Raw genomic sequence first — 56170 nt, forward strand, 5'->3', positions numbered from 1 at the left:
CCCATAGGCTACGATCGTCGGGGAGGTCGGGTGGGGGAGCGGGCCGGTGCCGAACTTAAGACGAAACGCACGCGCGCCCTTTCCATCGGCGCGCGGACACCCTATATCAGTCGGGTCGGTTTCGGCCGACTATGGTGATAAATGGTGTCGTGGAATAGACACAGCGGACCCGGGGGCAGTACCCGGCGGCTCCACCACAAACTCGCGCTTCTTGATGGGCGCGCGGGTTTCTGAGGGGGCCGAACCAGGATCGACGTGTGTTCAAAGACGATATTTTTGCCCGGGCTGAGTAACCCGTTCAAGGCTCAAAACCAATAGGTGCTAACGATAACGAAGCACTCGCTCTGGCTGCGTAACCTTTAGGCCTCACGGCCGAAAGTTATTCAAAGAGAGCGCGGTTCGGACCGAACCGGGCAACAGAATCGGATACCAGCGGCTGGGGACGAGCCGGGCAACAGAATCGTCCCACCTTATTTTCCGGCTTCCGCCGGTTGCGGCACCAGCCCGCTCCCCCACCCGGCCTCTCTGACGATAGTAACCTGGGGAGGCCGGGTGGGGGAGCGGGCTGGTGCCGTTTGCGCGTCAGCGCATCAAACGTGCGTGCTTTCGCAGCGGCTATGGTCGCCCAGTGCTTCGATTACCCGGCAATCGGCGGCGATACCGCCGCGGCAACGCCCGACGATGCGAGTCAATTCGTCCCGCAGCAGCGTGAGCTGCGCGATCTTTTCCTCGACCTGCTCCAGATGCCGTGTCGCGATGCGGTCGGCCTCGTCGCATTCGCGCGTCGGATCGTCCGACAGGTCGAGTAGCGAGCGGACTTCCTCGATGGTGAACCCCAGATCGCGCGAATGGCGCACGAACGCCAGCCGCGCACGATGCGCATCGCCATAGCTGCGATAGTTCGCCGCGGTCCGATCGGGCGCGGGCAACAGCCCGATGCGCTCATAATAGCGGATGGTTTCGATATTGGTCCCGGTCGCCCGCGACAGTTCGCCGATTTTCATCGCTTGACCCTGTAGTTGCTACAGGGTGCATATAGGGTGCCGACTCGAAGATAACAGGAGCTTTCAGTGGCCGATCAATGCTGTGCCGGTAAAAGTGGCAAGACCGCACTCAATGACCCCAAGTGGCGGCGTATCCTTTGGATCGCGCTGCTGATCAACGCCGCAATGTTCGGCGTCGAGATCGTCGCGGGCGTCGCAGCCGATTCGCGCGCACTTCAGGCCGACGCACTCGATTTCCTCGGCGACAGCGCCAATTATGCGATCAGCCTTGGCGTCGCGGGCATGGCGCTCGCCTGGCGTGCGCGCGCCGCGTTGCTGAAGGCGGGGACGATGCTCGTCTTTGGCCTGTGGGTGTTCGGATCGGCGGCCTGGGGCTTTGTAACCGGATCGGCGCCGCAGGCCGAGACGATGGGGCTGATCGGCGCGCTCGCGCTCGCGGCCAATGTCGTGGTCGCGCTGATGCTTTATCGTTACCGCACCGGCGACGCGAACATGCGCTCGGTGTGGATATGCTCGCGCAACGACGCGATCGGCAATCTTGCGGTGATGGGGGCGGCGCTCGGCGTCTTCGGCACGGGACAGAGCTGGCCGGACCTCGCGGTCGCGGCGATCATGGCCGGGCTCGCCATCTGGGGCAGCATCGAGGTGTTCCGGCAGGCGCGCGGCGAACTCGCCGCCACGCCTGCCTAGAACGTTACGCCAGGCTGTTGCCGAGGCCGATCACGACGGTCGACGCCATGAGCGCCGCGATCCCCAGCCACACCAGCGCGCGCGTGCGCTGGCCCGCGGGCGCCCATTCCTTGAGCGCAAAGCCCCAGAGCGTCGAAAAGAGGATGATGCTCGCCATGTGCAGCGTCCAGCTCGAAAAGCCGAAGCGCCCCATCTGGCTTTCGCCCATCGTGTAGAAGAAGAACTGGAAATACCAGAGCGTGCCGCCGAGCGCGGCGAGGCCATAGTTGAGCGCGAGCGGCGGCTTTTCGGTGGCACCGGGCGCGGCCTCGCCGACGAACTGGCGGACGCTGCGGTTGCGGGCGATCAGGATCGCGCACCAGATCAGGTTGGTGGTGAGCCCGCCGAGCAGCACGACGCAGAGCACGGGCAGTCCCTGCCATAGCGGATCGGTCCCGGCCTGCAGCGTCAGCTCGCGGATAGGCGCGCCGGCGTCGAGGCCCCATGCAAAGCAGCCCGACATGATCCCTGAGAAGACCGCGATCGCGAGTCCCTTGCGCAGGTTGAACTCGGACTTGTCGGCCTCGGCGATCGTCGCGCCCATCTCGCGTTCCTTGCGGCGTCCCGCCTGCGCGACGATGACGATCCCTACAAGCGTGATCGCGATGCCGAGGAAGACCGTCTGTCCGCTCGTCGTCGCGAAGAGCTCGCCGAGCGTGCCGCGAAAGATCGGCGGCCCCATCGTGCCGATCACCGTCGTCAGCCCGAGCGCCACCGCCATGCCGAGCGAGAGACCGAGGTAGCGCATCGTGAGCCCGAAGGTCAGCCCGCCCAGCCCCCACATCGCGCCCCAGAACCAGCACCAGAACCATATATCGCCCGGCGTCCGGCTGAGCACGCCGATCAGATCGTGCGTCTGGATCGACGCGAACAGCCACGGCGCGATCGCCCAGGAAAAGATGCCGCCGGTGATCCAGAAGATCTCCCACGACCAGGCGCGGATGCGCTTGTACGGCACATAGAAGCTCGCCGACGACAGCCCGCCCAGCCAGTGAAAGAACACGCCAAGCAGCGGGTTCGCATCCATATTCTTCTCCCCTCGTCGTATCAGGCGGCCAACGTCTCCGGGCCGATCTTGTCAATTGTTGTCATGCCGGTGAGCGCCATCGCGACGCGCATTTCGGCTTCGATCAGGTCGAGCACGTGCCGCACGCCCGCTTCGCCCGCCGCGGCAAGTGCGAACGCCCACGCCCGGCCCAGCAGCACGCCCTTTGCGCCGAGCGCGAGCATCCGCACGACGTCGAGCCCCGACCGCACTCCGCCGTCTGCGAGCAGCGTCAGCCGGTCGCCGACCGCATCGGCGATCGCGGGCAGCGCGCGTGCCACCGACGGCACGCCGTCGAGTTGCCGCCCGCCATGATTCGACACGATGATCCCGTCGACGCCCGCTTCGGCGGCGCGCCGCGCGTCGTCGGCGTCGAGAATGCCCTTGATGACGATCGGCCCCTTCCAGTGCGCACGCACGAAATCGAGGTCGGCCCAGGTCACGCTCGGGTCGAAATTATCCTTCATCCAGCCGAGGAAGTCTTCGAGCCCCGATTTGGGACCGAGCAGCGGCGCGACATTGCCGAGCTGATGCGGGCGGCCGTTAACCCCGACGTCCCACGCCCAGCCGGGTCGCGTCATCGCCTGGCCGACGCGACGCGCCTGTCCGCGCAAGCCCGACGCGCCCGAAAGCCCCGACCGGACATCGCGATAGCGCGCCCCGGGCAGGGGCATGTCGACGGTGAAGATAAGCACCGGGCACATCGCCGCGCTCGCCTCGTCGAGCAGCGACCGCATGAAGCCGCGGTCGCGCATCATATAGAGCTGGAACCAGAAGGGCGTTGGTGAACCTCGCGCGACCTCGGCGAGCGAGCAGGCTGAAACGGTCGACAGCGTAAAGGGCACACCCTTCGCCGCTGCGGCACGCGCCGCTTGCACCTCGCCGCGCCGCGCCGCCATCCCGGCCAGCCCGATCGGACCAAGTATCACGGGCATCGACAATTGCTGGCCGAACAGGTTTGTCGACAGGTCGATCGCCGATACATCGTTCAGCACCCGCTGGCGCAGCGAAATATCCTGCAGGTCCTCGATATTCGCGCGCAGTGTGCGCTCGGCATAGGAGCCGCCGTCGAAATATTCGAAGAGGAAATGCGGCAGGCGTCGCCGTGCGGCTTCGCGGTAATCGCCGATCGATGCAGGTTTCACGCGGCTTCTTCCACCCGTTCGGCTTTGTGCCGCCAGCGGTCGCGATAGGGCGCGAGATCGACGTCGAGTGGCACCACCAGTTCGAGTGGTTCGGCGGGCGGCAGCGCGGCGTCGAGCAGGCGTAGCGCGCCATAGGAGACGTCGTTATGCGCCTTGCCGACATAGACGCGAAGGTCGGGGCGCAGCGCCGCGAGCGCGCGCACGAAGACCTGACCGTCGGCAAAGCGTCCTTCGATCAGCAGCCGTTCGCGCGTGCCGATGAGACCCAGCGCTGCATCGGTGACCAGCGCGGCATAGAGCGACACCGCGGCGCGGCGTGCGGCATGATCGTCGGGCCTTGCTATCCATCGGCCACGTCCGTGCGGGAAGGGCCCGAAGCCCGGCGCGAAGGTCGGCAGCACCATCGCGCCGCTCGCCAGCACATCGGGAAGCGCCGCGAGCAGTGTGGGCTGGTCGGCTGCAATATCGATCTGCCGCGTGTCGAGCCCGATCAGCGTCTCGATCTCGCGCCCGCCCATGAAGCGCGCCGACGGGATCGGTTTGCCGAACGCATCGACATTGATCAGGCAGTCGCGCGCCTCGTCGAGGTGGCTCGTGTCCATCGACGCGGCATCCCTGGGCGACCGCATCGCGACGAACCAGGTGCCCGTCGACAGCACCGTCGATTCCGCGTCGGCAATCTCGGCAAAGCTGCGCGCCGCGAGCAGCGCGGCGTTCGAATCATGCAGCCCGCAATGGACTTCGGTGTCGGCGGGCAGGCCGGTGCGCTGGGCCCATGCGGGCGTCAGCGTGCCGAGCACCTCGCCGGCGCTGCGCAGCGGCGCGAGCCGTGCAGCCCATCCGCGCCGTTCGGCGAGCGCCGAAGCCTCGCCAGTCAGCGGGCTCCAGAGATCGGTGTGGCAGCCCAGGCTGGTCACCTCCGACGCCGCGACCCCGCTCAGCAGCCAGCTCCAATATTGCGCCCACGGCAGGATCTGCGTCCCGTGGGCGAGATCGGGATCGAGCGCCTCGAGCCGGAAGATCTGGGCTCCGAGGTTCAGGCCGTCCGGAAGGGAAGGCGAACCGGTGTCCGAAAAGGCGCCGCGTTCGGCTTCATAGTGCGCGCGCAGGTTCGCGGGCATCGCGTCTTCATAGTCGACGGGCAGGCAGGCGAGGCGGTCGCCGCGGATGATCGCCGCCGCGGCGCCGTGCCCGACGGGGATGATCGCGCCGACATTGGCCAGCCTGGCAAAGTCGCGCAGTACCTCGGCGATCCAGGCTTCGATCCCCGCGGCATCGAGCGCGAGATAAGTACCCGTTTCGACGCGCGCGTTGGCGCGCACGCGGCGTTCGATCATCGCCCCGTCGGCGGACCAAAGGCTCAGCTTTGCCAAGGTTTTCCCGCTATCGAGGACTATGATTGCGCGACCCTTCATCCCTCTCCCTTTGCTTCGTTGCGACCGAATTTGATCGAACTTTATCGAAACTGATTGCAGAGCGCCAGCGATTTCGATACACATCCTCGCATAGTCGAAACAACGAGTTTCCTTCATGCCAGATCTTATGGATGTCACACCCCGATCCAACGCCGCCGCGCTGCTTTTCGCCATCCCGGCGAATCGCTGGTCGGACGAAGAGGCGGCCGGCAAGTCGCCCGAAGATCTGCTCCTCTATCGCTCGAACCGTCTCGGCTCGGACCTCACCGTGACCAATTTCGGCGGCGGCAACACCTCGGCCAAGCTCGATGCGCGCGATCCGCTCACCGGCGAAACCGTCCCCGTCCTGTGGGTCAAGGGATCGGGCGGCGACATCGGTTCGATGAAGCTCGACGGGTTTTCGACGCTCTACCAGGACAAGCTGCTCGGGCTCGAAAAACTTTATCGCGGGCTCGAGCATGAGGATGAGATGGTCGGCTATCTGCCGCACTGCACCTTCGCGCTCAATCCGCGCGCGGCGTCGATCGATACTCCGCTCCATAGCTATCTGCCCTTTTTGCATGTCGATCATGTCCATCCCGACGCGATCATCGCGCTCGCGGCGTCGAGCGAAGGCGAAGCCGCGACAAAGGCGATCTGGAGCGGGGCGGTGGGCTGGCTCCCTTGGCAGCGTCCCGGCTTCGATCTCGGGCTGAAACTGCGCGACTATGTGGCCGCCCATCCTGGCCTGCGCGGGGTGATGCTCGCCGGCCACGGCATCATCTGCTGGGGCGACAGCGCCAAGAGCTGCTACGACAACACCATCGCGCTGATCACCGACGCCGCGAATTATCTGAACGCGAAACTCGCCGGTGCGCCGGCGTTCGGAGGCGAGATCGTCGCGCCGCGTCCTGCCGCCGAACGCGCCGCCGCCGCTGCGAAGCTGATGCCGCTGCTGCGCGGGCTGATGGGCGGGCGGCGCGTCGGGCATTTCGCCGACGATGCCGAAACGCTCGAATTCACCGGTAGCCGCGATTTCGCGAAGCTCGCCGCGATCGGCACGTCGTGCCCCGACCATTTCCTGCGCACCAAAATCGCGCCGCTGGTTCTCGACCCGGCGCGGATCGACGACAGCACTTATCTCGCCGAACGGATCGAGGCGTATCGCGCCGATTATGCGGGTTATTACCAGCGGTGCGCACGCCCCAATTCGCCCGCGATGCGCGATCCCAATCCCGTGGTCGTGCTGGTCCCGGGCATCGGCCGCATGACCTTTGCCGGCGACAAGACGACCGCGCGGCTCGCGGGCGAATTCTACGCGAACGCGATCAATGTCATGCGCGGCGCCGAGGCGATCGGCGCCTATGTCGGGCTCGACGAACAGGAAGCGTTCGACATCGAATATTGGCTGCTCGAGGAAGCGAAGCTTCAGCGCATGCCCAAGCCCAAGCCGCTCGCGGGCCGCATCGCGCTCGTCACCGGCGGCGCGGGAGGCATCGGCGCCGCGACCGCCGAGCGGCTTGCCGCCGACGATGCCTGCGTGCTGCTCGTCGACCGCGACGCCGACGCGCTGACCAAGGCGGCGCACGAACTCGAAGGCCGTTTCGGCCGCGACCGTGTCCGTTCGGCCGTGTGCGATGTTACCGATGAAGCGCAGGTCGCGGCGGCGTTCGCGACCTGCGCGCGCGAGTTCGGCGGCCTCGACATCCTCGTCGCGAATGCCGGCATCGCCTCGTCGGCACCGATCGAGGACACGACGCTCGAGTTGTGGCAGCGGAATTACGATGTGCTCGCGCAGGGCTATTTCCTCACCGCGCGCGCCGCCTTCCCGCTGATGAAGGCGCAGGGGAACGGTTCGATCGTCTTTATCGGGTCGAAGAACGGCATTGCGGCTGCGACCAATGCGTCGGCTTACGCCTCGGCGAAGGCGGCGGCGCTACATCTCGCGCGCTGCCTCGCGCTCGAAGGCGCGCCTTTCGGCATCCGTGTCAACACGGTCAATCCCGACGCGGTGATCAAGGGGTCGCGCATCTGGGATGGCGACTGGCGCCGCGAACGCGCGGGCGCGCACGGCATCGATTCGGGCAGCGAGCTCGAGGAACATTATCGCAACCGATCGATGCTGAAGCGCGACGTGCTGCCCGAGGACGTCGCCGAAGCGGTCTATTTCCTCAGCTGCGATATGTCGGCAAAGTCGACCGGAAACATGATCAACGTCGACGCGGGCAACGCGCAGGCATTTACGCGATAAGATACGGAATCAGGAGAGAGTTATGGCTGGCGATCTGCCGCTCGCACAGGATGATATCGGGCGGCTGAACGCCGGTCTGACCGACGCGCTCGACGACGATTACGGCAGCCTTGGCCGCCAGCTCGGCCGGCGCGGTATCGACATCGATGGCGTGAAAGCGAAGGTCGCGGGTTTCTCGGTCGCGGTGCCGAGCTGGGGTGCGGGGCGCGGCGGCACGCGCTTCGCCAAATTCCCGATCGCGGGCGAGCCGACCAACATCCACGAAAAGCTGGAGGACTGCGCGGTCATCCAGCAACTCGGCCGCGCGACCCCGCGCGTCAGCCCGCATTTCCCGTGGGACAAGGTCAGCGATTATCGCGGTTTGCGCGAAGAAGCGGCCGCGCTGGGGCTGGGTTTCGACGCGGTCAACAGCAATACGTTTCAGGACCAGCCGGGGCAGGCGGCAAGCTATGCCACGGGCTCGCTGTCCTCGACGCGCGCCGAGGTGCGCGAGCAGGCGGTTGCGCATAACATCGAGTGCATCGAGATCGGCCAGCAGCTTGGCGTCACCGACCTGACGGTGTGGGTTGGCGACGGCACCAATTTCCCGGGGCAGCAGGATCTCGGCCGCAGCCTCGATCGCTATCTCGATGCGGCGGCAGAGGTTTATGCCGCGCTGCCCGCCGACTGGCGGATGCTGATCGAGCACAAGATGTTCGAGCCCGCCTTCTACTCGACCGTGATTGCGGACTGGGGCAGCTCGATCCTCGTCGCGCAGGAGCTCGGCGACAAGGCGAAGTGCCTCGTCGACCTTGGCCATCATGCGCCGAATGTGAACATCGAACAGATTGTCGCGCGGCTTCACCGCTTTGGCAAACTGGGCGGCTTCCACTTCAACGACAGCAAGTACGGCGACGACGATCTCGACAGCGGATCGATCAATCCGCACCAGCTGTTCCTCGTCTTCAATGAACTGATCGAGGCCGAGATAAACCCGCGCGGCGACTTCCGTCCCGCGTACATGATCGACCAGTCGCACAATGTGACCGACCCGATCGAAAGCATGCTCTCGTCGGCCGAGGCGATCGTTGCGGCCTATGCCAAGGCGCTGCTTGTCGACCGCGAAGCGCTGCTCGCGGCGCAGGAGGCCAACGACACGATGATGGCGTTTCAGGCGCTGCGCACCGCGTACCGCACCGATGTCACCCCGATTCTCGCTTCGGCGCGCGCCGAAGCGGGCGGGGCGATCGACACGATCGCCGCCTATCGCGCGAGCGGCTGGCGCGACCGCAAGGCGCAGGAACGCCGCGCAGCGGGGACGACGGCGGGGATCGTCTAATCATTCTATTGCAACTCGGCGCAACTCCCGTCAAATAGGCGCAATCAGACAGGGGCCCTTATGCACGCAGCCGAACGCGAAAAGATGATCCTCGACAGCCTCGGCGAAAGCGGGTTCGTCTCGTTCCGCGATCTCGAAAGCCGCGTCGCCGCGTCTCCCGCCACCATTCGCCGCGACCTCGACCGGCTTGAAGAAGCCGGCGTCATCACGCGTGTGCGCGGCGGAGCGAAGCGGGTCGGAGGGGGGGGCGGCGCGCCGACCGCGTCCGAAGATGGCCTGTCGGGCATTCCCTTTCACGAAAATATCGGCCGTAATCGCGCCGCGAAGGAGGCGATCGGGCGCGCGGCGGCGCAGCTCTGTATTCCCGGCGAAGGCGTGATGATCGACGGCGGTTCGACGACGCTGCAAATGTGTCCGCACCTCGATGGCCTTGCGCTCCAGGTTCTGACCAACTCGCTGCATATCGTCAGTGCGCTGCTGCCGCAGCCGACGACGCGCATCCTGGTGCCGTCGGGGCAGGTGTTCCGCGAACAGAATATCGTCCTGTCGGCGGCCGGCGACGACGGCATGCCGCGCTTTCACGCGCCGAAACTGTTCATGGGCGCGGCGTCGATGGGCCCCGCAGGGCTGATGCAGGCCGACGTGATCCTCGTCGCCGCCGAACGCCGCCTGATCGAGCGCGCCGACGAGATCATCGTGCTGGTCGACAGTTCGAAATTCTCGGGCCCGTCGGGCAATGTCGTTTGCTCGCTCGACGAGATCGACGTCGTCGTCACCGACGCCGGAATCGAGCCGCGCCATGTCGCGATGATGGAAGCCGCCGGTATCCGCGTCATCATCGCCTGAATTTTCCAAAGCCTTTGAGCCAAAACCGCAGCTTGCCATGTTGTTCGGGTGCGAATGATTGAATTTGATCGTTGACGTGATTGATAAAGACAAATAATGAGCAGTGATGCAGAAACGCTCGATGAAGCGTGGCATCGGAGGAAGAAGATTGCCGGACAGGCGCCTCCGTCAAAAGGGACAACTCGCGAGGGCGAGTGCAGGGAGGATGCGATGAAGGCGATGACGACTGCAGGTCTGGATTTTGCTGCGCGGCGGAACGCGTGGCGGCGGGGCATTTCGGCGCTGGCGTGCGCGGGTGCGCTGCTCGGCGCTGTGAGCGCCCGTGCTCAGGAGGCTGATTCCGAAGCCCCGACCGACGCCGACATCGTCGTTACCGGCACCCTGCTGCGCGGCGTTGCGCCGGTCGGCACCAATGTCGTCGCGGTCAGCGAGGCCGATGTCGTTGCCTCGGGTGCCGCCTCGGCGAACGATCTGCTCGCCTCGATCCCGCAGGTCGGCAATTTCGGGACGATCCCGGCGGGGCTCGGCAATTTCGGCAATCCGATCGTGCGCCCCAATATCCGCAACCTCGGCGCGAGTGGCGGTTCGACGACGCTGGTGCTCGTCGATGGTCATCGGATGGTCGGCGCGGGCATTTTGCAGACGAGCTTCGACCCGTCGGTCATCCCGCCCGACGTGATCAAGCGCGTCGATGTCATCCCCGATGGTGGTTCGTCGATCTATGGTTCGGACGCGATCGGCGGCGTGATCAACTTCATCACGCGCGACCGCTATGACGGCATCGGCGTCAACGCACGTTATGGCTTTGCCAAAAATTACCAGACGATCGACGCGAGCGTCATCGCGGGCAAGGACTGGGGCTCGGGATCGGCCTATATTTCCTATTCCTACGCGTGGCACGACGATTTGATCGGGCTCGATCGTGACTATGCGACAGCGAACCAGACCGACCGCGGCGGCGGCGATTTCCGTAGCACCGCTTGCGCGCTCGCCAACATCACCGTCGGCACGACGACCTATGCGCTTCCGGGCCGGGCGCCGGGGGTCAACCGCTGCGACCAGACCGATTATGCTGCGATCTATCCGCGCGAGGAGCGGCACAGCGTCTTCGCGGGCCTGACGCAGGATCTCAGCGATTCGGTCGCGTTCAAGCTGTCGGCCTATTGGTCGAAGCGCGACACGCTGCACCGCAGCGCGCAAAGCAGCATGAGCGGGACGATCACCGCCGCGAATCCCTTCTTCCGTCCGATCGGCGCCGAGCTCGCGCACAGCGTCGCCTTTGCGTTCGACGATGTCTTCGGGCCGAGCAACGACAGCCCGTCGAGCTTCAGCTCCTATGGTATAACCCCCAGCTTCGATTTCGAGCTTGGCGGCGGCTGGCAGCTGCGTACGCTCGCCAATTTCGGGCGCAGCGAGAATGAATCGACCGAGCGGTCGTTCAACTCGACCGCGGCGACGATCGCGCTGTTCGGAACGACCACCGCGACGGCGCTCAACCCCTATAATCTGTCGGCGACCTCGCCCGCGGTGCTCGCGGCGATCGACGATTTCGTGAATTACGGCGAATCGACGCAGGAAATGGCCGAAGGCCGCGCCGTCCTCGACGGCCCGCTGTTCGCGATGCCGGGCGGCGATGTGCGGCTCGCGGTCGGCGCCGAATATCATTACGAGAATATCCGCTCCTTCACCGGCAGCGGACCCGAGGCTGCGGTCGCCGGCGCGAACGCCTATACCGCCCGCAATGTGAAGTCGGTGTTCGGCGAACTGCTCGTTCCCATCTTTGGCGCCGATAATCGCACCCCCGGCTTCTATAGCCTCGAACTGTCGGGCTCGATCCGCCATGACGATTACAGCGACTTCGGCGGCACCACCAATCCGAAGGTCGGCGTGACCTGGCGGCCGTTCGAGGCGCTGACGATCCGCGGCAATTATGGCACCTCGTTCCACGCGCCGAGCCTTGCCGATCTGGGCAATTCGGTCGATGCGCGTGTCCAGGTGCTGCCGTTCAGCCCGTTCCGCGCGCCGGGCAGTTCGCCGTTCGATGCGCTGCGTCCGACGATCGCGATCGCCGGCGGCAACGCCAATCTGAAGCCCGAGACCGCCGACACCTGGTCGCTCGGTTTCGATCTCAAGCCCGCGGCGATCGAGGGCTTCGTCGCCAGCGCGACCTATTTCAACGTGAAGTTCAAGGACGCGATCGCGGTCCCGCCCTTCACGTCGCCCCCGCTGTTCACGACGCCCGCCTATTCGGATTTCTACATCCTCAACCCGACGCTCGCGCAGGCGCAGGCGGCGGCGGGCAACTTGCGCATCGACGGTGTACCGAACCTCGCGACGCTCTTCGCGATCAGCTCGCCCTATGTGCTGTTCCTCGCGCAGCGCGCGAACCTCGGTGCGGTGAATGTCGACGGGATCGACTTCAACCTCGCCTATAATCGCCCGACGGGCTTTGGTTCGATCAATGCCAATTTCACGGGCAGCTATCTGCTCAACCGCGAGACGCAGGTCGTGCAGGGTGGTCCGGTCAACGACGATCTCAAGAACGGGACCGGGCGCTTCTTCTTCACCGCCGGACTCGGCGCGGCGGTGGGTGACTTCACCGCGCGCGCGACGCTCAATCATCGCAGCGGTTATCCGATCATCGGACTGCCGCCGCAGACGCGTATCTCGGCTTTCGACACCGTCGACCTCTTCTTCAGCTATGATCTGGGCGACATGCTCGCGAACACGCTGCTGACGCTGAACGTCGACAATGTCTTTGACCAGGACCCGCCGTATCTGAATAGTGCATCGGGCTATACCAATGGCAGCACGCTCGGCCGGCTGGTATCCTTCGGTATTCGCACCAAATTCTGACGGGGAGGTTGGGTTGCCGCTGATCGGAAGCTTGCGAAGCCTGTTGTTGGGTGCGCTCGCGGCCGTCGGCATGGCAACCTCGCCTGCATGGGCGGCCGATCCGGCGCCGGCGAAGCTGCGCACCGAATATGCCGCGGCGCCGCTGGGCCTCGACACCGCGGTGCCGCGGCTTGCGTGGCGGTCGCCGGTGGCACGGCAAAGCGCATACCGCATCCGCGTCGCGACCTCGGCCGCCGATCTCGAGCGCGCGCCGCTCTGGGACAGCGGCAAGGTCGCGTCGGCGGAGAATGTCCAGATCGCCTATGCCGGGCCGAAGCTTGCGTCGCGCCAGCGTTACTGGTGGCAGGTGCAGGTATGGGACGAGGGCGGCAATGCCACCGGTTGGAGCGCGCCCGCCTGGTGGGAAACGGGACTGTTCGGCGCGTCGGACTGGCAGGCCAAATGGATTTCGGGACCCGCGCGGCGCGATCATGACTGGGGCGACTTGACGCTCGACGCCGATCTGACGTTGACGGGCAAGAGCGTCGACGTGCTGTTTCGCGCGCTGCCCAACGGAAAAACCTATGGCGACGCTTATGTCTGGACGCTCGCCGACGACAAGAACGGGCCCGAGCTGATCCAGACGATCCGCCGCTATCCGGGCGGCACCAGTTCGGCGATCAAGACGGAGCGGCTGGGGCAGGTCAAACTGGCCGCGCCGATCAAGGGACGCCGCATCGCGCTGTCGATCCGCGCCGAGGGCGGCCGCATCGTCACGCGCATCGACGGCGCGGTCGTCGCGACGGTCGACAATGACGCGCACAAGCACGGGACAATCGGCTTTGCCGGCAAGGAAGCCAATGCGGCGATCGTGCATTCGGTCCGCATATCGGGCACGCAAAGCCCGGCGGTCGCCTATGACTTTGCGGGCGGCGACAATCCCTTCACCGGCGGCAGCGTGGCGAAGGACGGGCTCGTCGTCGCGAGCGGTGTGCCGGGGGTCGATCTCGTGCTCCCGATCGAGGCGCCCGCGCCGCTGGTGCGCCGTGCCTTCCGCCTCGCCAAGCCGGTGGCCAGTGCGCGGCTCTATCATGCGGGCGCGGGAATGCCGCGTCTGTCGATCAACGGCACCGTCGTCGGCTCGTCGCTCGGTGCGGGGTTCACCGCCTATGACAAGCGCGTGCTCGCTTACACGCAGGACGTGACCGCGCTGCTGCGCCGCGGCGAGAATGTGATTGGCGCCGAGCTTGGGCGCGGCTGGTACGGGCTGACCGATCCCAATGAATGGTATTTCCACGCGGCCCCGTGGCACGCCGAGCCGGCGCTCAAGGCGCAGCTCGAAGTCACCTACACCGACGGCACGCGCGAAACGGTCGCGACCGACGGCAATTGGCGCACCGTGTCCGGCCCGACGCTGAATGACTCGGTCCATCGCGGCGAGCGCTTCGACGCGCGGCTGATCCCGGCGGGCTGGGATCGTGGGAGCTTCCGCGACCGCAAATGGCAGGCAGCGCCGGTGGTTGCAGGACCGGCGGGACGGCTTGTCGCCGCCAACTCCGAAGCGATCGAACCGGTCGAGAATATTGCTCCCGTGGCCGTCAAGGAGGTCGCTCCCGGCGTCCATGTCTATGACTTCGGGCGCATCGTCGCGGGCTGGCCGGTGCTGAAAATCAGCGGCCCGCGGGGGCTCACCGTGTCGATGGTCGCGAGCGAGCGGGTCGCCGACGACGGCAAGGTCGTCCCCGCCGCGGGCCTGATCGACGCACAGCTCCAGACCGACCGCTATACGCTCGCGGGCAAGGGCGCCGAGCATTGGGAACCGCGCTTCGGTTATCGCGGCTTCCGCTATGTCCAGGTCGATGGTTTCCCGGGCACGCCCGGCGAAGGCGCGCTCACCGCACGCATCGTCCATTCGGCGGTCGCGCGCACCGGCAGCTTTGCCAGCGCCGACGCGCTGCTGAACCAGATCGACGCCGCGGCGATCGGTTCGATCCTCAACAATCTCCACGGTTTCCAGACCGACACGCCGACCTATGAAAAGAATGGCTGGAGCGGCGATGCGCAGGCGTCGGCGGGCGCGGCGGCGCGCAGCCTCGACATCGCGCGCGTCTGGACCAAATGGCTCGCCGATTTCCGCGACGCGCAATCGGAAAAGGGCGAGGTTCCCGAAATCGCGCCGACGACGCCCTTCTACGGCTATGAGAATACCCCCGGCTGGAACGTGATTTGGGGGCCGACCACCCCGTGGGATGCCGCGGCGATGATCCTGCCGTGGGAGCTTTACACGACCACTGGCGATACGCGCGTGCTCGCCGACAATCAGGACATGCAGCGCCGGCTGGTCGACTATACCGCGACCTTTATCAAGGCGCCCGATTACCAGCGGTCGGCGGGGCTCTCCGAATGGGCGTCGGCGGGGGGGATGGATTACAGCAATGCGCGCGGCGGCGGGATCGACGCGGTGACGACGGCCTATTTTTTCCACGAGGCCGATCTGCTCGCGAAATCGTCGGCGATCGTCGGCAAGGCGGACGATGCCGCACGCTATGCCAAGCTCGCGGGCGACATTCGCACGGCTTACAATGCGCGCTATTGGGACGGGGCGAACGGTTGGTATCGCACGCTCGACGCCAAGGGCGTGGCGGGGCCGGCGACGCAGGTGCAGAATATCCTGCCGCTCGCTTTCGGCATGGTGCCCACGGGCCGCGAGCAGGGCGTCGCCGACGCCATTGCGCGCGACGTCGACAGGCAGGGACTGCGCACCGGCGTTTATGGCGCGCGCTACCTGCTCGAAATCCTCAGCGACTATGGCCATGCGAACCTCGCCTATCGCGTCGCGACGCGCACCGACGAGCCGAGCTGGGGCTGGTGGATCAAGAACGGCCATAAGACGATGTTCGAGACGTGGAGCCTGGGCAGCCGTTCGCGCGACCACCATTATTTCGCGTCGATCGCCGACTGGATGCGCCAGCGGCTTGCCGGGCTGCGTCCCGGTGCGCCGGGGTATAAGGTCGTGCTCGTCAAACCCGCGATCCCCGACGGCCTTGCCAGCGCCGAAGCCACGATGGCTACCGTTCACGGCCGCGCTTTTTCGGGCTGGAAGATCGATGCGGGCAAGCTGACGCTGATCGCCGAAGTGCCGGCGAACACGACTGGCGAGATCTGGGTGCCGACGCGTTTTGGGTCCATTGCCGCGCCCTCGGGTGCCAGCCCGGTCCGCGAGGATAAGGGCTATTCCATCTACCGCACCGGCCGCGGCCGTTTCATCTTCACCACCGGAGGCGCGCTATGATCCGCGGCATATTCGTTTCGGCCATCCTGCTGGCGACCCCCGCCGCTGCGCAGCAGGTGGCGATCGACAGCGGCACCGTTGCCGGCGCGACCACCGAGGGCGTCGCGGCGTTCAAGGGCATTCCTTATGCCGCGCCGCCGGTCGGCTCCCTGCGTTGGAGCGCACCGGCGCCCGCCCAGCCATGGAGCGCACCGCGCGACGCGACGGTTTACGGTCCCGACTGCATGCAGAACCCGCTGCCCGGCATCCAGCCCGGATCGCGGCCGATGAACGAGGATTGCCTGACGCTCGACGTCTGGACGCCAAAGCCCGCCAAGGGCGCCAAGCTGCCGGTGATGGTCTGGATCCACGGCGGCGGCTTCGTTGGCGGGTCGGGCACTTTGCCCGAGACCGACGGCGGGCTGCTCGCGAAGCGCGGCGTCGTGATCGTCAGCTTCAACTACCGCCTCGGCCGCTTCGGCTTCTTTGCGCACCCCGCGCTGGGGCAAGGCGGCAACTGGGGGCTGATGGACCAGATCGCGGCGCTCAAATGGGTTCAGCGCAACATCGCATCCTTTGGCGGCGATCCCGCGAAGGTCACGATCTTCGGCGAAAGCGCGGGCGGGGAGTCGGTGTCGCGCCTGATGGCATCGCCCGCCGCGAAGGGCCTGTTCGCGCGCGCCATCGTGGCATCGGGCGGCGGCCGCGACGATTGGCCGACGCTGGCTGATGCGCAGGCGAAGGGGCAGGCGTTCGGCACGCGCGCGGGCGCCGCCGATGCCGCGGCGCTGCGCGCGCTTCCGGCCGACAAGGTGCTCGGCAGCCTCGCGTTGATGAGCAAGGAAGACGACCGCTATTCCGGCCCGATGACCGACGGGACGATCGTCCCCGCAGGCGCCGAGACGATCTTCGCGGAGGGCAAGCAGGCGCGCATCCCCTATATCATCGGCAGCAACGACGATGAGCTTGGCTTCATCCCCGCGCCGTTCCGTGCGATGGTCAATGGGCCGGTCGAAAAGGCGCTGGGGGCCTCCGCCGCTACCGTGAAAGCGGCCTATGCGAGCGAAGACGAGGCGAACCGGCGGCTCGGCGGCGACGCGATCTTCGCCGAACCGGCGCTCGCCTTCGGCTTGCTGCAGGCCCGCGCCGCCGCGCCGACCTTCCTCTATCGCTTCGGCTATGTCGCGGAAGGTCAGCGCAAACCCGATGTCGGCGCGGTCCATGCGTCGGATGTCGCGTTCCAGTTCGGCAATCTGCCTGCCGATGCCACCGCCGCCGACCGTGCGGCGGCGAAACAGCTTGGCGATTATTGGACCAATTTCGCGAAGACCGGCGATCCGAACGGAAGCGGACTGCCCGCCTGGTCACGGCTCGACCCTGCGGCGCCGCAACTGCTTTCAATTGGTATCACCGCGACCGCGATGGCGCCGGCAGCCACGCCCGCACTCACCGCCATCGCCGCCGCACGGGACGGAAAAAAATGAAAGCCATGACCATGCGCCTATCCGCCGCCATCGCTGGCGCGCTCGCCATCGTCGCGATCCCCGCCTGCGCGTGGGAGGTGATCCGCCTGTCGTCGGACCCGGTGCCCGCGACCTCGAAGGAAGTACGCGAAACCGGGCCGTTCGGCACGATCGTGCGCAACGTCTCCGACGCGACGTTAACCCCTTATGTGGCGGAGAAACCCAACGGCACCGCGGTGATCGTCGCGCCGGGCGGCGCCTTTCACATGCTGTCGATCGAGAATGAGGGCGAGGCGGTCGCGAAGTGGCTGAACAGTCAGGGCGTCACCGCCTTCGTGCTCAAATATCGCCTGCTCGAAACCGGCGCCGATTTTCCCCTCCAGATGATGCGTTACCTTGGCAACCTCGCGTCCTTGCGCACCGCGGTCGAACCGCTGCGCCCGCTCGCGACCGCCGATGGCGAGAATGCGGTGAAGTGGGTGCGCAAGAACGCTGGTCGCTATGGCATCAAATCCGATCGCGTCGGGCTGATGGGGTTCTCGGCGGGCGGCGCGGTGACGGTGTGGACGCTGGCGGCGAACAAGCCCGCGAGCCGCCCCGACTTCGCGATCGCCATCTATCCGGGCCTGCTGCCCGACGCGATCGCAGTGCCGAAGAAGGCGCCGCCACTGTTCGTTGCGGCCGCGAAGGATGACAAGCTGGCCTATGACGACAGCGTCCGCCTTGCCGCAACGTGGAAGGGGGCTGGCGCGAGCAGTATGATCGTCACTTACGAGAGCGGAGGCCATGGTTTCGGCATGAAGAAGAGCGGCAAGGCGAGCGACGCGTGGACCGGCGCGATGTCCGAGTGGATGCGCGGGCAGGGACTGGTCGGCAAATGAGGGCCGCATCGCTCCTCCTGCTCGCCGGCGGATCGCTGCTCGCGGGCTGCACGGCAAACGAACCCGCACCGGCGCCCACGCCCGCTGCGCAAAAGGTCGGGAGCTGCGAAGCGCTGACGGGCATGGCGCTGAAGGATGGCAAGATCGACGCCGCCACCTCGCTCGCGGGCGGCGCGATGGTCAATCTCGAGGCGGGCAAGCCCGGCCTTCCTTCGCCCGCCGCCTTCTGCCGCGTGCAGGCGACGCTGTCGCCAACGGCGGGCTCTTCGATCAAGGTCGAGGTCTGGCTGCCCGAACGCACGGGGTGGAACGGCAAGCTGCTCGGCGCGGGCAACGGCGGCTTCGGCGCGAACATGCTGCTGCCGTCACTATTGATGCGCGGCGCGGTGCAAAAGGGCTATGCCGCGGTCGGCACCGATATGGGGCATTTCAGCGAAGCCGATGTCGATGCGAGCTGGGCGCTGAACGCGCCCGAGAAGGTCCGCGACTATGGCTGGCGCGCCAACCATGTCGGCGCCGAGACCGCCAAGCAGGTGATCGCGGCCTTTTATGAAGGCCCGCTCGCGGCGAGCTATTTTCACGGCTGTTCGGACGGCGGGCGGCAGGCGCTGACCCTCGCACAGCGTTACCCCGCCGATTATGACGCGATCATCGCGGGCGCACCCGCGATGCCGTGGACGCGGATGGCGAGTGCTTTTACCAGCAATGCGGTCGCGGCGGGCAAGCCCGGCGGCGACCTGTCGATGGTGAAGCTCAAGCTGCTTCAGTCGGCATCGCTCGGACAATGCGACGGCCTCGATGGGGTCAAGGATGGCGTGATCGACGATCCGCGCGCCTGCCGTTTCGATCCCGCAAAGCTTGCGTGCAAGGGCGGCGAGGGCGCCGATTGCCTGACGCCCGGCGAAGTCGCGACCGCGAAGCTCTTCTACGAAGGTCCGAAGAGCGCCGATGGCAAAAGCTTCTATCCCGGCTTCGCACCGGGCGCCGAGGCCGAGGCGGGAACCTGGTCGCAATGGCTGACCGGCAAGACGTCGCAGCATGTGAAGTTCGGCACCGCCTTCTTCCGCTATTTCGTGCATGCCAATCCCGACTGGCAGCTCTCCGATTTCGATCTCGAACGCGACTATGCGCTCGCGAAGCAACGCGTCGGCGGCGATCTTGACGCCGACCGCACCGACCTCGGTGCCTTCTACAAGCGCGGTGGCAAGCTGATCCTCTATCACGGCTGGAACGATGCCGGGATTCCGGCGCAGAACACCGTCGATTATTACGAGCGCCTGGTCGCGGCGAACCCGAAGGCTGCATCAACCTCGGTACGCCTGTTCATGGTGCCCGGCATGTCGCATTGCCTTGGCGGGCCGGGACCGAACAATTTCGATCCGCTGAGCGCGCTCGACGGCTGGCGGCAAGGCGGACCGGCGCCCGAACGGATCATTGCGACCAAATATGACAACGACCTGTTCGCCTATATCGGCCTCCCCGCCAAGGCCGGGCGGACGCGGCCGCTCTGTGCATTCCCCAAGGTCGCGAAATGGGACAGTAAGGGTTCGACCGACGATGCGGCGAGCTTTACATGCGAGGCACCCGGAAAATGACGAGCCATGTTCACGGAGCAACCGAACCGCCGCTGATCGATCATAGTATCGGCGACGCGCTCGCGCTTGCCGCCGCGCGCTGGGGGACAAGCGACGCGCTCGTTTCGGTCGGGCAGGGCATTCGCTGGAATTTTGCCGAACTGCTCGAACGCTCCGACGCTTTCGCCGCCGGACTGCTCGCGCTCGGCCTCAATCCCGGCGACCGTATCGGCATCTGGGCGCCCAACTGGGTCGAATGGACGCTGACCCAGTTCGCCGCGGCGCGCGCCGGGCTGATCCTCGTCACGATCAACCCCGCCTATCGGTTGTCCGAGGTCGAATATACGATCAACAAGGTCGGTCTGTCGGCGCTCGTCGTCGCGACCAGCTTCAAGGCCAGCGACTATCCGGGGATGATCGAGGAACTTGCGCCCGAGGTTGCCACGTGCACGCCCGGTCAGCTTCGCGCGGCGCGCCTGCCGACGCTGCGCTCGCTGATCCTGATCGGCGAGCAGGAACGCCCGGGCTGGCTGCGCTTCGACGACGCGGCTGCGCTCGCGGCCGATACCGACCGCCAGCGCCTCGCCGCCATCGGGCCGACGCTTGACCCGAACGACGCGATCAATATCCAGTTCACCAGCGGCACCACCGGCCTGCCCAAGGGCGCGACGCTCAGCCACCGCAACATCCTCAACAACGGTTATTTCGTCGGCCGCACGCAGGGGCTGGGTGAGGGCGACCGCATCTGCATCCCGGTGCCGCTCTATCATTGCTTCGGAATGGTGATGGGGAACCTTGCCAGCATCACCCACGGCGCCGCGATGATCTATCCGTCCGAAGGCTTCGATGTCGAGGCGGTGCTGCGCGCGGTCGAGGCCGAGCGCTGCACGTCGCTGTATGGCGTCCCGACGATGTTCATCGCGGTGCTCGCGCATCCCGACTTCGACAATTTCGATGTCTCCTCGCTGCGCACCGGCTGCATGGCGGGGGCGATCTGCCCCGAACCGTTGATGCGGCAGGTGGTCGAGCGGCTGAACATGCGCGACGTGACGATTGCTTACGGGATGACCGAAACCAGCCCGGTGAGTTTCCAGACCGCCCCCGACGATCCGTTCGAACGCCGCGTCGGTTCGATCGGCCGGGTGCAGCCGCACCTCGAATGCAAGATCGTCGATGTTGACGGCAACATCGTCCCCTCGGGCGAACCCGGCGAGCTCTGCACGCGCGGCTATTCGGTGATGATCGGTTATTGGGACGAGCCCGAACGCACCGCGGACTCGATCGATGCCGAGGGCTGGATGCACTCGGGCGACCTCGCGACGATCGACGCCGAGGGTTACGGCAATATCGTCGGCCGCCTCAAGGATATGGTGATCCGCGGCGGCGAGAATATCTACCCGCGCGAAGTCGAGGATTATCTCTATCGCCATCCTGCGGTCGAGGATGTCGCGGTAGTCGGCATCCCCGACGAGCGCATGGGCGAAGAGCTGTGCGCGTGGGTGCGGCTGAAGCCCGGCACGGACGTCGGCCCGGACGATATACGCGAGTTCTGCCGCGGCCAGATCGCCCACTATAAGGTCCCGCGCTACGTGCGTATCGTCGATGAATTCCCCACCACCGTGACGGGGAAGGTCCAGAAATATCTGATCAGAGAGGCGATGGTCGCCGATCTCGGAAAGGAAGAAATATCATGAAAACTGCCATGTTTGTTGCGGCGCTGATGGCCGCCGCCCCCGCTTTTGCCCAGGGCACCGCCGCGCCGGCGCCCGTCGCGCCCGCACCGGCCGCCGATGCTGCGCCTGCCAGCGACGCGAAGTATAATCTCGACACCCCGCTGCAGGACGTCGTCGCCGACGAAAAGGGCAAGGCGGTGATCGAAAAGCATTTCCCCGGCATGATCGCGCTGCCCGAGTACGAGATGTTCAAGGCGATCAGCCTGACGCAGCTTCAGCCCTATTCGAACGGCAAGATCACCGACGAGATGCTGGCCGCGACGGCCAAGGACCTGGCGGAGATCAAGTGATGACAAGCCGGACAGCCTATCTGGCGGCAACTCTGCTGTCTTCCACGGTGGCGCTGTCCGGCGCTCAGGCGCAGGAAATGATCTACAAGGACAAATCGGCGCCTCTCGAGGCGCGCGTCGTCGACCTGATGGGGCGGCTGACGCTCGACGAGAAAATCCTGCTGCTCGCGGGCGAAACCTCGATGACGCTGAACCCGATCGAACGGCTCGGCATCCCCTCGATCCGCATGACCGACGGGCCGACGGGCGTGCGCTCGCCCGAGGGTAAGCCGGCGACGGTGTTCCCCGTCGGCGTCGCGATGGCCGCGACGTGGAACCCCGAACTCACGGCACAGGTCGGTGCGGCGATCGGCAAGGAAACGCTCGCGCACGGTGCCGACGTGCTGCTCGCGCCGACGGTGAATATCGTGCGCACCCCGCGTTGGGGGCGCAATTTCGAAACCTATTCGGAAGACCCGTATCTCGCGGGCCAGATCGGGCTCGGCTATGTGAAGGGCGCGCAGGGCGCGGGTATCGGCGTGTCGCTCAAGCATTTCGCCGCGAATAACCAGGAAACCAACCGTTTCATCGTCGACTCTGTCGTCGATCAGCGGACGCTGCGCGAAATCTATCTCCCGGCGTTCGAGACGGTGATCAAACAGGGCGATCCCTGGTCGGTGATGGCATCGTACAACAAGATCAACGGCACGCATGCGGCCGAGAACCGCTGGCTGCTCACCGACCTGCTCAAGACCGAGTGGGGTTACAAAGGCTTCGCCGTGTCCGACTGGGGCGCCGTCCATTCGACCGCGACCACCGTCAATGCCGGCATGGATCTCGAGATGCCGGGGCCGCCGAACCATTTCGGGCCGAAGCTCAAGAAGGCGGTCGACGAAGGCAAGGTCACGACCGCGCAGCTCGACGACAACGCGCGCCGCATGGTGCGGCTGATCGTCCGCAGCGGCGCGATCGAACGCGGTGTCGCGCGCCCGGTCGCCGAAACCACCCCGCGCAATGCCGCGCTCGCGCAGAGCGCCGCCGAAGAGGCGATCGTCCTCCTCAAGAACAGCGGCGTCCTCCCGCTCCCGTCGTCGATCAAGTCGCTCGCGGTCATCGGCCCGAACGCCGACGTCGTGCGTATCCAGGGCGGCGGCAGCTCGGCGGTGGTGCCGTTCGAGACGAGCACGCCGCTTGCCGCGCTCAAGGCCGCACTGCCGAGGGTGAAGATCGATTACGCGCGCGGCGTCGACAATGAAGAGACGCCGCCGGGGGCAAATTCGAAGCTGTTCAGTCCCGGCCAGGATCGCAGCGTCACCGGCCTCGCGGCGACCTATTATGCCAATGCCGCCATGAACGGTGAACCGGTTAAGCGCGAAACCGCGACGAGCTTCCTCAAGCGGATCAGCGGTAATATCGCCGGACCGCAGGTTACCGGTTATGCGGCATTCCGCTGGGAAGGGCTGTTCTGGCCCGACAAGAGCGGCACCTATGAATTCAGCACCCGCGGCACCGGCAACGCAACGATCATGCTCGAGGGCAAGACCGTGCTGTCGAAGGCAAGCGCGTCGAAGCCCGACATTCGCGACGTGCTCGGCTTCCCCATCCCCCGCCGGACGGTGTCGGTCCAGCTCGAAGCCGGCCGCAGCTATCCGATCCGTCTCGATTATGTGAACGGCCAGACCCCGTATGAATATCTGAGTTTCGGTATCCGCGAGCCGCTGCCCTCGTTCGACGAAGCAGTCGCGGCGGCACGCGGCGCCGATGCCGTGGTGCTGTTCGTCGGCTCGTCATCGACGACCGAGGGCGAAGGCTATGACCGCACCTCGCTCGACCTGCCGGGCGACCAGAACAAGCTTGTCGAAGCGGTCATCGGAGCCAATCCGAAAACCGTCGTCGTGGTCAATGCGGGCGCGGCGATGACGATGCCCTGGTCCGACAAAGCGCCGGCGATCGTCGACATGTGGCTGCCGGGCGAGGGCGGCGCGGCGGCGCTCGCGAACGTCCTGACCGGCAAGGTCAATCCATCGGGCAAGCTGCCCGTCACCTTTCCGGTGCGGACCGAAGACGACGGCATCAACCTCAAGGGCGCCAAGACTCCCTATTCCGAAGGGCTGCTCGTCGGTTATCGCGGCTATGTCGCGAAGGGCGTCAAGCCGCTCTTCGCCTTCGGTCATGGCCTCAGCTATACCAGCTTCGCCTATTCGGCGCTGTCGGCGCCCGCGCGCGTCAAGGGCGGCGAAACGGTGTCCGCGAAACTCACGCTGCGCAACGACGGCAAGCGCGCCGGCAAGGAAGTGGTGCAAATCTATGTCGCGCCACTTGCCCCCGCGGCGGGTGATCCGCCGATCGCGCTGCGCGGTTTTGCCAAGGTCGATCTGGCGCCCGGCGCACGCCGGACGGTCAGCGTGACGCTCGATCCGCGCGCCTTTTCGCAATTCGACGCCGAACGCGGTCAGTGGCGCGTCGTCCCGGGCCGTTACCGGATCATGGCCGGGTCGTCCTCGGCCGATATCCGCCAGCAGCGCGAGATCGACGTGACGGCCGACTGAAAAGGGACTGCGTCAGGCGGCCGCGCCGACCAGCAGCAACGAGGCAAAGGCAAGCGCGAACGGCCGGGTTATGCGGAAATCTCCTTGATTGTCAGTCCTCGACGTACAGATATTGGGTCTGCTGGCCGTCGTTGATGCCTAGCGTGCGCTTGCCGCCCGCGGTGCCGACCAGCGTATCGACGCCGATATTGCCGGGGCCGACCGAGATGATCGAGACGCTGCCGTCGGCGTTCTTGCGGGTGGCGAGCGGACCCTCGACGAAGCCGGCCTTGATCCACTTCTGGCCGTTCTTCTCGCTGATCGTGATCTGGCCCACCGACGGGTCGCGGTAGTGGCCGGCGAGGCCCGCCAGCACCGCGGAGTCGCCCGGATAGGTCAGCCGCTCGCGCTTTGCGCCGGCCTGGGCCTTGATCCGCGAGGCGGCGGCGGTGATGTCGCGCATCACGCGCGACGCGACGGGCACGGTCACCCAGGTTGCCGCCACCCAGCAGAATATCGCGAGTTTCGAAACGAGCGGGCTCGACATGGAGGCATCCTATGTCGTCAACCTGTCGAACGTCAGCGCGGGCCCGCCGGGCAGCCTGCGCATCCGCGCGCTTGCGACCTATGTCGACAAGCTGGTGTTCGATACCGGGCTCAGCCGTGTCGAGACGGCGGGCGATGTCGGCGATTCGGTGCTGCGCGCAACGCCGAAATGGCGCGGGACGCTCAGTGCAACCTATGAGGATGCCAATGTCGGGTTCGACATCCGCGCGCGCTACATCGACGGGTGGTAATTTTGACCGGACGCGCACGACGCTGATCAACAACAGGATCGCCTCGCGGACCTATGTCGACCTCGGCGCGCGGTTCAAGATCGACGATCGCTTCATGCTGTTCGGCAACGTCAACAATGTGTTCGACCGCGATCCCCCGCTCATCACCGTAAACAGCACGTTGTACGACGTCGTCGGCCGGTACGTCACCGTCGGCGCGCGGGTCGATTTCTAGGTCGATCCCCTATTCGGGGCAGTTCGAAGCAAGGCGGCGCACGTCCCGGCCTTGCTTCGGCTGCCTCGAGGAGGGCGCAAGCAGAAGCGTTCGTTTCTGCGTCAGGGTCGGGCGGCGGTGACGATGATTTCCACGCGATAGTCGGGCGTTGCCAGGCGAACTTCGCCGGTCGCCCGCGTCGGCGCATTGGCGCCGCCAATCCATTCTTCCCAAATCAGGTTCATGGCGGCGAAATCGGCCATGTCGGCCAACCAGATCATTGCCGTGAGCAGGTGCGACCGGTCTGTGCCGGCCTCGGCGAGCAATTTATCGATCGATGCGAGAATGGCACGCGTTTGCGCGGTCGCATCCTCGCCCGGCGCACCAACCTGGCCGGCAAGATAAACGATGCCGCCATGGATCACTGCCTGGCTCATGCGCGGGCCCGAATGCAGGCGTTCGATGTTCATATGAATTTCCTTTGTTGGGGTCCGGTAAATTGAAATCATGGCCGCGGGCGCCGCCGGGAGGTGATTCCGCGCCGGTTCGCCGCAGGGCGGATGACAGGTCATGACCGGTTCGGCAATTTGATCGTGCGCACTGCGCCGTCGCGTCGCCGACAGGCGGCGCCTGTAAGGCGCTCCTGAAACCACCGAAATATGCTGATGGTGCCGGCTACAGGATTCGAACCCGTGGCCCCCTGATTACAAATCAGGTGCTCTACCAACTGAGCTAAGCCGGCACGGCTGATCGCCCCTTAGCATTTTTCGGTCGGATGGAAACATCCGACGTCGGGAAAATGCGGCGAGCAAGAAATTTTCAGATGATGCCAAAGCTCCAGCCTTCGGTTTGCGCGAGTGCGTCGGTGAGCGGCGACGGCGACCAAGGGGCGTCGTCGCCGGCGATCGCGCGCAGCCAGGCGGCGGTCAGCAGGGCATCGCTCGCATGGTCGCTGACCGGGCCCGTCAAGCGGCACGGCGGCGAACCCAGCGCGGCGAGCGCCGCGTCGAGCGCCGCGCCGTCGCGGATCTTGCTGCGCCCCGGGGGCAGCCCCGCTGCGCGCGCGGCCAGGCTGGTGTAGATTTCGGCCAGCATCGGCCCCGCCGCGGGCACCGGATCGCCGGGCCACAGCGGGATGCGGTGCGACAGCCGGTGGAGCAGACGCATGCCCGACAGGCTGGCCTTGCCGACCTGCGCCGCGCCGACCAGGTTGAAATTGCTGACGCTGGCCGCCTGCTTCGTCGTCCGCTGGTGATGCTCGACGACGCGCAGCCGCCCCGCGCCCGCTTCGAACAGGTCGCCCGCCTCGCCGCGGTAGCGGAAATGCCGCCGCGCTTCGGGATGCGCCAGGAAGCCGCCCGCTTCATAATGCGGATCGGCGCATGCGAGCCGTTCGACGAGCGCCCATAGCGCGCGCATGTCGGCCGGACTTTCCACCCAGCCGGGGAAATAGGCGCTATGGTCGGCAAAGGCGAAGGCGGCCGAAAAGTCGAAACCGATCAGCATACTCTCGCCCGCCGCCGCGACACCCTCCAGCCAATCGAGAATTTCGGTCCGCGACCAGATATGCCCCGGCCGCACCAGCGCCGGGGCGGCCGCGCCGCTGGCGACCGCCAGGGCGATCCCGCGCTGGCGCGGGCCGCGTGCGCCCGACCAGTCGAGCGCGGCAAAATGGGTGAAAGGACGCATCGCCGCGCCTTAGCGCATCCATGTCGTCTTGCACAAAGCCTCGCTCGGCCCCACATGCACGCCATGCTGATCGAAACCGAATCGACGCCCAATCCCGCGACGCTCAAATTCCTGCCTGGCCGGGCGGTGATGGAGGCGGGAACGCGCGACTTTGCCAGCCCCGAAGAGGCCGAGGCGTCGCCGCTCGCCAGCGCGCTTTTCTCGCTCGGCGATGTGACGGGGGTCTTTTTCGGCCGCGACTTCGTGTCGGTGACGATCGCGCCCGGCGCCGAATGGGCCGATGCGAAGCCCGATGTGCTCGGCATCGTGATGGACCATTTCCTCGCCGACGTGCCGCTGTTCAACGCCGCGGGCGCGGGCTTTTCGGTGCCGCCCGAGGATGAGGCCGGTTTTGCCGACGATCCCGCCGACGCGGACATCATCGAACAGATCAAGGAACTCATCGAAACCCGCGTCCGCCCCGCGGTCGCCAACGACGGCGGCGACATCATCTATCGCGGTTTCGACAAGGGCAATGTGTACCTCAAGATGCAGGGCGCGTGCGCGGGATGTCCGTCCTCGACCGCGACGCTCAAGAATGGCATCGAGTCCCTCTTGAAACATTATGTTCCCGAGGTAACGGCAGTCCACGCCGTCTGACCAATCATTTCAGGAGATGCCCCATGAGCGAGCCGCTTTCCGATAGCGCTCTCGACCAGCTGTTTCGTACCGCGCGCACCTATAACGGCTATCTCGACAGGCCCGTTTCGGAAACGCAGCTGCACGCGATCTGGGATCTGGTGAAGTTCGGCCCGACCAGCGCCAACAGCCTGCCGGCGCGGATCGTCTGGTGCGTGACCGACGAGGCGAAGCAGAAGCTCGCGGCGTTCGCGCTGCCCGCCAATGCCGAAAAGATTCTCGCGGCGCCGGTCACCGCGATCATCGCGAGCGACAATGAATTTTACGAAAATCTGCCCGAACTCTTTCCGCACGCCGATGCGCGCAGCTGGTTCGTCGGCAATGACGCGCTGGCCGAGACGACTGCGTTCCGCAATTCGACCCTCCAGGGCGGCTATTTCATCCTCGCCGCGCGCGCGCTCGGCCTCGATACGGGGCCGATGTCGGGGTTCAATAATGCCAGCGTCGACGAAGCCTTCTTCGCCGACCAGCCCAGCGTGAAGAGCAATTTCATCTCGACCCTCGGTTATGGCGATGCTGCAACGATCTTCGATCGCAGCCCGCGCCCCGATTTCGCCCGCTTCAACCGTATCGCCTGACCGGGCCACCAGCCTCCATGCGGTATCTGGTCATCGATTCGGCGAGCGAAGCCTGTTCGGTGGCGTTGCTGGAGGCCGGTGCGGTCGTCGACCATCGTCACGAGGTGATCGGCCGCGGCCATGCCGAACGACTAGTTCCGCTGATCGCCGAACTCGCGGGCGGCGGCCGCGCCGACGTCATCGTCGCTGGTTGCGGCCCGGGCAGTTTTGCCGGGGTCCGGATCGGCGTTGCGGCGGCGCGCGCGCTGGCGCTCGGCTGGCAGGTGCCCGCGCATGGCTTTTCGACGCTCGCGCTGGTTGCGGCCGGTGCCGCCGACGACATCGCGGCGGCTGGCGGCGCGCTGGTGGTGATGGAGGGCGGGCATGGCCAATGGTTTGTCCAGCCGTTCGCCGCCGACCTGTCGCCACGCGGAGACATTCGCTCGCTCCTGCCCGATGACGCCGTCCTGATCGGCGACGAACTGGTTGTCGGCAATCGGGCCGACCCGTTTGTCGCGCGCCGCGGCACGGGACGCGCACTGGCAGCGCTGCCCGACGCGCGCGCATTCCTGCGGCTGCCCCCCGCTTTGCTGATCGATCAACCCAGCCCGATTTACGGCCGCGCGCCCGATGCCAAGCCGATGGCGCCGGCATGACGGGCGCCATCCGCCTCGCCACTGCCCGCGTCGGCGATCTCGCCGCGGTGATGCGCGTGATGGATGCCGCGTTCGAACCCGCTTACGGCGAAGCGTGGAGCGGCGCGCAGCTTTTGACTTTGTTCGCGCTCCCCTCGGCACGTGTGTGCTTGGCGTGGGATGGCGATCACGCGTGCGGCTTCTCGGCGGCGCGCATCGCCGGGCCCGAAAGCGAATTATTGTTGCTCGCGGTCGACCCGCTGTTTCGCGGCCGCGGTATCGGCGCATTACTGATCGGCGACTGGCGGGCGTGGGCGGTCGAACAGGGTGCTGAAGACTATTTCCTTGAAATGCGAGCCGATAATGATGCGGTTCATCTCTATGAGAGCGCGGGTTTTGCAGAGTGCGGCCGGCGACCGGCCTATTACCGCGGTAATGACGGGGTGGTTCGCGACGCAATTACGATGCGCCGGTCGGTACGAGAGCAAAAGGCGGACTGATCGGTCATTGCGGAATTCCATCCAAAGTGGCAGTAATCCTGCTGGCGGAAGAACAAATCCAATATCCGCCATTCATGCTTCTGGGTAATGAAAATCAAGGAATAGTCTCATGTCCGACCAAGCCGATACCAACGAGATGCTCGTTACGCTTACCGCTGACATTGTCGCCGCACACGTCAGCAACAACAGTGTCGCCATTTCGGATCTCTCCATTTTGATAAATAATGTGCACGCCGCCTTGTCGGGTCTCGGAACCGAACCGGTCGTCGAAGAAAAGCTGGTGCCGGCGGTGTCGATCCGCACCTCGGTCAAGCCCGACTACATCACCTGCCTCGAGGACGGCAAGAAGCTGAAGATGCTGCGCCGCCACTTGATGACGCATTATGGCATGACCCCCGACGACTATCGCGCAAAGTGGGGCCTGCCCGCCGACTATCCGATGGTCGCGCCGAACTATGCCGAAAAGCGCCGCGCGCTGGCCAAGGAAATCGGCCTCGGCACCAAGGGCCGCGGTGGCGGGCGCAAGCCGAAGCCCAAGATCAAAGCCTGACGCTTTGAAATGATCGCCCGATCGGGCAGGGAAGGGCGGCGTCGTAGGGGTGCCGCCCTTGTCCTATCGGCGGGGCATGCCTATACAGTTTGTAACAAAGACAAACACGGCTGCATCTGCAGGAAAGGCAAGCATGTCCGGCAATATCGATCTCGAAGCATTGTGCCACGAAAAGGGACTCCGGATCACCGAGCAGCGCCGCATCATCGCGCGCGTCATTTCGGATTCGGAGGATCACCCCGACGTCGAGACGCTGTATGAACGCGCGTCAAAGGTCGACAGCGGCATTTCGATCGCCACCGTTTACCGCACCGTGCGCCTGTTCGAAGAGGCGGGCATTCTCGACCGCCACGATTTCGGTGACGGCCGCTCGCGTTACGAAGCCGCGCCCGAGGCGCATCACGATCATCTGATCGACGTCGAAACGGGCAAGGTGATCGAATTTGTCGATCCCGAACTCGAGGCGTTGCAGAAAGTCATCGCCGAACGGCTGGGCTTCCGCCTCGTCGACCATCGCATGGAGCTTTATGGTGTCGCCATCGATCGCAAGCGCGACTGATCGCGCCTCGATCACCTGGCGGACGGTCGCCCGTCTCGCCTTGATAGTGCTGACGCTCCTTTTCCTGATCGTCCCGCACCTTCTCTACCGCGCCGTCGGGCGCCCGTCGCCGATGGTGATGGCCTTCCTCAACGCCGCCGGCTGGATTGCGGGGCTGCGCGTCCGCACGACGGGCACGCGGCTGCGGCGCAATGTCCTGTTCGTGTCGAACCACGTCAGTTGGCTCGACATTCTCGCGCTCGGCGGCGCCGCGCGCTCGGCCTTCGTGTCGAAGGCCGAGGTCGGCACGACCCCGCTCGTCGGCTGGCTCGCCGACCAGAACCACACCGTCTATGTCCAGCGCGAGGCGCGGCGCGAGATCCACAATCAGGCGAACGACCTGCGCAACGCGCTCGCGCGCGGTCGCCCGGTGACGCTGTTTCCCGAAGGAACGACCGGGCCGGGTGACGGCCTGCTGCCCTTCCGCGCCTCGCTGTTCCAGGCGGTGATCCCGACGCCGCCGAACCTGCGCGTGCAGCCGGTGTTTCTCGATTATGGGCATGAGGCGAACGACATCGCCTGGCTCGATCCCGAATCGGGCCTGGATAATTTCAAACGGCTGCTCGCGCGCAAGCGCCCGGTCCATTTGACGATCCACTATCTCGATCCGTTGCCCGACATCGTCGAGACCGATCGCAAGATTTTGGCCGAGGCGGCGCGCGCGACGATTGCGGCGGAAATTGCACGGCCTTCCGCCAGCGCCGCGCATCGCCTATAGCGCGCCGATGAAATCCGACTCGTCCAAGAATTCCGGCAAAACATTCCACGTCAAATCCTTCGGCTGCCAGATGAACGTCTATGACGGCGAGCGCATGGCCGAGATGCTGGGTGCCGAGGGCTATGTCGCCGCCGCCGACGGCACCGACGCCGACCTCGTGGTGCTAAACACCTGTCACATCCGTGAGAAAGCGGCCGAAAAAGTCTATTCGGACATCGGCCGGCTGAAGCGCGCCGACGGCAGCCGGCCGACGATCGCGGTCGCGGGCTGCGTCGCGCAGGCCGAGGGCGCCGAAATCGCGCGCCGCGCGCCGACCGTCGACATCGTCGTCGGCCCGCAGGCGTATCACCGCCTGCCCGACCTGATCGCGCGCGCCGCGCGCGGCGAGAAAGCCGTCGACCTCGACATGCCGCTCGAAAGCAAGTTCGGCGCGCTGCCCAAACGCGCCGGAGGCCAGCGCCCGACCGCCTTCCTGACCGTGCAGGAAGGCTGCGACAAATTCTGCACTTATTGCGTCGTGCCCTATACCCGCGGCGCCGAGATCAGCCGGCCGTTCGTCGACTTGATCGCCGAGGCGCGCGCGCTCGTCGCGGGCGGGGTGCGCGAAATCACCTTGCTCGGCCAGAACGTCAACGCGTGGGACGGCGAGGACGACAAGGGCCGGGCGATCGGCCTCGACGGGCTGATCCGCGAACTCGCGTGCGAGGACGGGCTCGAACGCATCCGCTACACGACCAGCCACCCCAACGACATGACCGACGGGCTGATCGCCGCGCATGGCGAGATCGACAAGCTGATGCCCTTTCTCCACCTGCCGGTTCAGGCGGGCAGCGACCGCATCCTCGCCGCGATGAACCGCAGCCACAGCGTCGAGAGCTATCTGAAGGTCATCGAACGCGTGCGCGCCGTGCGCCCCGATATTGCGATCTCGGGCGATTTCATCGTCGGCTTCCCCGGCGAAAGCGACGCCGATTTCGAGGCCACACTCGATATTGTCCGCGCCACCAATTATGCGATGGCGTACAGCTTCAAATATTCGCGCCGCCCCGGCACCCCCGCCGCGACGATGGGCGGCCAGATCGACGAAGCCCTCCTCAACGAGCGTCTCCAGCGCCTCCAGGCGCTGCTCAACGAACAGCAGCAAGCGTTCAACGAGGCGACCGTCGGCCGCACGACGCGTCTCCTGCTCGAACGCAAGGGCAAGTTGGACGGCCAGCTCATCGGCAAGTCGCCCTGGCTCCAGTCGGTGCATGTCATCGCGCCGGGGCTCAAGATCGGCGATATGATCGATGTGCGCATCGTCTCGGCCGGGGCGAACAGCGTTGGCGCTGAAGCCTTGATCGAAGAGGTCGCCTAGCGCGACTGGCGGAAGCTGTCTCCGCGAAGACACACTCCGCCTCCTTCTGTCGCATCCCGAACCCGCAAGTGATGGACTCCCGTCTTGGCGGGAGTACAGTCATGTCGTCGATCGAAGGAGCCTTGCCCATATGTCCAAACGCCCGCTGACCGCCTCCACCCCCGCCGAACCCGGCGACCGCGTCCGACTGACCGCGGAATTTGAGCGAACGCAGCTTTTGGGCATTCTCTTCGGCGAGTTCGACCGCAATCTCGTCGCGATCGAAAACCGCCTGGGCGTCTATATCTCCGCCCGCGGCAACCGCGTGCAGATCGAGGGCGAGGCCGAATCCGCCGCCCGCGCCCGCGACGTACTCGTCGACATCTACAACCGCATCGAACAGGGGCAGGAGGTCGACAGCGGCATGGTCGACGGGGTGATCGCGCTGTCGGCACAGCCGACGCTCGAAGGCATCATCCGCCACGACGCCAGCGAAGCGCCGCCGATCATGATCCGCACGCGCAAAAAGACGATCGTCCCGCGCGCCCCGTCGCAGGTCCCCTATATGCAGGCGCTCGCTCGCGACGACATCATCTTCGCCCTGGGCCCGGCAGGCACGGGCAAGACCTATCTCGCGGTTGCCCAGGCGGTCGCGCAGTTGATCACCGGCAGCGTCCAGCGCCTGATCCTGTCGCGCCCCGCGGTCGAGGCGGGCGAAAAGCTCGGCTTCCTTCCCGGCGACATGAAGGAAAAGGTCGATCCCTATCTGCGCCCGCTCTACGACGCGCTCCACGACTGCCTGCCCGCCGAACAGGTCGAGCGCCGGATAGCGAGCGCCGAGATCGAGATCGCGCCGCTCGCCTTCATGCGCGGCCGCACGCTCGCCGATGCCTTCATCATCCTCGACGAAGCGCAGAACACGACGATCCCGCAGATGAAGATGTTCCTGACGCGCTTCGGTGCCAACAGCCGCATGGTTGTGTGCGGCGATCCGAAACAGGTCGATCTGCCCATCCCCGCAAGCTCGGGCCTCGCCGACGCGGTGAGCCGGCTCGAAGGGGTGGAAGGGATCAACGTCAGCTACTTCACCAGCGCCGACGTAGTTCGTCACCCGATCGTCGGGCGCATCGTCGATGCCTATGAGGGGCCGGGGGCTTAAGTTTTAAGATCCTCCCTGTGCCGAAGGCATGGGGAGGTGGCAGCGCGGAGCGCTGACGGAGGGGCAAGGACGCCACGTTGCCGCCCCTCCACCACTCGCTTTGCGCGCGGTCCCCCTCCCCATGCCTCCAGCACAAGGAGGACCATTTCCAAGCGAACGCCTCGTCATTTCTAAGGCAAGGTCCAATCCCTTTTTCAATAACGATTCTCAATAGCATATTGACCCCCTGAGCATGCCCGCCTAGAGCGACGCTATTGCGAGTCAGTCGCAATTATTCAGGGGAAGAAAATTGATCATCCAACGTCTGCCGTCCGTAACCCGCCTTGCCGCCGGCAGCGCGCTGGGCCTCGCGCTCATCGCCACCGCCGCGCCGGCGTTCGCACAGGACAATGACGGCGATTATTGGGTGTCGCTCAAGAACCGCATCGTCGTTACCGCGACGCGCACCGCGGTAAAGGCCGAGGATATTCCCGTCACCGTCACGGTAAAGAGCGACGAACAGATCGCCGACGAACTCGTCACCGACATCCGCGACCTTGTCCGCTTCGAACCCGGCGTCAGCGTCCAGCGCCAGCCCGCGCGCTTCGGCGCCGCGCTCGGCACCACGGGCCGCGCGGGCAATGACAGCTTCAACATCCGCGGTATCGGCGGCAACCGCGTGCTCGTCCAGGTTGACGGCGTGCGCGTCCCCGACGGCTTCACCTTCGGGGCGCAGGCGTCGGGCCGCGGCGACTATGTCGACCTTGGTCTCGTCAAATCGGTCGAAATCCTGCGTGGTCCGTCGTCGGCGCTCTACGGCAGCGACGGCCTTGCGGGCGCGGTCAGCTTCATTACCTCGGACCCCGTCGATTTCCTCGAACCCGGCAAGAATGTCGGCGGGCTCCTGCGCGCGGCCTACAGCAGCGCCGACGAGGAATTCAGCGAAACCGCGATCCTCGCGGGGCGCAGCGGTGACTGGTCGATCATGGCCGCCTACACCCGGCGCGATTACAAGGAACTCGACAACAAGGGTAATGTCGCTGGCGGGACCACCGCGACCGGCACATCGGGCAAGGATGCGAACACGGGGCCGCTTCGTACGCTTCCCAATCCGCAGGACGGCCATTCGAATGCCGTGCTGGCGCGGATCGTCTATGATCCTGCCAACGGCCACAAGATCCGCCTGACCGGCGAATATCTCGATACCGACCTCTACACCAACGGCCTGACCGGCGTGACCGCGACGCGCAACGCGCTCGGCGTCGTCATCTCCAGTGTCGACCGGCTCGAAGCCTGGGACAGCGGTGAGCGTAAACGTGTGTCGCTCGACTGGAGTCGGGAAGGCGAGGGGGCGATCGATTTCGCGCGCGTCGCGCTCTACTGGCAGGACGGCGAAGATAATCAATATACCGAAGAAGACCGCACGCCCGCGGCCGACCGGTCGCGCCTCAACACCTTCGAAAACCGCGTGATCGGCGCCTCGGCCGACGCCCGCGCTGATTTCGCGACCGGCGCGATCACCCATCGCCTCGTTTTCGGCGGCGACATCAGCAAGACGCGCCAGCGCGGCCTGCGCGACGGCACCGTGCCGCCGTTCGGCGAAACCTATCCGACGCGCGCGTTTCCGAGCACCGATTTCACCCGTGCGGGTCTGTTTGCGGGCGACGAGATCTCGATCGCCGACGGCCGCCTGCTCCTCTATCCGGCGCTGCGCTTCGACTGGTACGACCTGTCGCCCGACGACGATCCGTTGCTCCCGACTTTTGCCGGTGCCAAGCAGGACGGCTCGCGCCTGTCGCCAAAGTTCGGCGCGGTGTGGAAGATCACCGAGGATTTCCGCCTCTTTGCCAACTATGCGACGGGCTTCAAGGCGCCCGAACCGGGGCAGGTAAACCAGTTCTTCTCGAACCTCGCATCGGGCTATACCTCGATCCCGAACCCCGATCTTGGCCCCGAACGCAGCGAAAGCATCGAGGGCGGGATCCGCTTTTCGAGCGACGCGATCAGCCTCGACGTCACGGGCTTTTCGGCGCGCTACAAGGATTTCATCAGCCAGGAGCAGGTCGGCGGCAGCTTCACGCCCGCCGATCCCGCTATCTTCCAATTCGTGAATCTCGATCGCGTCCGGGTCAAAGGAGCTGAGGCGCGGTTCGAGGGGCGAGCGTCGTCCGGCCTGTATACGACGCTCGCCCTATCCTATGCGAAGGGTGACATCATCGATCCCGACGGCGTGCGCTCGCCGCTCGAATCGATTGATCCGCTCAAGCTCGTTGCGGGGATCGGCTACCGCCAGCCGCAGGGCCGCTTCGGCGGCCAGCTGATCATGACGCACAGCGCGCGCAAGGAGGCGTCGCGGACAAACGGCGGCTATCGCCCCGACGATTTCACCATCCTCGATGCGACCGCCTATGTCCGCATCACGGAGGGGCTGACGCTGCGCGGCGGCGTCTTCAACATCCTCGACAAGAAATACAGCTGGTGGAGCGATACGCGCGGCCTCGCCAACACGACGTTCATCGGCGGCCGGAACCTGCCGATCGACGTGATCGCCGACGCCTACACCCAGCCCGGCCGCAACGCGAGCGTGTCGCTGAGCTTCCGCTTCTAATCAAAACAGAAGGACTGCACCGATGAAAACCTATCGCAAAATCGCCGCTGGGCTCTTGCTGCTCACCGCAGCGCTGCCCGTCGCCGTGCTCGCCCACCCGCCGATCGCCGCCGAGGCGGCGGCCGCCAGTTTCGAGCAGGACCGCGCCGACATCCTCGCGATGGCGGGCAACTACCGCGTCAGCTTCAACATGCAGGAATCGACCCGCTGGGATCCCAATTACGAGATTCTCGAACCCAAGCGCTCGGGCGGCAACGAGGTCGTCCGCGTCATCGAGGACACCGGCCGCAAGATTGTGCTCCAGCATATGCTCGTCATCACCGGCGACGATGACAAGAGCATGATCATCAAGCATTGGCGCCAGGACTGGGAATATGAGCCCGCCAAAGTGCTGGTTTACTCGGACCGTAACCAGTGGACGTGGGAAGATGTCCCCGAAAAGATGCGCACCGGCCGCTGGTCGCAGACGGTCTGGCAGGTCGATGACAGCCCGCGTTACGGCGGCTGGGGCCAGTTTGAAACGCAGGGCGGCGTTCGCCGCTGGCGCTCGAACTGGACGTGGCGCCCGCTCGCGCGCCGCGATGCGGTGCGCAATCCCGTTTACGATCGCTATCTGTCGATCAACCGCCATCAGCCCTCGCCCGACGGCTGGGTGCACTGGCAGGACAATATGAAGATGGGGACGAAAGACGGCAAGCTGGTGCCGATCGTCCAGGAATATGTCCTCAACACCTATATCAAATATGACCAGTATGACGTGAAGGCGGCCGACGATTATTGGGCCGCGACCAAGGATTATTGGGCCGCCGTGCGCGCCGAATGGGACCGTGTCGCGGCGGCCAAGGGCGGCATCGCGATCGACGAAAAAGCCGACACCGGCACCGTGATCAGCGGCCGCCTGCTCGAAATGGCCGACGACATTCAGGAAAAGAAGCTGACGACGGCCAAGGCGATCGCCGAGGCGAAGAAGCTGATCGAAACCAACACGCGCAAGCTTTGAAGACCTTCACCATGTGAAGCCCGAAACTGGGGGCGGCTCGAAAGGGGCCCCCCCTATTTTATGTGCGCTCTTATTTCTTCGCGCCCTCGACGCTCCAGATGCCCGCGCCGCGCGTCGCGACGAACAGGAAGAGGAAGCAGTAGAGGATGATCGTCTCGCCGCCGTTGGCGATCGGGAAGGGGCCCTGGCTGCCATGCGCGACCCAATAGCCGACCGCCGACATGCCGCTGGCGACGAATGCCGCGGGGCGCGTGAACAGACCGATGACGATCAGGCCGCCGGCGATCAGCTCGATCGTGCCCGCCGCCTGCAGCATCGGGTTGAGCGGCGTCGGGAAGGCGACCGGGAAATTGAAGAACTTCTGCACGCCATGCGCCATGAACAACAAGCCCGCGACGATGCGCAGCAGCGCATAGGCATGTTCGCCGAAACCATCGAGAAACTTCATGATAGGACCCCCTCATTCTGATTGTCGAGGCGAGCAAACTAACGGATTTTTTGGTCGATGCGAATTTTTTCGCGTCGCATGTCACATCCGCCGATCCTGTCTCGTCAAGTCTGCACAACCCCCAAGAATGGAGACATGACATGACCAAGGTAACCGACCCCTACGCCGCCGCCCCGCAGCTGATGAAGCAGTGGATGGCGGTCAGCCTTGCGGCCGAAAAGAGCCTCGAGGCGAGCCTGATCGAGCTGGTGAAGATCCGCTCGTCGATCCTCAACGGCTGCGCCAACTGCATCAATATGCACACGGTCGAAGCCCGCGCGAAGGGCGAGACCGAACAGCGCATCTATCTGCTCGCCGCGTGGCACGAAGCCCCGGTATATACCGACCGCGAACGCGCCGCGCTCGCCTGGACCGACGCCTTGACTGGCATCGCGCAGGGGCACACACAGAAGGCCGCAAAAGACGCGCTCGAAGCGCATTTCACGCCGGAGGAACAGGTGAACCTGACCGTGATGATCAATGTCATCAATGGCTGGAACCGTATCGCGGTCGGTTTCGACCTCTGGTACGAAAACGGCGCGCTGAAGGCCGCCTGATGACCCCCGAGGGCATCCAGAGCCGCCTCGATGCGGCGGACGCGGCGGCGAGTTTCGACCCGCTGCGTCCGCTGCTCACCCGCGTTGCCTACCGCATGCTCGGCTCGGTCGCCGATGCCGAGGACGTGGTGCAGGATGCCTTCATCCGCTGGCTTGGCACCGACCGCGACGCGGTGCGCGAGCCCGCGGCGTTCCTTCGCCGCACCGTGACCCGGCTTTGCCTCGACCAGATCAAGTCGGCAAAGAACCAGCGCGAGACCTATGTCGGCCCCTGGCTTCCCGACCCGTTGGTCGAGGAGGAGGAAGAGGACGATGTCACTTTGCCGCTGATGCTCGCGCTCGAACGCCTCTCGCCGCTCGAACGCGCCGCTTTCCTCCTCCACGACGTCTTTGGTGTCGAGTTCGAGGAGGTCGCGAAAACGATCGACCGCGATCCCGCCGCGACGCGCCAGTTGGCGGCGCGCGCCCGCACCCACGTCCGCGATGCGCGACCGCGCTACAAGCTTGAAAAAGAGCAGGGGCTTCAGATCGCCAACGCCTTTTTCGCGGCATCGCGCAGCGGCGACATGGGGGCGCTCGGCGCGCTGCTGGCGGCGGACGTCGGGATGTGGGCCGACGGTGGCGGCAAGCGCCCCGCGGCGATGGGGCCGGTAATCGGATACGACATCGTGCTGAAACTGCACCGCAGCCTCGCGGTACTTTTCGGCAAATATGGCTCGACGCTCGTCCACGCCGGCACGATCAACGGGCTGCCGGGCTTCGTCACGCGTGAAGCCGATGGCGAGTTGCAAACCACCGCGCTCGAGATCGAGGACGGCAAGGTCACCGCCATCTATGTGATGCGCAACCCTGACAAGCTGAAGCACATGCACTGACGGTCAGGCGGCGCGGAGCACCCCTGCGGCGACGAACAGGATCGAGGCGGCAAAGCTCGCCGCGGTGCGCACCGAGTTCCAGAAGGTCCAGTCCTTGAGATAGCGCGCCCAGAGCGCGGCGCCTTCGGGCGTGCCGACCGGGGTCGCGGTGAGCGCATTGTTCAGCGGTACATTCAGCGCCATCGTCACCCCGTCGCAGCCGATCACATAGAGCAGCGCCGCGGCGAGGATCAATTTGCCGTCGAGGGTGCCGAGCGTCCCTAGTGCCATCGCCGCCGCGATCAGGCAGAGCAGCCCGGTGCCGAACAGCGCGGTCATAAAGCCGGGATTGATCACCGTGACGTTGATCGAATTCATCGCGGTCGCGCCCTGTTCGGGTGCGAGCCGTCCGAGACCCGCCATGATGAAGCTTGAGAAACCGAAGAAGACCCCGCCAACCAAGGCCGCGCCCGCCGCGGCGGCGAAGCTGAGCCCGGTCAAAAGATTATCGGCCATGCTGCCCTCCAGAAATCTTACTCGATACGAGGCGATAGGTGATGCGGTATAACTCCATCGATTGCGCTCCTCCCTTTTGGCCCGAAAAGGTCAGCCGATCCGGCGCCGACCAGTCGAGCATCGGCCCATAACTATCCTTGACCGGATCGTTCACCGCGAGTGGCAATATCATCCCCGCGTCGTAGCGGCCACTCCGCGATGTGGCGGCGAACAGGTCGACGCGGTCGTCCTGCATGCTCGGCGCGCGGGCGAAGACCAATGTCCGGCTGTCGGCCAGAAAGCTCGCATCGAATTCGTCGGCGGGCGTGTTGATTGCGCCGGGCAGCGGCACGGCGGCGGCAAAGCTGCGCCCTTTCGACCGCGCGGTGTAGAGGTCGTGCCGTCCGGCACCGCCCGGCCGGTCGCTCGAAAACAGCAGGTGCCGACCGTCGGGCGACAGCATCGGCGCATATTCGCTGGCCGCGCTATTGACCTTTTGCCCCAGATTCTCCGGCGTGCCGAACCCCTCCGCGGTCACCGCGACGCGATAAAGATCGTCCTTGCCCATCCCGCCCGGCCGGTCCGAACAGAAAAAGACGAAGCGTCCGTCGCGCGAAAAGGCGGGGTCGAAATCGCGGCCCGGCGAATTGAACGAAATCGGCGTCGCGGGCGTCCAGCCCGCCGCCCAGCCGGTCCCAGCGCGCCGCGCGATCCAGATGTCATAGCCGCCGGGTCCGCCGGGGCGGTTGCGGCTGAACCACAAGGCGGTCCGGCCATCGGGGCTGATCGTCAGGCGGACTTCGGAATGATCGGTCGAGGCGATTCCCGGCGCGAACAGCTCGGCCTCGCCGACGATTTCGACCGCGGGCGCAGCGGCAAGCAGCGAAAGGGCGAGGGCGAATGCCGCCATCTCACGCCGCCCGTTCGAAATCGCTGATCCAGTTGGTTTCCCAGCTCAGGCCGCCGTCGGCGGACGCGGCCTGCTCCCAGCGCGCCGACGTGCCGGTGATACGCGACCACAGGACGCGCGTCTTGATCGGCCGGCCCTCGAAACTGTCATCGCCGATGAAGGTGCCAATGCCGCCCGCGAAGCCGCTCGCAAAGCCGCCGCGCACCGGCGGTGCGATCGTCGAAGGGTTGCGCCCATCGAGCCACCAGCTCAGCCATTCGCCCGTCGCCGGATCGAGCGCGCGGATGCCGACCCCGCGGAACGGCGCGCCGGGAAAGTTCATCACATTGTCGCCGACATTGCCGCGCCCGCCGAGCACGGGCCAGTTCACCAGCGTCCCGTCGAAATCGACCCAGTCGCGGCTTCCCGCGAGCCGCGTCTTCAGCTTACGGTGCCGTACTTTCCAGCTGCCGACCAGAAAGGCGAAGTCGCTGGCATTCGGTGCCTTATCAGCGAGCAAGGGCAGCGGTGTCGGCGTGGCAGCAGTGCGCGTAAAATAATTGCGCCAGTTGATCTCCCACGTCTTGCCGCCATCGGTCGAAAATCCCTGGTCCCAGTGCGGGCGGGGGCCGTGGATCTCGTGCCAGCGAAACCGGACGGCAATCTCCTGTCCCTTGAAGGTATCGCGTCCCGTAAAAACGCCTTCATCGCCGTCGAAACGTCCGATCACCGGCGGATCGATATGCGTCGGGTTGCGCCCGTCGACCCACCAGATCGCCCATGTTTGGGTCGCCGGATCGAAAGCGCGGATGCCGAAGCCGCGATATTCGCCGCCCGGCAGGTCGAGGATATTGTCGTCGATCGTCCCGAGCCCGTCCAGCGTCAGCCAGCACGCGCTCTTGCCGCCGAACTCGGCCCAATCGTCGCTGCCCGCGAGCCGCTCCTTCAACCGCCGGTGCCGGACGTCCCAATCGCCGACCAGCCATCGCCAGTCGGTGCGATGTGCGTCGCCGCTCCCGGCTGCCGGGGCCTTGCTCCACGCTGGCCCACCGAACGCGGCCGCGCCGCCAGCAAATATCATCGTTTCGATCAAGCGGCGGCGATCGAGCGTATGGGGAAGTTGGGTCATCGGGCCTCCAGCGGATCGGGTCCCCTTGTCTGCCGCGCCCAAGATGTTTTGAGGATGCGAAGAATGGGTGTAGAGGCTAAGCCATACTTATGGTCCGCCCCGACAAGCTTCCGCCCTTGCCCTCGATCCGCGCCTTCGAAGCGGCTGCGCGGCTGGAGAGTTTCGCGCGTGCCGCGCAGGAGCTCGGCACCACGGCGGCGTCGGTCAGCTACCATGTCCGCCAACTCGAGCAGCAGACCGGACTGCATCTGTTCGTCCGTCATCCGCACAAGGTCATGCTGACCGCCGCTGGCGCCGCCATCGCGCGCGAGGCGACCGCGGCGTTCGCGGCGCTGCACGCCAGTTTCGTGAAAGCGCAGGATCAGGACGAGGCACGGCTTTCGCTCACCACGCTGCCGACCTTGGGGACCAGCTGGCTGACCCCACGTCTCGGGCTGTTCCGCGCGCGCCACCCCGACATAGCCATCGAGCTCGAATTGTCGCCCGAGCCACAGGCGCTGGGCGATGGCCGTTTCGACGCCGCGATCCGCCACGGTCTCGGCGAATGGCGCGGCCTCAGAAGCGTCCGGTTGTTTCCAATCCTGTTCATGCCGCTTTGCGCGCCTGCGCTGCAGGCCGCGGCGGCCGGCTTGGAAGATCCCCGCACAGCACTCGACGTCCCGCTGCTCGGCCGGCCCGACTGGTGGGCGCTGTGGTATCGCGCGCTCGGCGTCGCCCCGGGCCCGCCGCCCGACCGCTTCGGCACCAGCCTCGCCGCCGAGCATATGGACATCGCCGCGGCGATCGCCGGGCACGGAATAGCGATCGGCTCGCCGATCCTGTTTCGCGACGAAATCGCTGCCGGTCGTCTCGTCCCGGCGCACTGTCTGGTTGCGGGCGATGGCCGGTCCTTCTGGTTCGTCTATCCCGTAGCGCGGCTGCAAAGCACGAAGATCGCCCGCTTCCGCGACTGGCTCTGCGACGCGGCGGTCGCCGAGATTGCAGCCGCGAAAGTCCATATCGCGGGCGCGATCATTCTCGATCCGTGATCATGTCCAAATATCGCTGTCCTACAAAAGCGCGCCGCGATAGCGTGACGGCGATGACACGCCCCAATCTCTTCTTCGCCGCGAATACTCCACGCGACGGACAAAAACGCGATTTCAGTGTAAAGTTACGCAGTTTTCCGCCGTTTCGGAAACGGCCGTGATCGCCTTTCTTCGTCAGCCCGGACTTGATCCGGGATTCATTCAGAGCAACGGTCGCTGGCGGACCCCGGATCAAGTCCGGGGTGACGAACGGGGCAAGGGGTGGCACGGAATGCGATTCCAGAGTGAAGTTATGCAGTTTTCTGCCGATCTGCTTTCGCGAGACACGCCATGCTGAGCGTCGAGACCCACGCCGCGACGCCATGGCCCGACGCGCTCGACTGGGAGGCGCGGGCAGGGGAGGCGGTTGCTGCGGCGCTCGCGCTGACGCCCTATGCCGCGCTTGCCGACGCGGCGCCGCTTGTGGAGGTCGCGGTCCGGCTCACCGACGATGCCGAGGTTCACACGCTCAACCGCGATTTCCGCGGCAAGGACAAACCGACCAACGTCCTCTCCTTTCCGCAGGTGCAGGATGACCTGCTCGAGGGTCTCGCCAACAGCGACGACGGCGAAATCCTGCTCGGCGACATCGTGCTCGCGCGCGAAACCTGCGCGCGCGAGGCGGAGGAGAAGGCGATTTCGATCGTCGATCATGCGACGCATCTGATCGTCCACGGCATGCTGCATCTTGTCGGTTATGACCATATGGATGATGCCAGCGCGGCGGCGATGGAGGCGCTCGAGGTGAAAGCGCTTGCATCGCTGGGCATCGCCAATCCATATGTGGACTTGGACTAACAGGGAAACACAACGCACATGCCCGACGACCAGGGATCTTCGACCCGATCGGAAGAGGACAGTAGGTCCGGCCTCTGGGCCGGAATCCGGACATTGCTATTTGGCGGCAACAACGAGCCGTCGTTGCGCGAGCAGATCGAAGACGTCATCGACGAGGCCGAGGAAGAAGGTCAGGAACGGCGCGGCAGCAGCGTCGTCGGCGACCTGTCGCCGATCGAGCGCAAGATGCTGCGCAACCTTCTCCATTTTGGCGAGCAGACCGTCGATGATGTCGCCGTGCCGCGCGCCGACATTATCGCGATCCCCGAAAGCGCGAGCTTTGCCGAGATCGTCGCTTCATTCGCCGAAGCGGGGCACAGCCGCCTGCCCGTCTATCGCGAGAATCTCGACGAGGTCGTCGGCATGATCCACGTCAAGGATGTGTTCGCCGTGCTCGCCGAAGGGCGCACGCCGCCGCCGTTGCTCGACCTCATCCGCCAGCCGCTTTACGTCCCGCAATCGATGGGCGTGCTCGACCTGCTCGCCGAAATGCGCGCCAAGCGCACCCACCTGGCGATCGTCATCGACGAATATTCGGGCACCGAGGGACTGTTGACGATCGAGGATCTGGTCGAGGAAATCGTCGGCGAGATCGAGGACGAGCATGACGACGAGCCGACCGCGCTGTTCGCTCCCGGGGAGGGCGGCTGCTGGGATGCCGACGCGCGCGCCGAACTCGACGATGTCGGCGAAGCGATCGACCCGCGGCTCGCCGACATCGAGGAAGACGTCGACACGCTGGGCGGCCTCGCCGCCGTGCTCGCGGGCCATGTCCCCCAGGTCGGCGAGATTCTGCTCCACCCGAGCGGCTGGCGCATCGAGGTGACCGAGGCCGACGAGCGCCGTGTCCACCGCCTGCGCCTCCACCCGCCGGTGGTGGTCAACCTTGAGGCTCCATCGGAAACCGGGGACTAGGTTTTCCGCTAATCCGGGTCGATGTTCACCACATTATATTTCAACGCCTCTTTCCTCGTCAGGCATCGTCGCGTCGACCGGTCGCTTGCGGTCGCTACCGTTTTTTGCCGGTACATGATGTCGGATAGCAGGTCGCGCGAGACGTCGAGGCGGATCAGCAGGTCGTTGTCCTCGGTCGCCATCAGCGCCGCCTCGCGCTCGACGTCGCCGATCAACTCGGTGGTGGACTCGGCGCCCAGCGCGACGCTCGACTGAATGGCGTTCTTATCGCCGGTCATGGTGAACATATGGACCATGAAATAACCGCCCGGGTCGATCGTGCGTGCGCGGCCGCCCATGAAGACGAAATTGCAGGCGCTGAAACAGGTCCATCCCGACGGAATACGTGTCACCATCTGGCGTTCCTTGCTGAACTTGCGGATCAGCAATCCCGCCGCATTGCCGGCTCGGGCATCGCCGCCCGGCGACCGGATCCAGATTTCGCTGATCGACGGATTGTCGGTCAGAACCTTTTCGAGCCGCGCCGGAAGCTTGCTGTCGACGCGGCCCTCGGCCAGCAGCACGGTTTCGCCGCTGCGCTGGAACGGGGTCAGCACCATCGTCCTGTAGTCCGACCAATTGGGCGTGGCGGGGCAGGTGGGGTTGTCGGGGTCCATGCCGGGCGGGGTCGCGGCGGTACATGCGAGCGTCGCGACAAGCACAGCGACCGATTTGATCCAACGATTCATACGATCATCCCCAGCAATGTGCGGACCCCCGACCGCAGATGCGATCATGCTAGGTCATCGACGCAGCCAAAACAATATCACGCCGCCCGCGTCTGGCGGTGTGATCCGCCGCATTGACGCCGCTTGTGAGGCCGGCCATTCGGGCTTAACCTTGGAGACAAGGGATGGGAGTCAGCCATGCGGGCAAAGCTGCGATATCGGTCGGGGATCGGCGCCATCTTTTTGGTGTTGCTGTCGAGCAGCGCTGTGGCCGCAGCCTGGCAAAGCGCCCCGAGCGAAGGCGATAAGGCATTTGTCCCGCCGTCGGTCGCCGAACCGGCCCTACCCGATCTTCCCGAGCAGCCCGTGCTCGACACCCGCAGCTATCCCAAATGCCGTGAGGATTACAAGAAGATCGACGCGCCGTTCGATAAGGCCGCTGCCATCAACCGCTGCACGGTAGCGATCGATACATATTATTCAAAAAAAATGCTGCCGTATCGCGAGGCGATGATCGTCTATCAAAACGCCTTGTCGGCGCTTTATACAGCCAAGGTGGGCGGAAATATGCGCTATTCCCCGGCGACCCAGGATCGTTTCTATAAAATGGTCATGGCCGAACATGCAGCCTCCGATCCCGAAGGAGCGAACCTCGCCGCCTATCGCGGGTTTGAGGCGCAGTATCAGACCGACCGCGCCTATCTGGCCGACCGCTTCTGCTTCAACACCGGCTGCAACGGCTATCCGGTTCCTTCCTCGGGCGTCAAAGTGGCCACGCCCGAAGCCACAGAGAAGCCGCCCAAGAAGAAGGGCGACGAGGCGAAGCGCGCCAGCAACGACACCCCCGATCCCAAATGCAAGCGTGCCCGCAAGCGTGGCGGCGCGCTGGGCGGTCTCATCGGCGGCGTTGCGGGCAGCGCCGCGGGGCTCAAGGGCGTCGGTACGCTCGTGTCGGGGCTGGTCGGCGCGGTGCTCGTTGCCGAAATCGCGTGCCAGCTCGACGAAAAGGAACAGAAAGTCGCTGCCGAGGCGACCGTTGCGGTCACGAAAAAGGAAGAAGTCGGCGCAACCGCCAAATGGACGAGCCCGACGCGCGAAGGCGTCGCAGGATCGTCGACGATCACCGCACTCAACACCGAACCTAACGGCAGCAAATGCCTGTCGATCACCGACATCGCCATTGTCGAGGGCGAGGAAACACGCGTGTCGAAACGCATGTGCCGCGCGAAGCCGGGCGAACCATATAGTATCATGGCCTGACGGCGGCGTTGCGTTTGCGCCGCGAGGGGATTAGCGCAGGCGCGATGGACGTCTCCGACCTTCGCATCGCCCTGTTCAGCGGCAACTATAATATGACTACCGACGGGGCGAACAAGGCGCTGAACCGTCTGGTCGGCTATCTTCTGGCCCACGGCGCCGCGGTTCGCGTCTATTCGCCGACCGTCGCCCAACCCGCTTTCGAGCCGACGGGCGATCTGGTCAGCGTGCCGTCGATCGCGATTCCGGGGCGCAGCGAATATCGCGTCCCGGTGTCCTTCTCGTCGCGGGTCCGCGAGGACATCGTCAATTTCGCACCCAATATCGTCCATATCTCCAGCCCCGATCGCGTGGCGCGGCAGGCGGCGGCGTGGGCGCGGCGCCGGCGGCTCCCGGTCGCCTGTTCGGTGCACACGCGCTTCGAAACCTATGTCCGCTATTATAATCTGTCGTTCCTCGAACCCGTGTTGGTCGCCTGGCTGCGCAAGCTTTACCGCAAGTGCGATGCGCTGATCGCGCCCTCCGAAAGCTTTGCGCAGGTCCTGCGCGAACAGCGGATGAACTATGACATCGGCATCTGGACCCGCGGCGTCGAGCAGGGGGTTTTCAATCCGGGCCGCCGCGACATCGCGTGGCGCCGGTCGCTGGACATCGCCGACGACGTCCCCGCCATCGCCTTTCTCGGCCGGTTGGTGATGGAAAAGGGGCTCGACGTGTTTGCCGATGCCATCGACCTGCTTGTGCGGCACGGCGTGCCGCACAAGGTCGTCGTGATCGGTGAGGGGCCGGCGGGCGAATGGTTCGAATCGCGCTTGCCGACCGCCAATTTCGTTGGCTTTCAGGGCGGCGCCGACCTTGCCCACGCGCTTGCGTCGTGCGACATTTTCTTCAACCCGTCGGTGACCGAAACCTTTGGCAATGTGACGCTCGAAGCGATGGCCTGCGGCCTGCCCGTCGTCGCGGCGCGCGCAACCGGCAGCGCCAGCATCGTCAAGCATGGCCACACCGGCTATCTGGTCACCCCCGGTTCGATCACCGGCTTTGCCGACCATCTCGAACGCTATTGCCGCGATCCGCAGCTACGCTGCGCGCATGGCGCGGCGGCGGTGCAGGAAAGCGGTTCCTATCAATGGGACGCGATCAATCAGGCGGTTGCCGACACCTATGTCCGCCTGATCCGCCAAAAAATGCGGCGCGGGCGCTGAGCCTGCGATGGCCGGGGACCTGTTCGGCGAGGATGCTCCGGCGCAGCGGGCGGGCGTCGCCACCGGACCGGTCCCGCTCGCCGAACGGCTGCGGCCGCGCACGCTGGCCGATGTCGTCGGGCAGGAGCATCTGACGGGGTCCGAGGGCGCGATCGGCCGGATGGTTGCGGCGGGCCAATTGTCGTCGATCATCCTCTGGGGACCGCCGGGCACCGGCAAGACGACGGTCGCGCGGCTGCTCGCCGAGGCGGTGGGAATGCGTTTCGCGCCGCTGTCGGCGGTCTTCTCGGGCGTCGCCGACCTGCGGCAGGCGTTCGCCGATGCCGAGAAGATGGCGGCGGCGGGCAAACGCACCTTGCTCTTCGTCGACGAAATCCACCGTTTCAATCGGGCACAGCAGGATGGCTTCCTGCCCTATGTCGAACGCGGAACGGTCGTGCTTGTCGGGGCGACGACCGAGAATCCCAGCTTCGCGCTGAATGCAGCGCTGCTGTCGCGGGCGCAGGTGCTGGTGCTGAACCGATTGGGCGAGGAAGCGTTGGCAACGCTGGTCGAACGCGCCGAGGCAGAGGTCGGGCGGGCACTGCCTGTCACCGACGACGCCAGGGCGGCGCTGATCTCGAGTGCCGACGGCGACGGGCGTTTCCTGCTGAACCAGGTCGAAACCTTGTTCGCGACCGCAATCGATGCCCCGCTCGATCCCGCCGAACTCGCGCAGTTCCTGCATCGCCGCATGCCCGTCTATGACAAGGACCGCGACGGCCATTATAATCTGATCTCGGCGCTGCATAAGGCGCTGCGCGGATCGGACCCACAGGCGTCGCTCTATTGGCTCGCTCGCATGCTCGTCGCGGGCGAGGAGCCGCTTTACGTGCTGCGCCGAATCGTCCGCTTCGCGAGCGAGGATATCGGGCTCGCCGATCCGCAGGCGCTGGTGCAATGTCTCGCCGCCAAGGACGCCTATCAGTTCCTCGGATCGCCCGAGGGCGAACTCGCGATCGTGCAGGCTTGCCTCTATTGCGCAACCGCGCCCAAGTCGAACGCGGCCTATGCGGCACAGAAAGCGGCATGGGCGGCGGCGCGTGAAACCGGTAGCCTCGCACCCCCCGCCAATATCCTCAACGCCCCGACCAAGCTGATGAAAGATTTGGGTTATGGCGAGGGCTATAGTTACGACCATGACGCGCCCGACGGCTTTTCGGGCGACAATTACTGGCCCGACGGTATGGCGCCCGTCGACTTTTATCGACCCGTCGATCGCGGCTTTGAAAAGCGTATCGCGGAACGGCTAGCCTGGTGGGATGAAAGACGGCGCGTGAAGGAATGACGTCACCCTTGCCCCCCACCGCGCATGGGTATAGCTTTGGCGCAAATCGGGTCGCGCTGAAACTGGGGTAGTCATCATGGCATTGGCGCTTGTCCTTGCCGCTGCAGCGACACCGATCCTGTCCTGTCCAGGCGGCACTATCGAAACCAAATGCACCGCCGCAGAGGTGACGGCGAAGGTTGCGCTGACGCGTGCGCGCGTCACCAATATCGCGCAGCGATGCCTCTATGACTTCGGGGGCAAATGCAGCGTCGAAGCGAGCGGGCGGATCAACGGCGACGATCATGGCACTTTGCTCTGGCAGAAAATGCTCCTTTCGCCGCGCGAAGGGTCGCAGGCGCGCATGCTGGTGCTGCTTTCGCAAGACAAGGCGGGGAAGGCGACGCTCGCGGGTTTTGCCGAAAGCTCGGGGTCGATCGGGACGCCCGATCTCGTCGTCGACAACGACAAGCGCCGGCTGATCCATGTCGGCGGCACGCTTGCCGGCAGCGGCGGTGGAAATGCCGATGCGTTGTTCGTCAGCGAACCCGCCGCACCGAAATGGCGCCGCGTCGACCTGTCCGACTGGGCCGAGCAGGGCGGCAAGCTGCTGCCGACGGGCTATTGGCTGCGCGGTCCGGCGCAATTCGTCTTTGACGAGATGTTTGCCTCCGCCCCGGTTGCGCGCGAAGGCGACGGCGAGTGTTGCCCGCGCGGCGGCAACGCCTTCTACGATCTCGACATTCAGGGCGACCGGCTGGTGTTGACGCGCCTTCGCTTCCAGCCCATGCAGCCGTTGGGGCGCGACATAGAGGTCACCGCCGGGACATTGGAAGACTGAGTTACACCGGCATTATGGCGCTGACATTCGACAGCTGGGACGATGTGGTCGCGTTCGCGTGCGCGCTTCCCGATGTCGAGATGCTTTCCTTTTACGGCATCCCCTGTCCCAAGCTCAACGGCAAGGCGCTCGCCTCGCCGGGTCGCGAGCCCGGCAGTTTCGCCGTGATGTGCAAGCCCGACGAAAAGGAAATCCTGCTTGAAACCGATCCCGACACCTTCTGGCAAACCCCGCATTATGAAGGCTGGCACGCGCTGCTCGTCCGCTTCGGGTCGGACGATCCCGATCGCGTCGCCAACGTCCTTCGCCGGGCCTGGTGGGATCGGGCTAAAAAGGCGCAGCGTCAGTCCTTTGGCGATCGCCCCTGACTTGCTGCGCATCCTCGGCGCCGCGCTCCTTGCCGGTGCCGTGCCCGCAGCGGCGCAGGCGCCGAAGCCCAATGCCGAACTGAACCGCGCATGGGCGGCGGGCTATCGTGCGGCCTTTGTCTGTTCATCCTTGTGGAACGGCGCGGGCAAGCCGGTCGAGGCGATCGAACGCGACGAGCTCACGGGCATCTATCCCGAGATCGAGGCCGATGTCCGTGCATTGAAAGCCGATGTCGACCCCGGGGCGAAGAGGGTGAGCGTGCGCTACCGCGACGACATGCCGCCGCGGATCGCGGAATGGAGCGGGCGCGAAGGCTGCGTCACCCTGCCGATCGGCGCGCAGCCGACGACGGCGTCTCGGGTGGATCGCCGTCCCGATCTCGACGCGCAGCGTTGGCCGATCGGCGACAAGGACGCGCGCGCGCCGATCCCCAGGGGGCTGACCCCATTTGACCGGGTGGCGACAAATGTTACGAGCTTCGGCGGTCGCTCCAGCTCGCTGCTGATCGTCAAGAACGGCCGGATCGTGCTCGAACATTATTGGGGCGGGCACGATGTTCACACCGCGCAGCGAACCTTCTCGGTCGCCAAGTCGATGGCCGCGAGCTTGATCGGCCATGCGGTGCAGCAAGGCTCGATCGACGTGACGAAGCCCGCGCGGATCGCCGAGTGGCAATCACCGGGTGATCCGCGCGCGGTAATCACCACCGAGCAGCTGATGCGCATGGCGAGCGGCCTGACCAGTGACACCGCGGGCAACCGCAGCGATGCTATCTATATGGGCGGCGCGTCGGTGCGCCAGTGGACCACGCAATGGCCGCTGCTCAACCCGCCGAACACCCGCTACCGCTACGCCAACAACGATACGCTGCTCGCGACATTGTCGCTGAAGGCCGCGCTGCAACAGGCCGGAACGCCGCTCGACCCCGCCGCCTTCTTCGACCGGCTCGGTATGACGCGCACCTTTGTCGAACATGACAAGGACGGCGATTATATATTGTCGAGCCAGGTGTGGACCACCGCGCGCGATCTCGCGCGGCTGGGCCTCCTCTATCAGAACGACGGGATGTGGCAGGGCGAGCGCATGCTTCCCGCCGACTGGCGCCGCTTCGTGACGACGCCCAGCGGGCCGCAGCCCGATGGGGCGTTCGGCTATGGTGCGGGCTTCTGGCTGCTCAACAAGTCGGACGGCATCCCCGCCGACGCCTTCGGTGCCTTTGGCAACCGCGGCCAATATGTCGTCGTCATCCCGTCGCGCGCGCTGGTGATCGTGCGGCAGGGGTATGACGACGACAAGAACCGGCTCGATACCGCCGAGCTCGTCAAGGCAGTTGTCGCCGCCGACCGCTGATCATTCGAAGGGCGGGTAACGCTCGAACGCGGGCAGGTCGTTCAGCTTTTCCATCCAGCCAATGCGCTCGGCGGTCTGGATCTGCGCCTGCGCCGGGATCGCGTCGGGATCGTCGAGCGTTGCGGTCTGCACGTCGATCTGGCCTGGAAAGATCGCGTCGTTGGAATAGAAGAGTCCGGTGCCGCAATCGGCGCAGAAATGGCGGCGGCCATGTTCGGACGAGGCGTAGATCTTCGCCGTGCCCGTAATCTCGATTTCATCATTTCCGACGAGCGCCCAGCCGACGAGCGGTGCGCCCGAATGGCGCCGGCAGTCGCTGCAATGGCACAGCGCATGATGCTGGACCGCGGTGGTCATCGAATAGCGGATCGCGCCGCAATGGCATTGGCCGCTGGCACGGGGGGCTTGTTCGCTCATCACTCTCTCCTCGAGGAATCGAATAGAGAACATAACATAAACATGCGCGCCGTGACAATGGCGGTGCAGGCGAGTGTTATCGGGATATTAACCACAAGATTCTAGGCCGCTGAAACACGGATTTGGGGAACTTCCATGGATCAGAGCGGAATGGGACAACGGGCATCGCGCCGTAGGACGGTACGATGAAGCTTGTCATCCAGATTCCCTGCCTGAACGAGGCCGAAGACCTTCCCGCGACCCTCGCCGCACTGCCGCGCAAGATCGACGGCGTCGACGCCATCGAGATATTGGTCATCGACGACGGCAGCACCGACAATACCGCGCAGGTCGCCCGCATGTGGGGCGTGCATCATGTCGTGCGCCATCGCACCAATCGCGGCCTTGCCGCCGCGTTCCGCTCGGGCATCGATGCGGCGCTCGCCGCGGGCGCCGACATCATCGTCAACACCGACGCCGACGGCCAATATGTCGGCGAAGACATCGCCCGGATTGTCGCGCCGATCCTCGACGGGCGCGCGGACATTGTCGTTGGCGATCGCGGCGTCGGCGATAATGAGCATTTCGGCCCGGTCAAGCGCCGGCTGCAGGAATTGGGCAGCGCGATCGTCCAGCGCCTCGCCAATGTACATGTCTCCGACGCGGTCAGCGGCTTTCGCGCGATCAGCCGCGACGCGGCACAGCGCATCAATATTACGACCGAGTTCAGCTATACGACCGACATGCTGATCCAGGCGGGCCGCAAGCGGCTGTCGATCCTGAGTGTGCCGATCCGCACCAACGCGACGCTGCGCCCGTCGCGCCTGTTCAAATCGATCCCGCGCTTTATCGTCAACACCGGGATCACGATGGCGCGCGCGTATACGACTTATAATCCGTTGCGTGCCTTTGTGGGGCTTGGTCTTGCGATCGCCTTTGTCGGCATCGTTCCGATCATCCGCTTTCTGATCTTCTATCTTCAGGGTGCCGGCGACGGCCATGTCCAGTCGCTGGTGATCGGCGGCGCTTTGCTCGTCCTCGGCGTCATGGTGGCGGTGATGGGCGTGCTCGCCGACCTGATCGCCGCGAACCGCAAGTTGATCGAGACGAGCCTTGTTCGCCTGCGGCAGATCGAGGAGCGGCTGCCCCTCGCTGCCGAAGCGCAAGAGCCCGTTGCCAGGACCCGCCGGAAAGGCGCGGCGTGACATCTTCCGCGGCCGATGTGCCTGCCGGAAAATCGCGAATTCCGGGTGCCAGCTCCATATTCTGGCCGCTCGCCGGGATTGTTCTCGCGCTGGCGGGGCATTTGTATCTTGCGCTGACGCGCGCGATCAACTGGGACGAATATTATCATTACAGTCAGGTTCAGAAGCTCGCGCAAGGGACGCTGACCGAGCCGTTGCAGACACTCTACGCGCGCGCCTTCATCTGGGTCGTCGACCTGCCGGGCGTCGGCGTCGACCATATCGTCGCGATCCGGATGTTCATGTTCCTGTGCGTCATCGTCGTTGCGGCGGCGATTTTCGGGGCGGCGTCGCGTTTCGTCGCGCGCGCGCCCGCGGCCTTCTGCGCGCTCATCTACCTGACCGCCGGATATGTGCTCCAGCACGGCACCTCGTTCCGCTTCGACGCACCGGCCGCAGCGTTGCTGATGTCGTCGGCGTTGATCCTGCTCAGGTTTCGCCTGACCGCCGGGCCGATCATCCTGGCGGGCGTCCTGGCGGGCATATCGGCGATGCTGACGATCAAGACGATACTCTATGCGCCGGTCTTTCTGGGCATCGCCTGCCTTCTTTGGTCAGAAGCGGAAAACAAGCGGCGCCTGTTCTTTCAACTCGCCGCGGTCGCCGGCGCGGCTCTTGGCTCCTTTGCGTTGATCTACATTGGACACGCGAGCAATCTGGCCGGCGATAGCGAGGTCGAAGCGATGCGGGTCGTCGCGCGCGCAGGCGGAAAGATGTTCCACTTCGGCCATGTGAGCTATTGGAAATATCTTGTGAAGTCGACGCAGCTTTCGATGATCCTTGCGCTGGTCATCCTGATATTTCCCATCATTCTGTTGGCCTGCACCAGACCGAGAGCGGAAAAACTGGCTCTGACCGGATTCTACCTGCCGATCCTGAGCTTGTTTTTCTATCACAACACGGCGCCCTATTTTTACGTATATATGCTGCCGCCCGTCACAGTGGCGTGTAGCGTGGTGCTGGCACTTCTCGCGCGTTATCGCGCGATGACGATGGCGATGACAGCGCTCTTGTTGGCGAGCGGTGGGTTGATTCTATACAAGGAACCGCCGAACATGATCGAACGCCAGCGGCAGATCTTGCGCGTTGCCGATACCATGTTCCCGGGCGGCGTGGCCTATTTCGACAGCTGCGCGATGCTCGGCAGCTTTCCCAAAGCCAATGTGTTCATGACGCCATGGGGGATCGACCAGTATCTCCTCGGCGGCTTCCCCAGCCTGGAAGAAACCATGGCGTCCAAGCCGGTGCCTTTGATGGTGAACGACGATTATATGTTCGAGGACGCGCTGAACGGCAAAGGCCCCGTTCCCGCCTTCCTTCCCGGTGATCTTGCCGCGATCCGCGATACCTTCGTCCATCTGTGGGGGCCGTTCTGGATTGCGGGCGAAGATATTCCGGCCCGTGCGAGCGGCTATGCGTTCAAGGTTCGCGTGCCCGGTTTTTACACCGTGCGCGGTGCGAGCGTCACGATCGGCGACCGTAGGGTTGCACCCGGCCAGTTCGTCCATCTCGATCGCGGCGTCTATCGCGCCTCGACGGCCGGTGACAAGGGCGCGCGCCTGATCTGGGGCAAGGATATCAAGGTTCCGGTGCAGCCCGATGCGGGCGGCTCGCTGTTTATGCCCTTCTAAGGGGGCGACGCCGCAATCTGCCGATCAGTTGCGGCGGCGTCCCAGTGTGATGAGGCCATATCCCAGATCGCCGGCGATCGACGACGCGCGGAGCGCCAGCGTTGCCGCCATCAGCCCGGCTGCCGGCAAACCGGCGCCGGCCAGAGCAAGGAGCGCCGCTTCCCGAATGCCGATCCCGCCCGGTGCGACCGGCACGACGAAACCCGCGAGCCAGGCAAGCAGGAACAGCGCGGCGAAATGGGCGAGGCTTGCCCCCGCGGGCAGGACCGCAGCACCGATCAGCGCCGCTGCAAGGGCGAAGGCGCCGAAAGCGAGAATTTGAAAGGCCAGCGCGGTCAGCAACGGCCGCCGCGCAGCGAGCGATGCACCGACGACGATGGCCGCCGCCACGATGGCAACGACGGGCGCGCGTTCGAAGGTCAGGCAAGCGGCGGCAACCGACATGCTGCTCACCAGATGCAGCCCGACTTCGACGATGACCGACTTGGCGAGCAGCTTGTGCTCGATCCCGGTCTTCGCGCCCTCGACCTGACGGCTGACATATTGGAATATCGACCCGGGCAGATATTTCATCAGCACGCCGCGCGCATAAATGCGCGCCATGTTGCGGGGCGGCTGGGTATGTTCGGGATCGACGACCGCGGTCCATGCGCGTGCCAGCGCGCGATCGGCGACCGCAAACAGCAGGGGCGCGCCCACCATGGCGCCGGCGAGGCCCCACGAGGCATGCGGCTGGAGCGTCGACCAGTCGAGGCGCCACAGCCGCTCACCAATGAAAGCGATGCTGCCCACCAACGCCACGCCGCCGGCCCATCGCCCGATCCGTTCGAACGACGACCGGCGCCGGGCCAGGACGGTGTCAGCCATAAAGAATGCTGGTGAAATCGGGGTAGGGGACGCAATAGGAACGGCCGAAATAGCGGCGTTCCTTGAGTCCGCAGTTTTCGATCGCGCCGCGATACCGGCTGCGGCCGCTGTCATCGAGCAGGATGATGCCGCCGGGCGCCAGATGCGGGATCGCGCGCGCGAGGCATTCGGTACGGCGGCGCCCGTCGACGACGATCAGGTCGAACGGACCGTCCGCCGCATCGATCGCGCCGATATAGGCGTCGCCTTCCAGTTCGCGATGGCGCAATTCAATATTCGGGAAACGGGCAACCTCTTTGGTCAGGCGTTGGTGCCATTCGGCATGATGCTCGACGGACACGATGCTGGCGGCATGGCGCGCGAGCCAGATGGTGCTGGCGCCTGCGCCATATTCGAACACGCGCGCCTTGGGCCGCGCCCGGAGAAACTCGGCGACTTCGCGCGTTGCGGCGACGTTCCACCAGGGAAGGCCGAGCGCGATCAT

At 65.4% G+C, this 56170-nt stretch carries 53 protein-coding genes, 1 tRNA gene and 1 other RNA gene (1 of these 55 cut by a window edge); 39 read left to right on the plus strand and 16 right to left on the minus strand.

Annotation, left to right across the window (positions count from 1 at the left end; translation table 11 throughout):
- Positions 1–75: 75 nt before the first annotated feature.
- Positions 76–431, plus strand: a transfer-messenger RNA (tmRNA) gene (gene ssrA / locus ACREBX_RS10530).
- A gap of 159 nt (positions 432–590) precedes the next feature.
- On the opposite strand, the gene ACREBX_RS10535 is transcribed toward ssrA, so the two are convergent.
- Positions 591–1004: a MerR family transcriptional regulator gene (locus ACREBX_RS10535; RefSeq protein WP_431561698.1), complete on the minus strand. Its 414-nt coding sequence runs from the start codon at positions 1002–1004 to the stop codon at positions 591–593.
- Positions 1005–1070: 66 nt separating this feature from the next.
- Here ACREBX_RS10535 and ACREBX_RS10540 point away from each other — a divergent pair, with 66 nt between their 5' ends.
- On the plus strand, positions 1071–1694 hold the full coding sequence (locus tag ACREBX_RS10540; protein ID WP_431561699.1) for a cation transporter: 624 nt from the start codon (positions 1071–1073) through the stop codon (positions 1692–1694).
- A gap of 4 nt (positions 1695–1698) precedes the next feature.
- On the opposite strand, the gene rhaT is transcribed toward ACREBX_RS10540, so the two are convergent.
- Genes rhaT through ACREBX_RS10555 form a run of 3 tightly spaced genes read right to left on the minus strand, consistent with a single transcriptional unit; the run spans position 1699 to position 5338 of the window.
- Positions 1699–2760 carry an L-rhamnose/proton symporter RhaT gene (rhaT, locus tag ACREBX_RS10545; protein WP_431561700.1) on the minus strand — a complete coding sequence of 354 codons (1062 nt, stop codon included), beginning with the start codon at positions 2758–2760 and terminating at the stop codon, positions 1699–1701.
- Positions 2761–2780: 20 nt separating this feature from the next.
- Positions 2781–3923 (minus strand): FMN-dependent L-lactate dehydrogenase LldD, encoded by a 1143-nt coding sequence (lldD, locus tag ACREBX_RS10550; RefSeq protein ID WP_431561701.1) that lies wholly within the window; start codon positions 3921–3923, stop codon positions 2781–2783.
- Positions 3920–5338, minus strand: a complete 1419-nt coding sequence (locus tag ACREBX_RS10555) for an FGGY-family carbohydrate kinase (RefSeq protein ID WP_431561702.1) — start codon at positions 5336–5338, stop codon at positions 3920–3922. The genes lldD and ACREBX_RS10555 overlap by 4 nt, the downstream gene beginning before the upstream one ends.
- Before the next feature lie 115 nt (positions 5339–5453).
- On the opposite strand from ACREBX_RS10555, the gene ACREBX_RS10560 reads away from it, so the two are divergent.
- The 11 genes from ACREBX_RS10560 to ACREBX_RS10610 all read left to right on the plus strand — a co-directional run bounded on the left by ACREBX_RS10560 (position 5454) and on the right by ACREBX_RS10610 (position 24307).
- Complete coding sequence (locus ACREBX_RS10560; RefSeq protein WP_431561703.1) at positions 5454–7568, plus strand: bifunctional rhamnulose-1-phosphate aldolase/short-chain dehydrogenase; 2115 nt, start codon at positions 5454–5456, stop codon at positions 7566–7568.
- Positions 7569–7590: 22 nt separating this feature from the next.
- Positions 7591–8886, plus strand: coding sequence for an L-rhamnose catabolism isomerase (rhaI, locus tag ACREBX_RS10565; RefSeq protein ID WP_431561704.1), 1296 nt, complete (start codon positions 7591–7593; stop codon positions 8884–8886).
- A 60-nt stretch (positions 8887–8946) separates the two neighbouring features.
- Complete coding sequence (locus tag ACREBX_RS10570) at positions 8947–9732, plus strand: DeoR/GlpR family DNA-binding transcription regulator (protein WP_431561705.1); 786 nt, start codon at positions 8947–8949, stop codon at positions 9730–9732.
- 210 nt (positions 9733–9942) lie between these two features.
- Positions 9943–12588, plus strand: a complete 2646-nt coding sequence (locus ACREBX_RS10575; RefSeq protein ID WP_431561706.1) for a TonB-dependent receptor domain-containing protein — start codon at positions 9943–9945, stop codon at positions 12586–12588.
- 13 nt (positions 12589–12601) lie between these two features.
- On the plus strand, positions 12602–15859 hold the full coding sequence (locus ACREBX_RS10580) for a family 78 glycoside hydrolase catalytic domain (RefSeq protein WP_431561707.1): 3258 nt from the start codon (positions 12602–12604) through the stop codon (positions 15857–15859).
- Entirely contained in the window at positions 15856–17322 is a 1467-nt protein-coding gene (locus ACREBX_RS10585) for a carboxylesterase/lipase family protein (protein ID WP_431561708.1), read from the plus strand. The genes ACREBX_RS10580 and ACREBX_RS10585 overlap by 4 nt, the downstream gene beginning before the upstream one ends.
- A 5-nt stretch (positions 17323–17327) precedes the next feature.
- A complete protein-coding gene (locus ACREBX_RS10590) occupies positions 17328–18182 on the plus strand; it encodes an alpha/beta hydrolase (protein WP_431561709.1) in 855 nt (284 codons plus the stop codon).
- Positions 18179–19777: a tannase/feruloyl esterase family alpha/beta hydrolase gene (locus ACREBX_RS10595; protein ID WP_431561710.1), complete on the plus strand. Its 1599-nt coding sequence runs from the start codon at positions 18179–18181 to the stop codon at positions 19775–19777. The genes ACREBX_RS10590 and ACREBX_RS10595 overlap by 4 nt, the downstream gene beginning before the upstream one ends.
- Positions 19774–21450, plus strand: a complete 1677-nt coding sequence (locus ACREBX_RS10600) for an AMP-binding protein (protein ID WP_431561711.1) — start codon at positions 19774–19776, stop codon at positions 21448–21450. Before ACREBX_RS10595 ends, ACREBX_RS10600 begins: the two co-directional genes overlap by 4 nt.
- Positions 21447–21779, plus strand: a complete 333-nt coding sequence (locus tag ACREBX_RS10605; RefSeq protein WP_431561712.1) for a hypothetical protein — start codon at positions 21447–21449, stop codon at positions 21777–21779. Before ACREBX_RS10600 ends, ACREBX_RS10605 begins: the two co-directional genes overlap by 4 nt.
- Complete coding sequence (locus ACREBX_RS10610) at positions 21779–24307, plus strand: beta-glucosidase H (protein WP_431561713.1); 2529 nt, start codon at positions 21779–21781, stop codon at positions 24305–24307. Before ACREBX_RS10605 ends, ACREBX_RS10610 begins: the two co-directional genes overlap by 1 nt.
- Before the next feature lie 91 nt (positions 24308–24398).
- Here the strand turns inward: ACREBX_RS10610 and ACREBX_RS10615 are convergent, their stop codons facing one another.
- Positions 24399–24776, minus strand: coding sequence for a hypothetical protein (locus ACREBX_RS10615; RefSeq protein WP_431561714.1), 378 nt, complete (start codon positions 24774–24776; stop codon positions 24399–24401).
- Here ACREBX_RS10615 and ACREBX_RS10620 point away from each other — a divergent pair.
- Together ACREBX_RS10620 and ACREBX_RS10625 are read left to right on the plus strand one after the other, a co-directional pair.
- Positions 24739–25083 (plus strand): hypothetical protein, encoded by a 345-nt coding sequence (locus ACREBX_RS10620; protein ID WP_431561715.1) that lies wholly within the window; start codon positions 24739–24741, stop codon positions 25081–25083. The two genes, ACREBX_RS10615 and ACREBX_RS10620, sit on opposite strands and share 38 nt — an antisense overlap.
- Complete coding sequence (locus tag ACREBX_RS10625; protein ID WP_431561716.1) at positions 25040–25297, plus strand: hypothetical protein; 258 nt, start codon at positions 25040–25042, stop codon at positions 25295–25297. The genes ACREBX_RS10620 and ACREBX_RS10625 overlap by 44 nt, the downstream gene beginning before the upstream one ends.
- 101 nt (positions 25298–25398) lie before the next feature.
- Here the strand turns inward: ACREBX_RS10625 and ACREBX_RS10630 are convergent, their stop codons facing one another.
- From ACREBX_RS10630 to ACREBX_RS10640, 3 genes are all read right to left on the minus strand, one after another.
- Complete coding sequence (locus tag ACREBX_RS10630) at positions 25399–25746, minus strand: RidA family protein (protein WP_431561717.1); 348 nt, start codon at positions 25744–25746, stop codon at positions 25399–25401.
- Between the two features lie 196 nt (positions 25747–25942).
- Positions 25943–26018: transfer RNA gene (locus tag ACREBX_RS10635), tRNA-Thr, on the minus strand.
- A gap of 77 nt (positions 26019–26095) precedes the next feature.
- Positions 26096–26965, minus strand: coding sequence for a hypothetical protein (locus tag ACREBX_RS10640; protein WP_431561718.1), 870 nt, complete (start codon positions 26963–26965; stop codon positions 26096–26098).
- A gap of 63 nt (positions 26966–27028) precedes the next feature.
- Here ACREBX_RS10640 and ACREBX_RS10645 point away from each other — a divergent pair, with 63 nt between their 5' ends.
- The 11 genes from ACREBX_RS10645 to ACREBX_RS10695 all read left to right on the plus strand — a co-directional run bounded on the left by ACREBX_RS10645 (position 27029) and on the right by ACREBX_RS10695 (position 37283).
- The gene (locus ACREBX_RS10645) at positions 27029–27604 is read left to right on the plus strand and encodes a NifU family protein (RefSeq protein ID WP_431561756.1); all 576 of its coding nucleotides are present in this window, start codon (positions 27029–27031) and stop codon (positions 27602–27604) included.
- Between the two features lie 23 nt (positions 27605–27627).
- A complete protein-coding gene (locus tag ACREBX_RS10650) occupies positions 27628–28221 on the plus strand; it encodes a malonic semialdehyde reductase (RefSeq protein ID WP_431561719.1) in 594 nt (197 codons plus the stop codon).
- Positions 28222–28238: 17 nt separating this feature from the next.
- Positions 28239–28856, plus strand: a complete 618-nt coding sequence (gene tsaB / locus ACREBX_RS10655; RefSeq protein ID WP_431561720.1) for a tRNA (adenosine(37)-N6)-threonylcarbamoyltransferase complex dimerization subunit type 1 TsaB — start codon at positions 28239–28241, stop codon at positions 28854–28856.
- Positions 28853–29335 carry a GNAT family N-acetyltransferase gene (locus ACREBX_RS10660; RefSeq protein WP_431561721.1) on the plus strand — a complete coding sequence of 161 codons (483 nt, stop codon included), beginning with the start codon at positions 28853–28855 and terminating at the stop codon, positions 29333–29335. Before tsaB ends, ACREBX_RS10660 begins: the two co-directional genes overlap by 4 nt.
- A gap of 109 nt (positions 29336–29444) precedes the next feature.
- Positions 29445–29885, plus strand: coding sequence for a MucR family transcriptional regulator (locus tag ACREBX_RS10665; protein ID WP_431561722.1), 441 nt, complete (start codon positions 29445–29447; stop codon positions 29883–29885).
- 133 nt (positions 29886–30018) lie between these two features.
- On the plus strand, positions 30019–30444 hold the full coding sequence (locus ACREBX_RS10670; protein ID WP_056369183.1) for a Fur family transcriptional regulator: 426 nt from the start codon (positions 30019–30021) through the stop codon (positions 30442–30444).
- Positions 30413–31201 carry a lysophospholipid acyltransferase family protein gene (locus ACREBX_RS10675; protein ID WP_431561723.1) on the plus strand — a complete coding sequence of 263 codons (789 nt, stop codon included), beginning with the start codon at positions 30413–30415 and terminating at the stop codon, positions 31199–31201. Before ACREBX_RS10670 ends, ACREBX_RS10675 begins: the two co-directional genes overlap by 32 nt.
- A gap of 7 nt (positions 31202–31208) precedes the next feature.
- Positions 31209–32558 (plus strand): tRNA (N6-isopentenyl adenosine(37)-C2)-methylthiotransferase MiaB, encoded by a 1350-nt coding sequence (miaB, locus tag ACREBX_RS10680; protein WP_431561724.1) that lies wholly within the window; start codon positions 31209–31211, stop codon positions 32556–32558.
- 130 nt (positions 32559–32688) lie between these two features.
- Positions 32689–33696, plus strand: a complete 1008-nt coding sequence (locus ACREBX_RS10685; protein WP_431561725.1) for a PhoH family protein — start codon at positions 32689–32691, stop codon at positions 33694–33696.
- Positions 33697–33985: 289 nt separating this feature from the next.
- Positions 33986–36283 carry a TonB-dependent hemoglobin/transferrin/lactoferrin family receptor gene (locus ACREBX_RS10690; protein ID WP_431561726.1) on the plus strand — a complete coding sequence of 766 codons (2298 nt, stop codon included), beginning with the start codon at positions 33986–33988 and terminating at the stop codon, positions 36281–36283.
- Between the two features lie 22 nt (positions 36284–36305).
- Complete coding sequence (locus ACREBX_RS10695) at positions 36306–37283, plus strand: DUF6607 family protein (RefSeq protein ID WP_431561727.1); 978 nt, start codon at positions 36306–36308, stop codon at positions 37281–37283.
- A gap of 70 nt (positions 37284–37353) precedes the next feature.
- On the opposite strand, the gene ACREBX_RS10700 is transcribed toward ACREBX_RS10695, so the two are convergent.
- Positions 37354–37731: a DoxX family protein gene (locus ACREBX_RS10700; RefSeq protein WP_431561728.1), complete on the minus strand. Its 378-nt coding sequence runs from the start codon at positions 37729–37731 to the stop codon at positions 37354–37356.
- Positions 37732–37871: 140 nt separating this feature from the next.
- Between ACREBX_RS10700 and ACREBX_RS10705 the strand changes: the two genes are divergently transcribed.
- Together ACREBX_RS10705 and ACREBX_RS10710 are read left to right on the plus strand one after the other, a co-directional pair.
- Positions 37872–38327, plus strand: coding sequence for a carboxymuconolactone decarboxylase family protein (locus tag ACREBX_RS10705; protein ID WP_431561729.1), 456 nt, complete (start codon positions 37872–37874; stop codon positions 38325–38327).
- The gene (locus tag ACREBX_RS10710) at positions 38327–39202 is read left to right on the plus strand and encodes a sigma-70 family RNA polymerase sigma factor (protein ID WP_431561730.1); all 876 of its coding nucleotides are present in this window, start codon (positions 38327–38329) and stop codon (positions 39200–39202) included. The genes ACREBX_RS10705 and ACREBX_RS10710 overlap by 1 nt, the downstream gene beginning before the upstream one ends.
- A 3-nt stretch (positions 39203–39205) precedes the next feature.
- Here the strand turns inward: ACREBX_RS10710 and ACREBX_RS10715 are convergent, their stop codons facing one another.
- The 3 genes from ACREBX_RS10715 to ACREBX_RS10725 are packed head-to-tail and all read right to left on the minus strand — an operon-like array spanning position 39206 to position 41694.
- Positions 39206–39697, minus strand: a complete 492-nt coding sequence (locus ACREBX_RS10715) for a DUF1772 domain-containing protein (RefSeq protein ID WP_431561731.1) — start codon at positions 39695–39697, stop codon at positions 39206–39208.
- The gene (locus tag ACREBX_RS10720; RefSeq protein ID WP_431561732.1) at positions 39687–40586 is read right to left on the minus strand and encodes a TolB family protein; all 900 of its coding nucleotides are present in this window, start codon (positions 40584–40586) and stop codon (positions 39687–39689) included. The genes ACREBX_RS10715 and ACREBX_RS10720 overlap by 11 nt, the downstream gene beginning before the upstream one ends.
- 1 nt (position 40587) lies before the next feature.
- Complete coding sequence (locus ACREBX_RS10725) at positions 40588–41694, minus strand: hypothetical protein (protein WP_431561733.1); 1107 nt, start codon at positions 41692–41694, stop codon at positions 40588–40590.
- An 89-nt stretch (positions 41695–41783) separates the two neighbouring features.
- On the opposite strand from ACREBX_RS10725, the gene ACREBX_RS10730 reads away from it, so the two are divergent.
- The 3 genes from ACREBX_RS10730 (at position 41784) to ACREBX_RS10740 (ending at position 44513) form a co-directional block, all read left to right on the plus strand.
- A complete protein-coding gene (locus ACREBX_RS10730) occupies positions 41784–42722 on the plus strand; it encodes a LysR substrate-binding domain-containing protein (protein ID WP_431561734.1) in 939 nt (312 codons plus the stop codon).
- A 330-nt stretch (positions 42723–43052) separates the two neighbouring features.
- Positions 43053–43559, plus strand: a complete 507-nt coding sequence (ybeY, locus tag ACREBX_RS10735) for an rRNA maturation RNase YbeY (RefSeq protein WP_431561735.1) — start codon at positions 43053–43055, stop codon at positions 43557–43559.
- Positions 43560–43577: 18 nt separating this feature from the next.
- The gene (locus ACREBX_RS10740; RefSeq protein ID WP_431561736.1) at positions 43578–44513 is read left to right on the plus strand and encodes a hemolysin family protein; all 936 of its coding nucleotides are present in this window, start codon (positions 43578–43580) and stop codon (positions 44511–44513) included.
- A gap of 8 nt (positions 44514–44521) precedes the next feature.
- Here ACREBX_RS10740 and ACREBX_RS10745 read toward each other — a convergent pair whose 3' ends face one another.
- Complete coding sequence (locus ACREBX_RS10745; RefSeq protein WP_431561737.1) at positions 44522–45241, minus strand: hypothetical protein; 720 nt, start codon at positions 45239–45241, stop codon at positions 44522–44524.
- A gap of 177 nt (positions 45242–45418) precedes the next feature.
- On the opposite strand from ACREBX_RS10745, the gene ACREBX_RS10750 reads away from it, so the two are divergent.
- The 6 genes from ACREBX_RS10750 to ACREBX_RS10775 all read left to right on the plus strand — a co-directional run bounded on the left by ACREBX_RS10750 (position 45419) and on the right by ACREBX_RS10775 (position 51548).
- Positions 45419–46480 (plus strand): hypothetical protein, encoded by a 1062-nt coding sequence (locus ACREBX_RS10750; RefSeq protein ID WP_431561738.1) that lies wholly within the window; start codon positions 45419–45421, stop codon positions 46478–46480.
- A gap of 44 nt (positions 46481–46524) precedes the next feature.
- Positions 46525–47682, plus strand: a complete 1158-nt coding sequence (locus ACREBX_RS10755) for a glycosyltransferase family 4 protein (protein WP_431561739.1) — start codon at positions 46525–46527, stop codon at positions 47680–47682.
- Positions 47683–47689: 7 nt separating this feature from the next.
- A complete protein-coding gene (locus ACREBX_RS10760) occupies positions 47690–49009 on the plus strand; it encodes a replication-associated recombination protein A (RefSeq protein ID WP_431561740.1) in 1320 nt (439 codons plus the stop codon).
- 76 nt (positions 49010–49085) lie between these two features.
- Complete coding sequence (locus ACREBX_RS10765; RefSeq protein WP_431561741.1) at positions 49086–49829, plus strand: hypothetical protein; 744 nt, start codon at positions 49086–49088, stop codon at positions 49827–49829.
- A 14-nt stretch (positions 49830–49843) separates the two neighbouring features.
- Complete coding sequence (locus tag ACREBX_RS10770; protein ID WP_431561742.1) at positions 49844–50197, plus strand: MmcQ/YjbR family DNA-binding protein; 354 nt, start codon at positions 49844–49846, stop codon at positions 50195–50197.
- Positions 50181–51548 carry a serine hydrolase domain-containing protein gene (locus ACREBX_RS10775; protein WP_431561743.1) on the plus strand — a complete coding sequence of 456 codons (1368 nt, stop codon included), beginning with the start codon at positions 50181–50183 and terminating at the stop codon, positions 51546–51548. The genes ACREBX_RS10770 and ACREBX_RS10775 overlap by 17 nt, the downstream gene beginning before the upstream one ends.
- Here ACREBX_RS10775 and ACREBX_RS10780 read toward each other — a convergent pair whose 3' ends face one another.
- Positions 51549–51965: a GFA family protein gene (locus tag ACREBX_RS10780; protein WP_431561744.1), complete on the minus strand. Its 417-nt coding sequence runs from the start codon at positions 51963–51965 to the stop codon at positions 51549–51551.
- A 185-nt stretch (positions 51966–52150) separates the two neighbouring features.
- On the opposite strand from ACREBX_RS10780, the gene ACREBX_RS10785 reads away from it, so the two are divergent.
- Positions 52151–53149: a glycosyltransferase family 2 protein gene (locus tag ACREBX_RS10785; protein ID WP_431561745.1), complete on the plus strand. Its 999-nt coding sequence runs from the start codon at positions 52151–52153 to the stop codon at positions 53147–53149.
- Positions 53146–54819, plus strand: coding sequence for an ArnT family glycosyltransferase (locus ACREBX_RS10790; protein ID WP_431561746.1), 1674 nt, complete (start codon positions 53146–53148; stop codon positions 54817–54819). The genes ACREBX_RS10785 and ACREBX_RS10790 overlap by 4 nt, the downstream gene beginning before the upstream one ends.
- Before the next feature lie 24 nt (positions 54820–54843).
- On the opposite strand, the gene ACREBX_RS10795 is transcribed toward ACREBX_RS10790, so the two are convergent.
- Entirely contained in the window at positions 54844–55686 is an 843-nt protein-coding gene (locus tag ACREBX_RS10795; RefSeq protein WP_431561747.1) for a hypothetical protein, read from the minus strand.
- On the minus strand, positions 55679–56170 hold the 3' portion of the coding sequence (locus ACREBX_RS10800) for an O-methyltransferase (RefSeq protein WP_431561748.1). Its footprint extends 156 nt past the window's final position; 492 of the gene's 648 nt are visible here — the last part of the coding sequence; the start codon falls outside the window, past its right edge; its stop codon occupies positions 55679–55681. The genes ACREBX_RS10795 and ACREBX_RS10800 overlap by 8 nt, the downstream gene beginning before the upstream one ends.

The sequence above is a fragment of the Sphingopyxis sp. genome, from assembly GCF_050725655.1.
Lineage (GTDB): Bacteria > Pseudomonadota > Alphaproteobacteria > Sphingomonadales > Sphingomonadaceae > Sphingopyxis.

What these genes read in the sequence shown, in the direction of transcription:
- ACREBX_RS10535 (WP_431561698.1), bottom strand. Translation starts at nt 1,004, where the DNA reads ATGAAAATCGGCGAACTGTCGCGGGCGACCGGGACCAATATCGAAACC.
- rhaT (WP_431561700.1), bottom strand. Translation starts at nt 2,760, where the DNA reads ATGGATGCGAACCCGCTGCTTGGCGTGTTCTTTCACTGGCTGGGCGGG.
- ACREBX_RS10555 (WP_431561702.1), bottom strand. Translation starts at nt 5,338, where the DNA reads ATGAAGGGTCGCGCAATCATAGTCCTCGATAGCGGGAAAACCTTGGCA.
- ACREBX_RS10560 (WP_431561703.1), top strand. Translation starts at nt 5,454, where the DNA reads ATGCCAGATCTTATGGATGTCACACCCCGATCCAACGCCGCCGCGCTG.
- rhaI (WP_431561704.1), top strand. Translation starts at nt 7,591, where the DNA reads ATGGCTGGCGATCTGCCGCTCGCACAGGATGATATCGGGCGGCTGAAC.
- ACREBX_RS10570 (WP_431561705.1), top strand. Translation starts at nt 8,947, where the DNA reads ATGCACGCAGCCGAACGCGAAAAGATGATCCTCGACAGCCTCGGCGAA.
- ACREBX_RS10575 (WP_431561706.1), top strand. Translation starts at nt 9,943, where the DNA reads ATGAAGGCGATGACGACTGCAGGTCTGGATTTTGCTGCGCGGCGGAAC.
- ACREBX_RS10585 (WP_431561708.1), top strand. Translation starts at nt 15,856, where the DNA reads ATGATCCGCGGCATATTCGTTTCGGCCATCCTGCTGGCGACCCCCGCC.
- ACREBX_RS10590 (WP_431561709.1), top strand. Translation starts at nt 17,328, where the DNA reads ATGACCATGCGCCTATCCGCCGCCATCGCTGGCGCGCTCGCCATCGTC.
- ACREBX_RS10595 (WP_431561710.1), top strand. Translation starts at nt 18,179, where the DNA reads ATGAGGGCCGCATCGCTCCTCCTGCTCGCCGGCGGATCGCTGCTCGCG.
- ACREBX_RS10600 (WP_431561711.1), top strand. Translation starts at nt 19,774, where the DNA reads ATGACGAGCCATGTTCACGGAGCAACCGAACCGCCGCTGATCGATCAT.
- ACREBX_RS10605 (WP_431561712.1), top strand. Translation starts at nt 21,447, where the DNA reads ATGAAAACTGCCATGTTTGTTGCGGCGCTGATGGCCGCCGCCCCCGCT.
- ACREBX_RS10610 (WP_431561713.1), top strand. Translation starts at nt 21,779, where the DNA reads ATGACAAGCCGGACAGCCTATCTGGCGGCAACTCTGCTGTCTTCCACG.
- ACREBX_RS10620 (WP_431561715.1), top strand. Translation starts at nt 24,739, where the DNA reads ATGTCGCGCATCACGCGCGACGCGACGGGCACGGTCACCCAGGTTGCC.
- ACREBX_RS10625 (WP_431561716.1), top strand. Translation starts at nt 25,040, where the DNA reads ATGTCGGGTTCGACATCCGCGCGCGCTACATCGACGGGTGGTAATTTT.
- ACREBX_RS10630 (WP_431561717.1), bottom strand. Translation starts at nt 25,746, where the DNA reads ATGAACATCGAACGCCTGCATTCGGGCCCGCGCATGAGCCAGGCAGTG.
- ACREBX_RS10640 (WP_431561718.1), bottom strand. Translation starts at nt 26,965, where the DNA reads ATGCGTCCTTTCACCCATTTTGCCGCGCTCGACTGGTCGGGCGCACGC.
- ACREBX_RS10645 (WP_431561756.1), top strand. Translation starts at nt 27,029, where the DNA reads ATGCTGATCGAAACCGAATCGACGCCCAATCCCGCGACGCTCAAATTC.
- ACREBX_RS10650 (WP_431561719.1), top strand. Translation starts at nt 27,628, where the DNA reads ATGAGCGAGCCGCTTTCCGATAGCGCTCTCGACCAGCTGTTTCGTACC.
- tsaB (WP_431561720.1), top strand. Translation starts at nt 28,239, where the DNA reads ATGCGGTATCTGGTCATCGATTCGGCGAGCGAAGCCTGTTCGGTGGCG.
- ACREBX_RS10660 (WP_431561721.1), top strand. Translation starts at nt 28,853, where the DNA reads ATGACGGGCGCCATCCGCCTCGCCACTGCCCGCGTCGGCGATCTCGCC.
- ACREBX_RS10665 (WP_431561722.1), top strand. Translation starts at nt 29,445, where the DNA reads ATGTCCGACCAAGCCGATACCAACGAGATGCTCGTTACGCTTACCGCT.
- ACREBX_RS10670 (WP_056369183.1), top strand. Translation starts at nt 30,019, where the DNA reads ATGTCCGGCAATATCGATCTCGAAGCATTGTGCCACGAAAAGGGACTC.
- ACREBX_RS10675 (WP_431561723.1), top strand. Translation starts at nt 30,413, where the DNA reads ATGGTGTCGCCATCGATCGCAAGCGCGACTGATCGCGCCTCGATCACC.
- miaB (WP_431561724.1), top strand. Translation starts at nt 31,209, where the DNA reads ATGAAATCCGACTCGTCCAAGAATTCCGGCAAAACATTCCACGTCAAA.
- ACREBX_RS10685 (WP_431561725.1), top strand. Translation starts at nt 32,689, where the DNA reads ATGTCCAAACGCCCGCTGACCGCCTCCACCCCCGCCGAACCCGGCGAC.
- ACREBX_RS10695 (WP_431561727.1), top strand. Translation starts at nt 36,306, where the DNA reads ATGAAAACCTATCGCAAAATCGCCGCTGGGCTCTTGCTGCTCACCGCA.
- ACREBX_RS10700 (WP_431561728.1), bottom strand. Translation starts at nt 37,731, where the DNA reads ATGAAGTTTCTCGATGGTTTCGGCGAACATGCCTATGCGCTGCTGCGC.
- ACREBX_RS10705 (WP_431561729.1), top strand. Translation starts at nt 37,872, where the DNA reads ATGACCAAGGTAACCGACCCCTACGCCGCCGCCCCGCAGCTGATGAAG.
- ACREBX_RS10710 (WP_431561730.1), top strand. Translation starts at nt 38,327, where the DNA reads ATGACCCCCGAGGGCATCCAGAGCCGCCTCGATGCGGCGGACGCGGCG.
- ACREBX_RS10715 (WP_431561731.1), bottom strand. Translation starts at nt 39,697, where the DNA reads ATGGCCGATAATCTTTTGACCGGGCTCAGCTTCGCCGCCGCGGCGGGC.
- ACREBX_RS10720 (WP_431561732.1), bottom strand. Translation starts at nt 40,586, where the DNA reads ATGGCGGCATTCGCCCTCGCCCTTTCGCTGCTTGCCGCTGCGCCCGCG.
- ACREBX_RS10725 (WP_431561733.1), bottom strand. Translation starts at nt 41,694, where the DNA reads ATGACCCAACTTCCCCATACGCTCGATCGCCGCCGCTTGATCGAAACG.
- ACREBX_RS10730 (WP_431561734.1), top strand. Translation starts at nt 41,784, where the DNA reads ATGGTCCGCCCCGACAAGCTTCCGCCCTTGCCCTCGATCCGCGCCTTC.
- ybeY (WP_431561735.1), top strand. Translation starts at nt 43,053, where the DNA reads ATGCTGAGCGTCGAGACCCACGCCGCGACGCCATGGCCCGACGCGCTC.
- ACREBX_RS10740 (WP_431561736.1), top strand. Translation starts at nt 43,578, where the DNA reads ATGCCCGACGACCAGGGATCTTCGACCCGATCGGAAGAGGACAGTAGG.
- ACREBX_RS10745 (WP_431561737.1), bottom strand. Translation starts at nt 45,241, where the DNA reads ATGAATCGTTGGATCAAATCGGTCGCTGTGCTTGTCGCGACGCTCGCA.
- ACREBX_RS10750 (WP_431561738.1), top strand. Translation starts at nt 45,419, where the DNA reads ATGCGGGCAAAGCTGCGATATCGGTCGGGGATCGGCGCCATCTTTTTG.
- ACREBX_RS10755 (WP_431561739.1), top strand. Translation starts at nt 46,525, where the DNA reads ATGGACGTCTCCGACCTTCGCATCGCCCTGTTCAGCGGCAACTATAAT.
- ACREBX_RS10760 (WP_431561740.1), top strand. Translation starts at nt 47,690, where the DNA reads ATGGCCGGGGACCTGTTCGGCGAGGATGCTCCGGCGCAGCGGGCGGGC.
- ACREBX_RS10765 (WP_431561741.1), top strand. Translation starts at nt 49,086, where the DNA reads ATGGCATTGGCGCTTGTCCTTGCCGCTGCAGCGACACCGATCCTGTCC.
- ACREBX_RS10770 (WP_431561742.1), top strand. Translation starts at nt 49,844, where the DNA reads ATGGCGCTGACATTCGACAGCTGGGACGATGTGGTCGCGTTCGCGTGC.
- ACREBX_RS10780 (WP_431561744.1), bottom strand. Translation starts at nt 51,965, where the DNA reads ATGAGCGAACAAGCCCCCCGTGCCAGCGGCCAATGCCATTGCGGCGCG.
- ACREBX_RS10785 (WP_431561745.1), top strand. Translation starts at nt 52,151, where the DNA reads ATGAAGCTTGTCATCCAGATTCCCTGCCTGAACGAGGCCGAAGACCTT.
- ACREBX_RS10795 (WP_431561747.1), bottom strand. Translation starts at nt 55,686, where the DNA reads ATGGCTGACACCGTCCTGGCCCGGCGCCGGTCGTCGTTCGAACGGATC.